The organism is Turicibacter sp. T129, from assembly GCF_025594975.1.
In the GTDB taxonomy this organism is placed as follows: domain Bacteria; phylum Bacillota_I; class Bacilli_A; order MOL361; family Turicibacteraceae; genus Turicibacter; species Turicibacter bilis.
This window is the reverse complement of the sequence record NZ_JAMQUU010000026.1, coordinates 1-57,671: the sequence shown is the minus strand read 5'-3', so window position 1 is coordinate 57,671 and position 57,671 is coordinate 1. Positions and strand designations below refer to the sequence as shown.

Below are 57,671 nucleotides of genomic sequence, written 5' to 3'. Positions count from 1 at the left end.
GATCGTGAAATCCGTTTACGTCCATCATTCTTCCCATTTACTGAACCATCAGTAGAGGTTGACGTAACATGCTCAAAATGTTCAGGATGTGGATGTAACATCTGTAAAGGAACAGGATGGATTGAAATTTTAGGAGCAGGGATGGTGCATCCAAACGTCTTAGAAATGTCAGGATTTGATTCTAAGAAATATCAAGGATTTGCATTCGGTATCGGAGCAGAGCGTATCGCCATGCTTAAATACGGAATTGAAGATATCCGTAACTTCTATACAAATGATTTAAGATTTATTAATCAGTTTAAATAAGATTGAATGGAGGCCATATAGATGTTAGTTTCAGTGAATTGGTTAAGTCAATATATTGATTTAAGCGATATTGATCCAAAAGATTTAGCAGAAAAAATTACAAGAACAGGGATTGAAGTAGAATCGGTTAATGTATTAGCAGATGCAACGAATGTTGTAATTGGTTATGTTGAAGAACGTGTACAACATCCAAATGCGGATAAATTATCAGTATGTCAAGTAAATGTTGGTGGAGAAGACGGTGTTGTTCAAATCGTATGTGGTGCGAAAAACGTAGCGGCTGGACAAAAAATCATCGTGGCTAAACCAGGAGCTGTTTTACCAGGAAACTTTAAAATTAAAAAATCAAAACTACGCGGTGAAGAATCTAACGGAATGTGTTGTTCATTAAAAGAGTTAGGGATTGAGCAAAAGTTAGTTCCTCAAGCTTATGCAGATGGAATCTTCATTTGTGCAGATGATGCTCCAGTTGGAATGGACGCATTAGAATATTTAAAATTCCATGATACAGTGATTGAGCTTGGATTAACGCCAAACCGTATGGATTGTTTATCAATGTATGGCGTTGCTTACGAAGTAGCTGCTATTTTATCACGTGACGTTAAATTTGATGAAGTAACAGTGGAAGAAGTAGCAGAAGCTGCTAAAGACTTAATCAAAGTTAGCTCAAAAACTGAGAAAGCACCAATGTACTTATCACGCGTTGTGAAAAACGTTGAAATCAAAGAATCTCCACAATGGTTACAAGCTCGTTTAATCGCAGCTGGAATGCGCCCGAAAAATAACGTAGTTGACATCACGAACTATGTCATGTTAGAGATGGGACAACCATTACATGCTTTTGATTACGATACAATCGCTTCTAAAGAAATTGTTGTTCGTGAAGCCATTGCTGGTGAAACAATGAAAACATTGGATGGGCAAGATCGTGAATTAGCAGAAGGAGATATTATCATTACGGATGGTCAAACACCAATTGCCATTGCTGGTGTGATGGGAGGAGCAGCGACTGAGGTTACAGATAATACAACAAACGTGTTATTAGAATCAGCATTATTCGATCGTTTATCAGTTCGTAAAACATCAACTCGTTTAGGATTACGTTCTGAATCATCAGCTCGTTTTGAAAAAGGAATTGATGCAAAACGTACAGAGTTAGCAATTAACCGTGCAGCACAGTTATTAGCTGAGTTAGCTAATGGGCAAGTATGTGCTGGAATCGTTGCTCATGATGAGTTAACAGTTGAACCAGTAAGTATTGAAATTACAGCAGCTAAAATCAACTCAGTACTCGGAACAAACATGAGCAATGAAGAGGTAGCAAATGTTTGGACACGATTAAACTTTACTTATGATTTAAATGGTGATGTATTTACGGTACACGTTCCATCTCGTCGATTAGATATTACAATTGTTGAGGATTTAATTGAAGAAGCGGGACGTATTTATGGGTACGATAATATTCCAACAACGTTACCTTCAACAGATATTAAAGGTGGATATAAACCAATCCAATTAATGCGCAATAAAGCACACCAAACATTAATGGCTTGCGGATTAACACAAGTCATTACTTATTCATTAACAAGTGCTGAAAAAGCAGAGCAATTCTTATCGATCCCAGCTAACAAGAAAGAATTAGTTAAATTAGCGATGCCGATGAGTGAAGATCGCTCACACTTACGTCAATCAACCATTCCTCAATTATTAGAAGTAGTGCGTTATAATAATGCACGTACAATGGATACGGTAGCTATTTATGAAATTGGAAAAGTTTACGGTCAAGCTAATGGAGAATATACAGAAGAAACGAAAATTTCAGGGGCTGTGACAGGACAAATCATTACAAATAAATGGCAAGCAAAAGTTGAAAAAGTAGACTTCTATGTGGCGAAAGGTTATGTTGATGCAGTCTTAACTGAAATGGGTCACTTAAATGTCACTTATCGTCCAGTCGTAGCTGATGAATATAAAGAGTTCCATCCAGGACGTACGGCTATGGTTTATGTAAATGATATCTTAGTAGGGGTAGTTGGACAAGTTCATCCTGAATTACAACGTGAATTAGACTTACATGAAACATATGTATTTGAATTATCATTAGATGTGTTATTCGGATTAGAAACTTCAAAACCTGCTTATGCAATGGTACCTAAACATCCGGGTATGACACGTGATATTGCGTTAGTCGTTGATCGTGAAGTATTAGCAGATGACTTAGTTCAAACCATCAAAAAAGCAGCTAATAAATTATTACAAACGGTTGAAGTCTTTGATATTTACGAAGGTAAAGGTGTTGAAGAAGGTAAAAAATCAGTGGCAATTTCACTTTACTATTTAGATCGTGAAAAAACATTAACAGATGAAGATTTACAACCAACACACCAAAAAGTATTAAATGCTTTAACTAAAGAGCATGACGCTGTTTTACGTGGATAGTGAGAAAAGGGGAGCAAGTTTTTATCTTGTTCCCTTTTTTGCCGCTCAATAATGAAACTAACTTTAAAAGAATCAATTATTAGCTATAATAGAAATAGACTATAGCATGAGGTGATCAAATGAAAAATGAAAATTTAAATCAGTTAAGAAATCGAATTGATGAGATTAATTTACAACTTTTACAATTATTAAATGAACGTACAGAATTAGTAGAAGCAGTGGGTCGTGAAAAAGATAAACAGGGATTAAAAAAATATGATCCCATTCGTGAACAACAAATCATTGAACAATTAAAAGAAAAAAATCAAGGACCTATGAGTGATGAAATGATGGTCCACATTTTTAAAGAAATTTTCAAAGTAAGTGTGAAATTACAAGAAGAAAAGAGCCATAAAAAAGGATTATTAGTATCGCGTAAAAATAAATCTGAAGATACAGTTATCGAAGTTAATGGAGATTCTATTGGGGAAGGAGAAGCAACCTTTGTTTTTGGACCATGCAGTGTTGAATCACAAGAGCAAATGGAACGTGTCGCAGCTAATCTAGCTGCCAAAGGTTTAAAATATATTCGAGGAGGCGCATTTAAGCCGCGAACATCTCCTTATGACTTCCAAGGTCTTGGAATTGAAGGCTTAAAAATCATGTCTGAGGTGGCGAAAAAATATGATTTACGCGTGATCAGTGAAATCATGGATGCAAGTGATTTAGAAGCAGCTTTACCTTATTTAGATGTTGTGCAAATTGGTGCTCGTAATATGCAAAACTTTTCATTATTAAAAGCAGTTGGACATATTAATAAACCTGTTTTATTAAAACGTGGATTAAGTGCAACGATTGAAGAATTTGTAAATGCTGCTGAATATATTACGATGCATGGAAATCCAAATGTTATGTTATGTGAACGTGGAATTCGTACATATGAAAAAGCAACGCGTAATACACTTGATATTTCAGCGGTCCCAATTTTAAAACGTGAGACGCATTTACCAGTTTTTGTTGACATTACTCACTCAACGGGACGTAAAGACATCTTACTTCCAATTGCAAAAGCCGCTTTAGCTGTTGGCGCAGATGGAATTATGGCTGAAGTTCATCCAAATCCGACTGTGGCATTATCAGATGCGAATCAACAAATGAGCCTGGAAGAATTTGATGTTTTTTTCAAAAATTTATTAAGCTAGAATAAGTTAAAGTTTTCCTGACTATAATAAAAATAATCATAAAAAAAAGCAAGCGATTTTAAAATGAAAATTTTCATTAAATTGTTGATTAATCAAATCTTTTTCGATAAAATGAATGTAGTATCGAAGATTATGATGATGTTAGTGCTTACAAAGTCGTACTTTGTAGGTTAGAATGATAGATAGGTACAGGAAAATTTCAATGTATTAGGAGTTGATGTTATGTCTAAAGTAACAATTTATGATGTAGCACGTGTTGCTGATGTTTCATTAGCGACAGTGTCACGCGTTTTAAATAATCCAGAAAAGGTAAAGCCGAAAACTCGTGAGCGTGTTTTAGCTGCAATTAATGAATTAGGATATCGTCCAAATGCGATTGCTCGTGGTTTAGCAAGTCGTCGTTCAACAAACGTTGGATTAATTGTTCCAACATGCTCACGTGCTTCTGTATCAGAAATGATCGATGGAGTAGCAGATATCGCTGATAAATACCGTTACTCAGTCTTCTTAAACGTGACACATAATGAAAATGATATTGCTACAAATGTATGGCAAAACATGATTGCTTCTCAAGTCGATGGTGTTTTAATGATGGCAGATAAACTGAGTGACGATGAAATCGAGCGCTTAGCGAACGATACCGTGCCAACAGTTTTATTATCAGTTAAAGATTTAGATGGACGTTTACCAGCCGTTTTAATTGATTACGAATTAGCCGCTTATGAAGCTACTAAAAAATTAATTGAAAATGGAAATAAAGATATCGCCTTTATTACATCAAGCTCATATTATGCAATGAACGAGTTAAAAGAACAAGGATATCGTCGTGCATTAGCAGAAGCAGGGTTAGAACCACGCATTTTAGGACTATATAATAAATTTGAAAACTCATTAGAAGCATTTAAAGAATTCTTCGCTAATAATGCGGCTCCTGATGCAGCATTAGCTGTACGTGATTCAGTGGCTGTCATGTTCATGAATGCAGCGATTGAGCATGGAATTAGTGTTCCAAATGATTTAGAAATCATCGGATTCCAAAATACAAAATATGCGATTATGTCACGTCCACAATTAAGTACAATCAACATTCCAACGTACGATATTGGTGCTGTTGCGATGCGTTTATTAACGAAATTAATGAAAGAAGAGGAAGTAACTGAAACTCAAATCACGTTACCTCACTCATTTGTTTGGCGTAGTACAACAAAATAAGGTTGACATAAACATACACAATTTGTTATAATCCAAGCATTAATACTAGTGCAATGATAAGAATTTAGTAGTGATTATTAAGAGCAGTCACAGAGACTTAGTGGTAGGTGAGAACTAAGGCAGTAATAATCACGAATTACACTCTTGGAGCATGTTCATATGAACCGGTCTTTACCGTTATCAAATCGAGTGGTTGAATCATAGATTTAACAAGTTGGGTGGTACCGCGAACTTTCGTCCCTTCATTTTATCTTTTTTAGATAGAATGAAGGGTTTTTTAGTTGCGCTAGTAATCTTGGATTACTTTAGCGTAAACTTATCCTGAACGCTAGAATATCTAACGTAGTTTAGATATTCTCATGAAGGGTTGTTAGTTCCATTTCTAGCTTTAGTAGATTATTTAATCTATCTTCCCTTGATGGACAGTGTTATCCATAGTCTATAAGCGAGGCAGAGTCGAGCCCTACTTCGAGAAAAAAGTTGAATTAGAAGAAGGTTTACTTTAGCGTAAACTTATCCTGAAGGCTAGAATATGTAACGTAGTTTAGATATTCTCATGAAGGGTTGTTAGTTCCATTTCTAGCTTTAGTAAATTAGTTAATCTATCTTCCTTTGATGGATAGTGTTATTCATAATTTATAGGCAAGACAGAGTCGAGCTTTACTAAAGGAAAAGGCTTGTATTAGAAGGATGTTTGTTTAGAAAATCTTATCTATATAAGTCCAGATAAATTTTCTTCAGAGAAAATTTTTAACTGGACTATAGGCTGCCTTGATAGATAAAACATATCAGTATTTTTTATTTGCTACTCAAGATGTAGAATACTTATCTGTTTATATATAGATCATAGTTTTGCTCATTTATTAAAGAGAAAGATAGTCTGAACTAACGGAGGGTTATTAATTCAACTTGTATAACTTTTGATTAATCAACTCATTTGATAAGGTAAATTTGGTTTTGAATTAAAACGATAGAGGATAATAAAATTATCCTACAAAAGATTAAATGAGGTGAAAATAATGAAAAACGAATTCTTAAAAGAATTAGAGTGGCGTGGATTAATTAATGACTGCACGGATTTAGAAGCGTTAGATGCGTTAATGGAAGAAGGTAAAATTACATTATACTGTGGATTTGATCCAACAGCAGATAGTTTACATATTGGTTCTTTATTACCAATTTTAACGTTAAAACGATTCCAAATGGCTGGTCATAAACCATTACCATTAGTAGGTGGAGCAACAGGATTAATCGGTGACCCAACAGGTCGTTCAGCTGAGCGTCAAGAAAATAGTCATGAGACAGTGATCAAATGGTCTGAAAGTATTAAGCGCCAGTTATCACAATTCATGGAATTTGGAGATCAACCAAATGCTGCTGAGTTAGTTAATAACTATGATTGGACTTCAAACTTAAGCATGATTGAATTCTTACGCGATTTCGGTAAGTTTTTCAACATTAACTATATCTTAGCGAAAGATACAGTATGCTCTCGTTTAGAGCATGGGATGACATTTACTGAATTCTCTTATACTATCCTACAAGGAATGGACTTCAAACATTTATTTGAAACGAAAAACTGTGTGTTACAAATTGGTGGATCAGATCAATGGGGTAACATTACATCAGGATTAGAGTTAATTCGTAAAACAATGGGGCATGAAGCAAAAGCTGTTGGATTAACAATGCCATTAGTAACAAAAGCAGATGGAACAAAATTTGGTAAAACTGCAGGTGGAGCAGTATGGTTAGATCGCAATAAAACGACACCTTACGAAATGTACCAATTCTTAATTAATACAGCAGATGAAGATGTTATTAAGTTCTTAAAATACTTCACATTCTTATCACAAGAAGAAATTGCTACAATCGAGGAAGCTTTCAAGGCTGCACCACATGAGCGTTTAGCACAAAAAACATTAGCGAAAGAAGTCGTAACAATCGTGCATGGTCAAGAGGCATACGAGCAAGCGTTAAAAATCACTCAAGCATTATTCAGTGGAAACTTATCTGAGTTAACAGCTGAAGAAATTGAGGTTGGATTCAAAGATGTACCATCAGTTGAATTAGCTGAAAATCTTAACTTAGTGGATGCACTTGTATTTACGAAAGCAGCTAGCTCAAAACGTGAATCACGTGAGTTCATCAATAATAACTCAATCTCGATCAACGGAGAAAAAGTGAACGATTTAGAATTTACAGTTTCAAAAGAAAATGCAATCGGTGGTAAATTCACTGTTATCCGTCGTGGTAAGAAAAAATATTTCTTAATCAAACACGTTTAATAAAGTAAAAGGAAGGTTCAAGACCTTCCTTTTTTAGCATTTAAAAATATATGTTTTATTTGCATTGCTTTAAATACCATCTATAGTAAGGAGTTAAAAAAGACGTCAGAGCGTCTTTTTATTATAGTAAAATTCTAATTAAAATGACAGCGAAGATGATTTGAGCAATCCCGATGGCTAAACAGTAAACACCACTCTTTAACCCAGCTTTCATTAAATCTTTAAATTTAACGCTCATTCCAATTCCAGCTAAAGCGAAGATTTCGAGGTAGTTACTGATTTGTTTAAAGCCAAGAGATATATTTTCGCTAATAAATCCAATACTGAATAGGAAGCACATTAAGAAGAATCCTTTAACATACCAAGGGATTTTTATTTTAGCATTTGGTTTTTTATGATGTAACTCGGCGTCATGATTTTCTTCATCTTTTTTTAGTTTAGCGAACCCTAAAATAACGAATACTAGGAAAATAATTCGAACAATTTTAAAAATCGTTGCGTACTTTAAGACATCATGGTTAACCATTGAGGCACTTCCGACGACTTGTCCTACTGATTGTAATGTTCCACCGATTAAAGCGGATGATAACATCGTTTCATTTTCATATAGTAGATTTGTGAAGAATGGCAAAATCATCATTAAGATGGTACCTGTTAAGTTAACTAAGGTAATTGTAATTGATTTCTCCACATCATTTGCTTTGATGACTGGAGCTGTTGCACCGATAGCTGAAGAACCACATACAGCGTTTCCTGAGGCCATTAATAAGCGGAAATTTTCTGAAAATCCAAGCTGCTTACCGACAAATAAACAAAATGCAATCGTTAATGCCATTTGTAAAATGATAAAGCTAACACCAGAAACCCCTAACTCTAAAATGACTGTATAGCTTAAGGTTCCACCAAGTAGAACAATTGAGTAAGATAATAAATTTGATTCTGAAAAACGTATGCCTTTATGAAGTTTTTTATGTGTTAAAACAGTATTTCCTAATAATAACCCAAGTAAAATAGCAATAGTTGCTCCTCCGAGTGTTGGAACTAATGTTCCAAGATATTTAGCTACTAAGCCGATGAGAATACAAACGATAAGACCTGGGAAGATATCTTTAAAATTTGTAAGTTTTTGTTGGATAAAGTCTTGAGTTTTCATTGGTTCAATACTCCTTCTCTTAAAATCTACGCTATAAGTATATAATAGTTTTTAATATAATTAAAATTAATTATTATAATGGTTATAATCAGATAAAATTATAGTAGAGGTGTTTCTAATGATAGATGAGTTAAAGTCATTTATTCAAGTTGTAGATGAACAAAATTTTACGAAAGCTGCTCAGAAATTGAATTTGTCACAGCCTGCAGTTAGTATGCACATTTCTGGCCTTGAAAAACAATTAGATACCATATTAATTTTGCGTTCAAATAAACAAAAGAATTTTTTATTAACACCAGATGGAGAATTACTTTATAAGCGTGCTAAAAAGATTGTGCATCAATATGAGGAAATGATGAACGAGATCAAGAGTCAAAAAACAGAAGTTCAAGGAACATTGAAAATTGGAGCTAGTTTAACAATAGGAGAGTATTTATTACCCAAAATCTTACTACAATTATCCAAGTTATATCCGAACTTAATGTTTGAGGTTATTATTGAAAATAGTCATACGATAATGGAGAAGATCAATCAACTTGAGTTAGAAATTGGATTAATTGAGGATGATGAAGTCCCTTTAACTCTTAATCGTCAGCCGTTTTATTGTGATACCTTGCAGATTGCTTATAGTGATAAATTAACATTACCTAAGTCACCAGCACAGTATCACACGTTCTTTTCTTCGCAAGCATGGTTTGTTCGAGAGGATGGCTCTGGAACACGAGCAATGACTGATTTCTTCTTAGAGAACTTAAGGATTATACCCAAACATAAAGTGATACTTGGAAGCAATTATTTAATTAAAGAAACACTAAGACACCAACACGGAATGACTTTTGCTTCTACCTTAATGAAACATCAAGGTTTTAAAGGAATTAGTTATTTAGAAGAAGAGGCTTATACATTATCGCGTTTATTTTACTATGTGACTAAAGAGGGCGTCGTTTTAAGTAAACGAGTACAGTGTATGATTAGTTTATTAAATGAATTAGATGAGACAATGAGATCTTAAAACGGTGCTGTATTTTAAGAAATTGTTAATAATGATAAAGACTAAAAAAAGGACAATGCTGAAGTTGTCCTTATTAATTGATGCTAATTTAATAGATGAGAAAACTGAATTTATAATTTATTATAATAATTGAAGTAGCTAAAAGTTTAAGTAATATTAGTTATGACTAAAAATAGGAGATGATGATGTGAGGTGAAAGAGGGATTTGGAAGAACAAAAAAAGACTTCGGAAAATCCGAAGTCTTTTTAGTGCCATTAAAGATTAACGGCTGTAGAACTCTACGATTAAGTTTTCGTGGATATCAGCGAATACTTCAGAACGTTCTGGTAAACGTACGAATGTTCCTGTCATTGTAGCTTCGTCGAATGATACGAAGTCTGGACGGTGTACAGTTCCTTCTAAAGCAGCTTTGATGATAGCTAAGTTAGCTGATTTTTCACGAACGCTGATAGTTTGTCCTGGTTTTACTGAGTAAGATGGGATATCAACGCGTTGTCCATCTACTAAGATGTGACCGTGGTTAACTAACTGACGAGCTTGACGACGAGTGTTAGCTAATCCTAAACGGTATACTAAGTTATCAAGACGAGATTCTAATAAGTATAAGAAGTTCTCACCATGTTTACCTTGTAATTTACCAGCACGATCGTATGTACGACGGAATTGACGCTCAGTCATTCCGTATGCATGACGTAATTTTTGTTTCTCTTGTAATTGTAATCCGTATTCAGAGATTTTTTTACGAGCTTGTCCGTGTTGCCCAGGTGCATAAGGGCGTTTTTGTAATTCTTTTCCGTTTTCTAAGATAGAGTATCCTAAACGACGAGAAATTTTCCAGCTTGGTCCAGTATAACGAGCCATGCTATGACCTCCTTTTAATTTGTCAGAAATTTTGATTTTGCATACCAAAAAAGGAGAAAATTTATCAAATACTATAGGATAGATTAAAATCTCATATCCTCGCCTTTGCAGCCAAAAGGTTATACGATATGCCATCAATACCTTTAAGCGATATTGAGGTTTAATCTATACGTTACAGTCAGATAAAAAGCTGCCTTTAATATACGCACTCAAGTATAATATCAATATTCTACTTTATTGTCAACAAAAAATCCGAGTTCTAAACATTTTCCAATAATTAAGCTTAAATTTAGTTAGTAGGAATAGTTTCCACAATGATTTGCACAAATTGTTCTAAATATTTTTGATCGATTTCATTAAATCGATTTAAGCGAGGACTATCGATATCTAATACTCCAATTAGTTCATCATCTTTTAAAATAGGAACTACAATTTCAGAGTTGGTTGCACCATCACAGGCAATATGTCCAGGAAATTCATGAACATTTTTAACGACAACTGTTTGCTTTGTTGTAGCTGCATAACCACAAACTCCTTTATGAAATGGAATACGGATGCAAGCAGGTAATCCTTGAAATGGTCCAAGTACAAGCTCTTCGCCTTTGTTTAAGTAAAATCCAACCCAGTTAATGTCCTCTAAAAATTGATTTAATAAAGCTGATGCATTAGATAAATTTGCAATCAAATCGGATTCTTCATAAGTCAATCCTTTTAATTGTAATAATACTGTTTCATAGTTTTCTTCTAATGTTCCTTGATAAGCAGTTGGATGAAACATTTTCTCCCCCCTTGGTATGATATAAAATAGTTTGCACACATTATAGCAAAAATAAATAGAAAAACATAGAAACAATAGGATTTTTTATCAAATTATGATATCATTAAAAGACAGTAAACAGTTTAAGAAAGCGTGATGGGAGGATACTATGACAGATTTTAAATTACTAATTTTAATAGTGATGATCGTCGTCTTAGCAATCGTATTAATTTACTCAGTTATTATCGTATCAAAAAAGAAACAATACTATGCTAAAATTGATGAACTTGATTATTTAAAACATGAGATTTCTAATCAGACGGTCCCGTTTGAATTAGCCAAGCTACGTAGCACAAAAAAGAGTGAGCGTATTGTTAAGTTAGTTCAACAATGGGAACGACGTTGGGGAAAATTAGAATCCGACTTTATTACCGTCACGGAGCAAATTATTTATACGGAAGAGCTTGTTGCCAATAAAAGTTTCGTTGAAGCCGATGAGCATTTAGTAGAATTAAAACAAACACTTGAGTTGTTAAAAGAAGAAGTTGAACAATTAATTGAAGAAATTAAGTCGTTAAAGAAATCAGAAGAACGTAGTCGTTCAAATGTCATTGGATTAAAAGAAACGTTTGAACAATTAAAACGTCGTTATGAAAAAGAAGAAGAGAACTATATTGAGTTTAAAGAAGAGATGAAGACCTTATTTAAAGATGTTGAAGTCTTTTTCTTAAAATTTAATGAGTGTATGGAAGAATGTAATTACGATTTAGCTGATGAAACGATTGAACTGATTAAGTCACATATTGAAATTATTGTTCATATGTTTGAACGCACTCCAATGTATAAAGATACAATTACACAAGAAATCAAGCCTTTATTACGTGAAGTTTTAAAGAGCTATGAATCTATTATGAAATCAGGTGTCTATTTAAAGCATCTTCAAATTGAAGAAACGATTGCAGTGTATCATGAGCAATTAGATGAGATTCCAAATTGGATCAAACGTTTTGATTTTGTCAAGATTGAAGGAATGCTTGTTGAGATTCATGATAATGCTAAACAAATGATTGAATTCATGAAGAAAGAATATGAACTTCAAGAGGTGTTAAAAGAGACAGTTATTAAAACGAAATCGCTTATGCAAGAGCTACAAGAGCATAGCGAGCAACTTCAAGAGCGTTATGAAAATATTAAAGGAAATTATCGTATGCCTGAGGAAGAGGAGAGTCATTTCGCCTTTTTATTAAATGAAATTCAAATTGTAAGTAATGAATTAGTCTATTTAGTCGGAAAAGTCGATGAACATCAAAGTGCAAATTCTGTGTTACTACGTGAGTTATCATCGCTGAACCAACAATTAGATGAGATTAAAGAACAATTAGCTGTGTTTGATGGTGAAATTGAAAGCTTATATGCTGGAGAAAAAGAATGTCGCCAGCGTGCACTTCATTTATTGAAAACATTCAATCATCTTAAAGGAATGTATCATCAAGTTAACTTCCCAGTTAAGAATGAGGAAACTGAAGAGATGATTAAACGTGCAAACTTCGCTATTCAATTATTATTTGAAACGATTGGGCGATTACCTATTAATATTGCAGAGATTGATAAACAGCTTGCTCTAGCACAAGAGTCGATTCAAGAATTATCTAATCGAGTGGAGATTGAGGTTCAACAATCTAAATTAGCCGAACGTTTAATGGTATATGGTCATCGTTATATTGGACGAGAAGGAATGTATGTCGTGGATTTAACGATTGCTGAGGATCAATTCCGTCAAGGAAATTATGAAACGGTGATCGAAAAGATGCGTGAATTATTAAAAGAGATTGAAGGTTCACGTTTTGATTTAACTTATGATCAATTTAAGCAACAATTAGATTGCTATCTATTATAATAAAGGAAACTGTCTATAAGGACGTCGTGAGTTATAGACAGTTTTTATTTTGAGTAAACAAATGCAAAAAAATAAAGCTGCGTTCTAAAAGAATGTTGATATTTAATAAAAATCATGATTGCTTCGCCTAACTCATTGATAATAGATACAATTAAATATGATGAAATCAATGTTGTTAATTATCAACACTTATCTAGAATAGAGCCAAAAAAAGTTCTATGATGCAGATAAATGAAGTGAAATAAGAATAAATGCATAATATAATAATAAGGACATCTAGATGATTTGCTATTAAAAGTGAATTTTTTCTAGCAAATTGATGATGAAGTTCATACTTTATAGTGTAAGCAAATCATAGAACGACCATTTTCTACGTCATAAACTCAGAAAATAGTTGCAATTTGAGATTATAGCTTTAATGTGATATAATGTCGAAACGATAAAGTAACAAGTTTCATATTCAATGAATTCGTCTGCCTCTTATCTGAGCAGAGTTCGTAAGAGTTAAAAGTTTAAAATGGGTCTGAGATGTTTATGTCGGAAGGAGAATCAAAATGATTTATTTAGACAATAGTGCGACGACTCCTGTTGATCCAGAAGTTTTAAATGCTTTCGTGAAAGTTAATGAAAATTTTTGGGGTAATCCAAGTTCGTTACATGCATTTGGTGCTCGTGCTGAACAATTACTAATTCAGTCAGAAAAGCAAGTCTTATCCCTATTAAATGCGAAACAACACAAAGTTATTTTTACATCAGGAGCAACTGAGAGTAATAACTTGGCTATTCGTGGGTTGTGTCATGCTTACAAAAATCGTGGACGTCACATTATTACAACCCCTGTTGAGCATGCCTCAGTTCATGAAACAATTGAGGAACTAGAAGCGGAAGGGTTCCGTGTTACATATATTGACGTCAAAGGTAGCAATGCTGATATTGTAAAGCAAATTCAAGAAGCCATTTGTGAAGATACAATTTTAATTTCATGCATGCATGTGAACAATGAAATGGGAATGGTATTTCCAATCTATGAAATTGGTCAATTATTAAAAAAATATCCAAAGGTAAAATTCCATGTTGATGCCGTTCAAAGCGTGGGTAAAATTCCTGTTGATATTGATAAAATGAATATTGATTTATTATCATTATCTGCTCATAAATTCCATGGATTAAAAGGAAGTGGAGCACTAATCGTGAATCAATATTTAAGTTTAACACCTGAAATTACAGGGGGACATCAAATGTATGGCCTTCGTTCAGGAACAATTAACGTAGCGGGTGCAGTTGCGCTTGCTAAGGCTTTACGCTTAGCAATAGAGCCACTGCAAACAAACTACCAACATGTTAAACAATTATTCGATCATACAATGAACGAATTAAGAAAAATTGATGGTGTAGTGGTAAATAGTAATCACGAACATCAAACGCCTTATATCATCAATTTTGCTGCCGCTCCGATTAAAGGTGAAACGTTAGTTCATGCGCTTGAGGAATATGATGTTTATATCTCAGCAAAATCAGCGTGCTCATCTAAATCAGCGACTGCTTCACGTATCTTATTAGCATTAGGGATTAGTGATGAGGTTGCACAAGAGAGTATACGTGTTAGTTTCTCTAATCTATCGACAATGGAGGAAGTAGATCGACTAATTAAAGCTTTAAAAATCGTTGTGGCACAACTAAAACACTAGTACTACAAATCGCAGCAGGTTATCGAGGAAGGAAATGATGAAATGATTTATGACCGTATTTTAGTCCGTTATGGTGAATTATCGATTAAAGGAAAAAATCGTAAGTATTTTAAAAATGCATTACACAAAATTATTCGCCGCAAGTTACGTGGGCTTGATCAGTTAAAATATGAAGTGACACGTGACCGTTTCTATATCATTTTAAATGGGACAGCGCCAGAATTAGTAACAGAGCAGCTAGATAAAGTTTTCGGATTACAATCTTATAGTTTAGCTGCTCGTTGTGAAAATGAAATTGATGCAATTAAAGCATTAGCTTTAGAGATTATTAATGAACAACCAAAAGTTCCAACTACATTTAAAGTAGAAACAAAACGTTCAGATAAACAATTCCCAATGCAATCAGGTGAAATTTCACGTGGAGTAGGGGCACATTTATTAATTAATACGGATCACTTAAGCGTGGATGTTCATAATCCGGATATGACGGTGTTTGTTGAAGTTCGTCGCGAAGGAACATTCATTATGGCCGATCACATTAAAGGTCTTGGTGGGTTCCCAGTTGGAATTAGTGGAAAAGGTTTATTAATGATTTCAGGTGGAATTGATAGTCCAGTTGCTGGATACCTAATGCAAAAACGTGGAGTTGAGATTGAAGCGATTCACTTTGCATCACCACCATATACATCAGTTCGTTCAAAACAAAAAGTGTTAGACTTAATGGAGAAAAATGCTCATTATGCACCGGTAGACTCAATTGATGTTCATGTAGTTCCATTCACGGAATTACAAACAGCCATTTATGAGAATATTCCTAGCAGCTATACAATGACAGTTATGCGTCGTATGATGTATCGTATCGCTGAAGGAATTGCTAAAAAACGTGAGATTTTAGTTTTAGCAAATGGTGAAAGTTTAGGGCAAGTTGCTTCTCAAACATTAGCAAGTATGTATGCAATTAATGCTGTAACGAATATGCCAATTATTCGTCCAGTTGCTACACTTGATAAAAATGAAATTATTGAAATTGCGAAACAAATCGATACATATGATATTTCAATTCGTCCATATGAAGATTGCTGTACGGTCTTTGTTCCAGAGCACCCAGCGACTAATCCATCGCTTGAAAAATGTATTGAATTTGAACAAAACTTTGATTTTGAATCATTAGTACAAAAATGTATTGATAATACAGAAATCATTACAGTTCGTGCGGGTGAAATCATTGAGTTAGAAGATAATACTGCTTGTCCATTAAATGATTTATTCTAATTGATATAAATAAAAAGCTGAAAGAAGTAATATTCTTCCAGCTTTTTTTGTATTTAAGTTCATTTTATGAATCAAAAAAATATACCTCAATTAGAAAAAAATATTAATGATAAAACGATTAATTTGTACTGTTAAAGTTATTTTTTGTCGAACTATAATCTTTCTTGGGTGCGAATGTAGAAAGAAATAAAAATCTATATTTTTACATTTATAGTTAAATAAGGTAAAATATATAAGTGAAAAACGCTTTCTATCATAAAATTTACTATTTGTGAAATTATAAACGTTTTCAATCCGTTTTCATTAGACAAATAATTCACAATGTAATATAATAGCGTTGTAAGTAAGTGAATGAATTCACAATATTGAGGAGGAGTCGGAATGACAAATAAAATTACAAATGTTGAGGAGTTAATGTCAACTCTTGAAACAATGCGCGCAGCTCAACGTGAGTTTGCCACATTTACACAAGAACAAGTTGATGAATTATTCTACAAAGCGGCAATGGCAATTAATAATTTACGTATTCCGTTAGCACAAATGGCAGTAGAAGAAACGGGAATGGGATTAGTTGAAGATAAAGTTATTAAAAATCATTACGCTTCAGAATATATCTATAATAAATATCGTAATGAAAAAACATGTGGGGTTTTATCTGAAGATTTATCGTTCGGAATTCAAAAAGTTGCTGAGCCAGTAGGGGTAATCGGAGCAGTAATTCCAACAACAAATCCAACATCTACAGCATGTTTTAAATGTTTAATGGCAATTAAAACTCGTAATGCAATTGTTATTTCAGCCCATCCACGTGCTAAAAATTGTACAAACTATACAGCCCAAGTGATTCGTGAAACAATTGAAGCAGCAGGAGCTCCAAAAGGATTAATTGCATGGATCGATGCACCAAGTATTGAATTAACAAATACAGTTATGTGTGAAGTCGATTTAATCTTAGCAACGGGTGGACCAGGAATGGTTAAAGCAGCATACTCTTCAGGAACACCAGCAATTGGAGTAGGGGCAGGTAATACACCAGTTATTTTCCATAAAACATGTAACATCCCAATGGCTGTTAACTCATTATTATTATCAAAAACATTTGACTACGGTGTCATCTGTGCATCAGAACAGTCAATCATTGTTGATGAGTCAATCTATGATGCAGTTAAGACTGAACTTACAAAGCGTGGAGCTTTATTATTAAATCCAGAGCAATTAGAGGCTGTTCGTAAGACAATCATTGTCAATGGCGCATTAAATGCTAAAATTGTTGGACAACCAGCATGGAAAATTGCTGAATTAGCAGGATTTGAAGTTCCTAAGGATACAAAAGTTTTAGTTGGTGAAGTGACTGATACTTCATTAGAGGAACCATTCGCTCATGAAAAATTATCAGTTGTCTTAGCAATGTACAAATCATCTAATCATGCGGAAGCAGTGGATATGGCTGAAACATTAGTTAACCATAGTGGTCTAGGGCATACTTCAGCTATTTATGCAGATGAGTTACGTGCTGAAGCTGATATTCAAGCGATGGCATCTCGTATGCGTACAACAACATTCTTAATTAATCAACCAACAGCACATGGAGGAATTGGAGATATCTTTAACTTTGCTTTAGCGCCATCATTAACTTTAGGTTGTGGTTCTTGGGGGAATAACTCAGTATCAGAAAATGTAGGACCAAAACATTTAATTAATATTAAAACGGTTGCTAAAAGGAGAGAGAATATGCTTTGGTTTAAAGTTCCATCAAAAGTTTATTATAAATTTGGATGCTTACCAGTTGCATTAGAAGACTTAAACTTCGATGGTAAAAAACGTGCATTTATTGTAACAGATAAAGTGTTATTTGATTTAGGATATACAAAACAAGTCACGGATGAGTTAGATCGTTACGGAATTCAATATACAATGTTCACAGATGTTCATCCAGATCCATTACTATCAGATGCTAAAAAAGGTGCTGAAGCAATGGCCAACTTCAAACCAGATGTCATCATCGCCTTAGGTGGAGGATCTGCTATGGATGCAGCAAAAATTATGTGGGTATTATATGAACACCCTGAAACTAACTTCCAAGACCTAGCAATGCGTTTCATGGACGTTCGTAAACGTATCTATCGCTTCCCTCAAATGGGTAAAAAAGCTAGCTTAGTATGTATTGCAACTTCAGCTGGTACAGGTTCAGAAGTCACTCCTTTCGCTGTAATCACAGATGATGAAACAGGAATTAAATATCCATTAGCTGACTACGAATTAACTCCAACAATGGCAATTGTTGACCCAGTCTTAATGTTATCCATGCCAAAAGGATTATGTGCTGCTTCAGGTATCGATGTATTAACTCATGCTTTAGAATCATTAGTAGCAACAGTAGCAACAGAATATACAATTCCATTATCATTAGAATCAGCTAAATTAGTCTTTGATTACTTACCAGAATCTTATCATGGTGGAGCAGAAGCAAAAGTAGCTAAAGAAAAAATGGCTAACGCTTCATGTATGGCAGGGATGGCCTTCTCTAATGCAATGCTTGGATTATGCCACTCAATGGCTCATAAATTAGGGGCTAAATTCCATATTCCTCATGGTATTGCAAATGCATTATTAATTAATGAAGTTATCAAATATAATGCAACAGATGCACCATTCAAACAAGGAACATTCCCTCAATATGAAACTCCTCAAGCAATCGAACGTTATGCTAAAGCTGCAGAGTATGTAGGATTAACAGGACGTACGAATGAAGAAAAGGTTCAAGCGTTATTAAATAAAATTGATGAATTAAAACGTGAAATCAATATTCCGATGAGTATTTCAGAATGTGGTGTATCAGAAGCTGACTTCTTAGCAGCAGTAGATGAATTAGCAGTTGAAGCATTCGATGATCAATGTACGCCTGCTAACCCACGTTACCCATTAATTGAAGATATCAAACAATTATACTTAAATGCATTCTACGGCGAAACAAAATAATTAATCACCAATCTACGCATACACTAATTTAAAACTCCAAACAGTGACCAAAGCACTCTGTCCTTTTTGACAGGGTGCTTTTTACTATTTTAAGATAAGATAGGATTACTGCATTCATCATTGAAAGGGGGTTAATCAAATCATGGCATAAAAATAGTTTTAATGATAGAAGAAGCAGTCTTATTGCTAGATAGCTAGCCTGTGTTCATGAAGTTTTAAGATTTTAACTTTGATGTGATTAGTATTAATGATTTATGAATTTTAAATAGAATAAAAACTCACATCGCTTTATTCTATTTAAAATACAGGGATACTACAGTATATATTTGAAAGAGATACCTTATAACAAGTAATCGATAGTTTATACAAAAAATATGAATTGAATTAAAATGAATGAATATAAAAAAGTTAACTATTACGACAACTTTTCTAAATAGAAACAGAAAGGTTTTCTACATTTAGTATATTAACCTAAATGTGTGATAGTCATGCCGTGTAAGGTAAACTATAGTCCAGGGCACACCTGACAGATTGTCGAAGACAATCTAATCCTCAACTGCTAGGGGGGGTAAAAGTTTTTTACAATTGGAAAAACTTATCTGGACTTATAGAATAGTTAAGGTAAATACTATATTCTAAGAATATAAAAAAGTAGCACCGAAGTGCTACTTTATTTACTATGAGTCTATCTGCTTCAATGGAAACACCTCATTTATTAACAAATAGTTAATAGAATCAGTAGGATTTAAAACTTAAATCGCTCCAACGGAAACACCTCATTTATTAACAAATAGTTAATAGAATCAGTAGGATTTAAAACTTAAATCGCTCCAACGGAAAACCTCATTTATTAACAAATAGTTAATAGAATCAGTAGGATTTAAAACTTAAATCGCTCCAACGGAAACACCTCATTTATTAACAAATGGTTAATAGAATTAGTAGGATTTAAAACTTAAATCACTCCAATGGAAACACCTCATTTACCATAACATTGATGATATTTAAGTGTGATTAACTCATAGTTGGCGGATTGGATCTCATATTTATCCCTCACGTATCTTTTGTAATTGATTGTGACTATCTGATTTATTTTTGGGTGGATTAGCTTTCATGATTAATCCCTCACATTTTTAATGTTCTAGAATTAGAAAGTGAATCTGAGACCGAAAATAAATGCTTTGGTGGATTAGTTTCCATTGTCAATCCCTCACGTTTCAAATAAAATTTAAAGCGTTTGGTGCAATTAATTCACAGTAATACGTTATGTTAAATACGCTTTGGTGGATTAGCTTCCATCATTGATCCCTCACGTTTCATTAGAATTTAACGTGAACTCCGTATAGTTGGCGGATTAGTATTCATGGCATTCCCTTACATTCATGTTTATTTAAAACAATTGTGTTACAGGTTTGTACATGATGCTAAAACCCAATTGTTATTGTTGGTTTTGAGAACCTAATTGTTGTTGAGCTTGTTTCACTAAACGTTTAGTGATTTCACCACCAACAGAACCATTTTGACGAGCAGTTGCATCTGCACCTAATTGAACGCCTTGTTCACTAGCGATCTCATATTTCATTTGATCAATAGCATTTTGTGCTCCAGGAACAAGAAGTTTGTTACTGTTTGAGTTATTTGAGTTGTTAGCCATTTTGTTCACCTCCTAACAATCATTAGAGTGTCCCTAATGAACAAAATCATTCTTAAAAATAGATGGTAAAATTAACCAAAGACACTCTAATGGATACGTTTTATCTATAACTTAAAATTCTTTAGTTATTTTTGAGATGTTCCACCTAATTGTTGTTGAGCCATTGCAACGAGACGTTTAGTGATTTCGCCACCAACAGAACCGTTTTGGCGTGAAGATGTATCAGGGCCTAAATTTACACCAAATTCTCGAGCAATCTCATATTTCATTTGATCAATTGCATTTTGAGCACCAGGAACAACTAATTTATTACGTCTTGACATATTAATAACCTCCTGACATTGGTACCATTAAGGTAGAATGTAATTTTTAAACACTGTACAGATTAGAGTTGGAACTATTTTATTAAGCTTTGTTTAGCTTGGGCAATAAGTCGTCTAGTAATTTCGCCACCTACAGCCCCGTTTTCTTCAGCAGTTGCTTTACGACCGAAGTTAACACCAAGTTCATTTGCAATTTCCATTTTTAATTGATCAACTGCTTCTTGAGCACCTGGCACAATTAATTTATTTCGTGTTGCCATGATGTGACCTCCTGATCTTATGTTGAGTTTATTTGTTTGACCTCAACATAAGAAACTTTTCTTACAAGTCGAAGCTAAGTTTATTACTTCATCAGAAGTCGTGACTTAGTTTCTTATTTTGAACCTAATTGTTGTTGGGCCATAGCGACTAAACGTTTAGTAATTTCGCCACCAACAGAACCATTTTGGCGCGCTGTCGCATCAGGACCAAGATGAACACCGAACTCATTAGCAATCTCAGCTTTCATTTGATTGATTGCATTTTCGGCACCAGGAACAACTAATTTATTACGACCTGATTGATTTGCCATGATTGTCACCTCCTGACAATCATAATTTGCACATATTCGACAAAATAATACACAAAAAATGATTTTTTTGAAATTTATTTTCGATTTAATTAATGAAGAGTAGTGCAAAAAGCTAGAATACTAATCAGTCTCTTAAGGGGAGATATAGAAAGAGGCAACCATCTGATTGCCTCTTAAAAATTGTTTCTTCTTATATTATTGTTGGTTTTGAGAACCTAATTGTTGTTGAGCTTGTTTCACTAAACGTTTAGTGATTTCACCACCAACAGAACCATTTTGACGAGCTGATGTATCTGGGCCAAGAGTTACGCCAAATTCATGAGCGATCTCAGCTTTCATTTGGTCGATAGCATTTTGAGCACCAGGAACAACTAATTTATTACGACTGGCCATATTTGTCACCTCCTGACAATCATAATTTGCCCGCATTCGACAAAATAATACACAAAAAAATTTAAAAATATGAGGTGACAGAAAACAAAATAGTGTATAGTAAAGAAGAATTCTAAAATAATTTATAGGTGATGACATGTTAATTGAATCAAGTAGTAATCCTAAAGTTAAAAAATGGATGAAGTTAAAACAAAAAAAATACCGATATCAATCAAATGAGTTCATTGTTGAAGGTGAACACTTAGTATTAGAAGCAATGAATTCAAATGTTGTTAAAGAAATTTTAGTTAAAGAAGGATCAACGGTTCATTTAAATCCGGCTTTTAATGGAAAACAACCGGTTTATATTTTAAAAGAAAACTTATTTACTCAAATTGCTTCTACTGAAACACCACAACCAATCATGGCGGTCTGTGAAATGAAGTCAAAAACAATTGAACGTCACAATCGTTTATTATTGTTAGATCGTGTTCAAGATCCAGGAAATTTAGGAACCCTTTTAAGAAGTGCTGTCGCGTTTGGTTTTGATGGTGTCATTTTAGGAGATGGATGTGTCGATGTGTACAATGAAAAGGTCATCCGTTCAACACAAGGTGCGATTTTTAAAATTCCAATCGAGTTTCATTCATTAAAAGAATATGTGCCAATGCTTCAAGCGAATGGTGTTAAAGTTTATGGAACAAGCTTAGAAAATGGACAGCCGTTAGGAGAAATCGAAGAGGATTCTCAAATGGCGTTTATTTTAGGCAATGAAGGTCAAGGAGTTAATCCAGAATTACTATCCACAACAAATCGAAATATTTTTATTGAAATGACACAAAATATTGAATCTTTAAATGTTTCGATTGCGGGTAGTATTATAATGTACCGTTTTCGTCTATAATAAAGATGATGGGCCACATGGTAAAAATACTGGAAGAACACAATTATTCATGAATGACTTTACTAGCTAATTAAATTGTGTTAAAATAATTTCACATAGTATTTCGTGTAAGAGTGGGACTTCCCACTCTTTTGTATTATGGTTAAAATGTTTGAAAGAGGTGAAATCCTAATGTCAAATATCGTAGCTAAAACAGAAGAATTAGTTAAACCGATTTGCGAGGCAGCTCAAGTTGACTTAGTTGATGTTGAGTATGTGAAAGAGGGGCAAGTTTTCTTCTTACGTGTGTATGTTGATACACCAGAAGGAATTGATATTGACCAATGTGCGACAATTGCCGAAGCATTAAGTGAAAAATTAGATCAGCATGATTATATCGAAGATGAATACATGTTAGAGGTTTCATCACCAGGTGCTGAGCGCCCATTAAAAACAAAAGAAGAGGTGGCACAGTCTATCGGAGCTTATGTTAATGTAAGAACGTACAAAGCGATTGATAATCAAAAAGAATTCGAAGGTTATTTAACACAATTCGAAAATGATATCATGACACTTGAAGTATTAGTTAAAACTCGCAAAAAAACAGTTGAAATCCCTTATGATATGGCATCTAAGGTTCGACTTGCGATTAAGTTTTAAGGAGGATATATAAGGATGAACACGAAAGAGTTTTTTGCTGCTCTTGAATTACTTGAAAAAGAAAAAGGTATTTCAAAAGATATTATTATTGAAGCTTTTGAACATGCATTAATTAGTGCATATAAGAAAAACTTTAACCAAGCAACAAATGTTAAAGTTGAAATCAATGAACATACTGGAACAGTTAAATTATATCAACAAAAAACAGTCACTGAAGATGTAACGCGTCCTCAAGAACAAATTAGTTTAGCTGAAGCGATGCGTATCAACCCTCATTATGAAGAAGGAGATATCATTAACTTCGAAGTAACACCTAAAGATTTCGGACGTATTGCAACACAAACAGCGAAACAAGTTGTTAAACAACGTATTCGTCAAGCAGAACGTGATAATTTATTCCAAGAATTTAAAGATCGCGAAGGAGAAATTGTCACAGGCATTGTGGTAAAAGATGATGGTAAACATGTTTTCGTTGACTTAGGAAAAATTGAAGCATTATTACCAATGCGCGAAATTATGAACCCAGATGAAATCAAACCAAATTCACGTATTAAAGTTTATATTAGTAAAATTGAATCTAAAAATAAAGGACCAGTTGTTTACGTTTCACGTAAAGATCCAAACTTAATTAAACGTTTATTTGAATTAGAAGTACCAGAAATTTATGATGGAACAGTTGAAATCATGTCAGTTGCTCGTGATGCTGGAGATCGTACAAAAATTTGTGTGGCTTCAGAAGATCCAAACGTGGATCCAGTTGGAGCATGTGTTGGTCCATCAGGACAACGTGTACAAAACATCGTGGATGAATTAAACGGTGAAAAAATTGATATCATTCAATTCTCTAAAGACCCAGAAGTATTAGTTGCAAATGCATTAAGTCCAGCGCAAGTAACAAAAGTAGTAGTGGATGAAGCGAAAAAAGCAACAGTTGTTTTAGTTCCAGATAACCAATTATCATTAGCTATTGGTAAACGTGGACAAAATGCTCGTTTAGCAGCTCAATTAACTGGATGGAAAATCGATATTAAACCTGAATCTGAAGCTGAAAATTTAGGAATTGAACTATAATAAAAAAATCACGCAAGGAGGTCATTGTATGAAACAAAAGAAAATCCCTATGCGTAAATGTGTCATTACAGGTGAACAAAAACCTAAAAAAGAATTAATTCGAATTGTTCGTGGGACTGATGGTGAAGTATCAGTTGATACAACTGGTAAGAAGAATGGTCGTGGCGTCTATTTACACTTAACACCCGAAGTTGTTGCATTAGCTAAAAAGAAAAATATTTTAAGTCGTCACCTTGAAGTTGAAGTTCCTGAAGCTATTTATGAAGAATTAGCTGAATTAGCACAGAAACAAACGAAATAGGTGATGAAGATGAATCAACAATGGTTGAATTTTTTAGGCTTAGCATTAAGCGCCGGTGCTGTGATTACAGGAGAACAACTTGTAGTTGGGGCTATTCAAAGTAAAAAAGTACACTTTGTTATCATAGCAGAAGACACAGGAGCGAATACATTTAAAAAGGTCACTGATAAATGTAAGTTTTATGGTGTCGAATGGGTACAAAAAGCAGGTAGTGATGAACTAGGTCATGCATTAGGTAAAGACTTTAGAAAAGTTGTTGGGATTACCGATCCTAATTTTGCAAAAGCTTTAAAAAATAAAATTAATGCGTAAATGCATACATTAAGTGAGGTGACGAAATGAGAGTACATGAATATGCAAAACAATTAAATCTTTCTAGTAAAGAGGTGTTGCAGTTTTTATCAGACAACAACCTCTCAGTTAAAAGTCACATGTCAGTGTTAGGAGACGATGTTATATTGATGTTAGATAAAAATTTTAAAAATGAAAAAACTAAAATGGAGTCACAAGTAAGCAATGAAAAGGACTCTACAAATGATACAGACGATTTATTCAAATATGATGAGTATGTTGAAGTAAAACGTCCTAAAATTACAAAAAAGAAAAAAGCAAATCAAAAGAAAAGTAAAAATGATAAGAGCGATCGTATTGCAAACGTTCCTGTTAAAGAAGACAAAGATGCTGCTATCGTTTACTATAGCGATGAGTTAACAGTAGGGGATTTAGCTGAGCGTCTTGGAAAATCAACTGGAGAAATCGTTAAGCAATTATTAATGCTTGGAATGATGGCGACAGTTAACCAAACATTAGATCGTGAAACAGTTGAATTATTAGCTGAGGAAGCTGGATTCGAAGTAAAAGATAAAATCTTCACTGATGTAACAGAATTCGAAAAAATCGTGATTGAAGATTCAGAAGAAGATTTAGAAAAACGTCCACCAGTTGTTACAATCATGGGGCACGTTGACCATGGTAAAACAACGTTATTAGATGCAATTCGTAACTCACGTGTCGTAACAGGAGAAGCGGGAGGAATCACGCAACATATCGGTGCATACCAAGTTAACCACGGTGGAAGTGTCATTACATTCTTAGATACACCAGGACATGCTGCGTTTACATCAATGCGTGCTCGCGGTGCACAAGTGACAGATATCTGTGTTCTTGTTGTTGCATCAGATGACGGTGTTATGCCACAAACAAAAGAAGCAATCGATCATGCTAAAGCTGCTGGAGTTCCAATCATTGTTGCTATCAACAAAATGGATAAACCAACGGCTAACCCAGAACGCGTCATGCAAGAATTACTTGAATTCTCATTAGTTCCTGAGGATTGGGGTGGAGATACAATCTACGTTAAGTTATCTGCTTTACAAGGTGAAGGAATTGATGACTTATTAGAAATGATTAATTTAGTTTCTGAAATGAACGAGTACAAAGCGAACCCTAAACGTTTAGCAACAGGTACAGTGATTGAAGCTAAATTAGATAAAGGTCGTGGACCAGTTGCAACATTATTAGTTGAAAATGGAACATTACGTATTGGAGATGCTATCGTTGTAGGTAATACTCACGGTCGTGTTCGTGCAATGGTTAATGATTTAAATCAACGTATTGAAGCTGCAGGACCATCAACACCAATCGAAATCACTGGATTAAATGATGTTCCTCAAGCAGGAGATCGCTTCATGGTATTCCCGAGTGAAAAAGAAGCACGTCAAATTGCTGATCAACGTACAGCAAATGCTCGTGAACTTGGAAATAAACCAGGTAAAGCCGTTTCATTAGATGACTTATTCTCTCAAATCCAAGAAGGAGAAATGAAAGAATTAAATGTTATCATCAAAGGTGACGTTCAAGGTTCAGTTGAAGCTTTAAGTGGATCATTACAAAAAATCGATGTTGAAGGTGTTAAAATTAACATTATCCGTGCATCAGTTGGAACAATCACTGAAACTGACGTAACATTAGCGGCAGCTTCAGGAGCAATCATCATCGGATTCAACGTACGTCCATCATCAACGACTCGTCAGCAAGCAGCTAACGAAGGGGTAGATATTCGTTTACATTCAATCATCTACAAAGTGATTGAAGAAATCGAAGCAGCGATGAAAGGGATGTTAGATCCAATCTTCGAAGAAAAAGTAACAGGACAATTAGAAGTTCGTCAAACATTCAAGGTATCAAAAGTTGGTACAATTGCTGGATGTTATGTAACAGATGGTTCTGTATCACGTAATGCAAGTGTACGTGTTATCCGTGATGGAATCGTCGTCTTTGAAGGTGAATTAGGTTCATTAAAACGATTCAAAGACGAAGTTAAAGAAGTTAACTACGGTTATGAGTGTGGTATCACAATCGAACGCTACAACGATATCAAAGAAGGAGATATCATTGAAGCGTACGTAATGGAAGAAGTAAAACGCGCTTAATAAACGGAATTATATAAAAAAGGGTGATTCAGGATGTCACAAATTCGAGTACAAAAACTTTCAAAACAAATTGAACGTGATGTAACGGATATCATCATGAATGAAATTAAAGATACAAAAGTGGGATTTGTTACGGTAACAGGAGCAGAAGTAACGAGTGACTTATCATTCTGTAAGATTTACTATTCTGTTTTAGGTGGAGAAAATCGTCGTGAAGCGGCAACAAAAGCCTTATTACGTGCAAAAGGATTTATCCGTAGTGAGTTAGGGAAACGTATGTCGACACGTAAAGTTCCAGATTTAATTTTTGAAATTGATGAATCAATTGAATATGGTAATAAAATTGATATGATGTTAGCAGATTTACGCCGTCAAGGTAAAATGTAATCATATTAGGTGAAAGGGGCCATCTCAAAATGAGGTGGCTCTTTTTTTGTGAGAAATAGCAGAGGTATATGGATGAAGATTAAGCTAATTTAACAATCATTTTTAAATGAAGATAGAAGAGGAGAAGTAATACTTATAAGCATTTTTATTTGACAGAAAATTTGAATTAGGGAGGGCTCAATCGGTAACATATTATTTTGTACAATAATATGTTACCAACACTAAATGAACCGAAAGCGTTATTTTAAAACCATTTATTAGAATGATATTAGAATAATCTGACAAAGTTTACGATTTTTCAAATCGACCATTTCTCATCAAATGCAAACTTTTTTAACAATTTTGTTTAATTAAGCTTGCATTTTAGGGTAGTAAAAAAAGATTAAAATATGATGAGATCAATGCTTTTTAAGTTCTCGAGTGAGGCATAAGTAAAGAGAAATATTGACATAAATCCTTATTATGGTAGATTATTTAAGTAGATAAGGGGGAAACAAACAATGAGTTTAACTAAAAATCAAAAATTAATGTTTATCGCTAGTTTCATGACATGGCTACAAACATATATTGTTTATAAATTTTTTTTCCGACTATCGTTGGTATCTTTAGGGGAAGAGATCTTAATTGTTATTAATTCAATTGGACCTATCTTATTAATTTATGGATCAATCTATTTTTTAAAACCCTCAAAAAGAAGTTTTGCAATTATCGGAGTATCAGCGCTTTTCTCAGTCATTATGATTGCAAATACATTGTTTTATAAATTTTATGATGATATCATGACGCTACCTATTTTACTTCAAATGGATAATACAGGAGGGTTAGGAAGTAGTGTGATGAACTTAATTGATTTTAAAGTATTATTTCTAATTATGAACTTACCTATTTTAATGGTAGCAAACCGACGACTAAAAGATTCAACTAAGGGTACTCCTCACTTTTATAAGAAATATTTTATTTCAATGATTGGAGCTTATCTTTTAACGTTTGGGTTATCGTATTTGAGTGGATTACCGATGTTTAACGTTCCATATAATCGTGAAGTTATGATTAAAACGTTGGGCATCTATCAATATGGCCTTTATGATATTTATTTAAGTTTAACCACACCAATTGACTATGCGCTTGCTGAGAATAATGAATTTATTGAAGTGAGTAACTATGTCAAATCCAATCAAATTAACCCTAATTCCGAGTTGTTTGGAGTGGCAAAAGATCAAAATATTATTGTCATTTCATTGGAATCGTTACAAGAATTTGCAATTAATTTAGAAGTCAATGGGGAAGAGGTAACGCCATTTTTAAATCAGTTCATTCAAGAGTGTTATTATTTTAATAACTTTTATCAGCAAACGTCACAAGGGAAAACATCAGACGCTGAATTTATTACTGAAAACTCATTATATGCTGCTGATCGTGGATCAGCTTTTTATGCGAAATCGCAAAATCAATATGAAAGTCTCGCTTCTATTTTGAAGGGGCAAGGTTATTATACGGCTGTCTTTCACGCCAATGAGAAGGAGTTTTGGAATCGTGAGACGATGTATGAAGCACTTGGATTTGATCATTTCTTTGATGAATCTGCGTTTTTAGTCAACGAAGAAAATAGTTTTGGATGGGGATTAACCGACGAAGCTTTCTTTGAACAGACGTTAGATTATCTGAAAGGACTGCCCCAACCTTTTTATGCAAAGTTACTAACGCTCACGAATCATTATCCATTTGAAATTCCAGAGCAGTATCAGTACATTTCGCCAGGAGAGACAAATAATGAGATTGTAAACCACTATATTACGACCGTTCGTTACTTAGATGAAGCACTCAAATCTTTTATCACGAACTTAAAAGAAAGTGGCCTTTATGACAACACAATAATTGTGATGTATGGTGATCATTATGGATTATCAGAAAGTTATTATGAGGATTTAGCGATATTACTTCAGGAAGAAGAAATTACATTAAATCGACACTTAGATTTACAACGCGTGCCATTTATTATTCATTTGCCGAATCAAGAAGAAGGAGAAGTGGTTTCTACGGTTTCAGGACAGATTGATATGAAGCCGACACTTTTAAATTTAGTTGGATTACCAGTGAATGCGTACATCAATTTTGGACAGGATTTATTTGCCGCTGATCGTCGTGAATTGATTGTGTTACGAGATGGAAGTTTTATTGGAAGTGAGTATCGATATGCTGATTCAACATGCCTACGTTCTGATTCAGGTGAGTTGGTTGATCAAAGTTTTTGTGAGTCACTAGAAAAGGTGGCTGTACAAGATTTATACTATTCTGATTTGATTTTGAATAAGGATTTATTAAGATTCCAATAATCAGATTAAAAAACTGAGCATTCTCTTGTTTTCGACATAAAAAAGATGATAAAATAACACCATAATTGACATAATAGGTGGTGGGATTTGGTGAAAAAAACAAGTATTAGTTTTGGAGTTTTAATAGTGTTAGTGGTACTCAGCGGATATTTTATTTGGGGAGATTTTAATTTACAAGTGAATGCCCATGATACATATGATGTCATGCAAGGAGAAACGGATGGAGATGTCATCCAAGCTGAGACTAAAATTATTAATCTTTCTCGATTAGAACAGTTCTATAAACAGGTGAAGCGAAATAATGATGATCATATTACAGTTGCCATTCCCCAATCAAGCCAAAAATATGAGTTATATGAGTTACATGTTTCAAATGGAAAGTTAAAGCTTTACTATGATATTATTGAAGATGGCCAAGGAAGAAAAGAGTATAAAGTGAAGGTTTATGATTCAATGAAGAAAATTTATAAGCAAGACCAGGTCACTTATATTTTAATTAATGGTCAAGAAGAACGTTCGTTTTTATCATATAATCTGAAATAATGATGTGGGCAATGAGCCAAACTAATCCTAGGAATCTTCGTTTAAAAATAAATGAAGACTAGGATTTTTTATTGCAAAACGATAACGTTTCAAAGGAAGTAAGAGGTGAAACGCTTGAATCAATTATTAAAAGATAAACTATCTTTATTACCAATGAATCCTGGATGTTACTTAATGAAGGATGCTAAGGGTCAAGTCATTTATGTGGGAAAAGCTAAACGTTTAAAAAATCGTGTCAAATCCTATTTTACAGGTTCACATAATGGAAAAACGGCACGTTTAGTTCGTGAAATTGTCGATTTTGAATATATTATCACATCGAGTGAACTTGAAGCGCTCGTCTTAGAAATCAACTTAATCAAAAAATATGATCCCAAATATAATATAATGTTAACGGATGATAAGCACTATCCATATATTAAAATTACGAATGAAACCCATCCACGACTCGTAACAACACGAAAAATAAAAAAAGATGGTGGAAAGTATTTTGGACCTTATCCAAATGCAACGGCAGCTAATGAAACGATTCGTTTATTAAATAAATTATACCCATTAAGAAAATGTCATACGATTCCGAAAAAAGTTTGTCTCTATTATCATATTCATCAGTGCTTAGGACCGTGTGAATATGAAATCCCAACCCAAGATTATAAACCGTATATTGAGGAAATTTCCCGCTTCTTAAAAGGTGACTATTCAAAGGTAAAAGCCGATTTAGTGAAACGAATGGAAGCAGCAGCTGAAAATTTAGAGTTTGAGCGTGCTAAAGAATATCGCGATTTAATCTTTCATATTGAAGCAACCGTTGAAAAGCAAAAGATGACATTAAATGATTTTATTGATCGAGATGTCTTTGGTTATGCTGAAGTTGAGGGACGAGTCTGCGTTCAGGTCTTTTTTATTCGTCAAGGAAAAGTGATTGAGCGTGAAGTATCGATTTTTGACGGAATCGATGATGTCGAAGAAGCTGTGTTAACGTTTATTGGACGCTTCTATCAAAGTAATAATACCTTAAAGCCAAAAGAAATTTTTATTCCTTCAACATTAGATCAAGAGTTATTGTCTCAGTTGCTTGATGTGAAAGTGATGGTTCCAAAACAGGGAGATAAAAAAGAACTTGTTGATTTAGCGATGAAGAACGCAGAGATGGCGCTGAATGAAAAACTTCAATTGATTGAAAAGCAAGAAGAACGTACGTTAAAAGCCGTTGAAAAATTAGGGGAGTTATTAAGTCTTCCAACGCCCCATCGAATTGAAGCCTTTGATAATTCTCATCATCAAGGAATGGATACCGTTTCGGCAATGGTTGTGTTCACGGATGGTCGTCCAGATAAGAAAGAGTATCGTAAATATAAAATTACGACGACGTCAGAAGGTGACGATTATCAAGCGATGAAAGAGGTTATTTATCGTCGTTACTTCAAAGTACTTAATGAAGGATTACCAGCTCCAGATTTAATCGTCATTGATGGTGGAAAAGGACAAGTGAATGTTGCGATGGAAGTACTTGAATCATTAAATCTATCTATTCCGGTTGTGGGATTGGTTAAAGATGAAAAGCATCGAACAGCGTTTTTACTTGATGGTCGTGATATGGAAGAAATTAATTTAAAGAAAAAAGGTCGAGAAAATGTTTTTAATTTATTAACCCGTATTCAAGACGAGGTTCACCGCTTTGTTTTAAGTTTTCATCATCAAACGGCACAAAATCGTCAATTAACATCGATTTTAGATGAGATTCCAGGCATTGGACCTAAACGAAAACGATTATTAATTCAAAATTTTGGATCACTTGAAAAGATGCTAGAAGCAGATGACTCAGCCTATGAACAACTTGGATTTGCTCCAGAACTCATTCGTCGTGTGAAACTATTTATTGGAGAAGAACTACAGAAAAAACAATAATAATTAGCACGGTTTTGACTGATTAGGTGGCACTAATCATGACTTGATACATAAGATATACTAGATACGGTGGCAATAACCGTCGTATCAACGAGGATAATGACTACCTCAAAAGAATAGGGGGTAGAAAGGTTGAACAAAGGTCAGTCAATTTTAACGAAGAGAGAACAAGAAATTTTCGACTTACTCGTTCACAATATGACTACGGGTGAAATTGCTGAGGAGTTGAAAATTAGCGAAAAAACGGTTAGAAATCATATTTCAAATGTGATCTTAAAACTTAACGTCAAAGGACGCTCACAGGCTATTATTGAGCTATTAAGATTGGGTGTCATTAAACTATAAAAATCACCACCTTTAAAGGTGGTTTTTTTACGTATTTTTATATCAAGTAATTATTAGTTATTCGATTGTTGCTTAGGTAAGTGTATGATAAAATAAGGTTATCATTGTTAGGTGGAGGAATTTTAATGACGTTGGGACAGTTTTTTCAATTATTAAGTCTAGTGATGCTTGTTGTTATTTTAGGACTTGGAAATCAAATGGTGACATGTATTGCGCTTCATATCATTTTGATTGTATTTTTATATGGATTCGGTGTGCTACTCGATCGAATGAAACAAATTTTAGATTTATTAAAACAACAGCAAACTAGTAATGGTCAATAGTTATCACTGTTTTAATTTTTTATAAAAGATGGGTTGGGAGGTGCTAGCCAGTCATAAAGCTAATTATTCAAAGCATATAATAGATTATTAATCAACAAATGCTATCCCTTTTTGAAATAGATGAGCTTCATGGAATGACGACTAGATTTAGGAGTTAAATGTGGTAGTTATTGTAGGTTAAGCTTTGAAATCATCAGCCAGATTTAAAATTTTATCTATATGTAAAGCGAAAAAACTAGATATTTCAAGTTAAGCTTATTTCTTAAAATACTTGGATATTAAGACGGACTATAGTAACGATGGATCATGGACCATTTCTAACCGAAATGAATCCACCACTGATAGGGCTTAAAATTTTCCCTATAGAAAATTTATCGTGACGTATATAAATTTACGTCATTAATGACGTCGAAAAAAATGATTACTCAGAGGTTGTGAGAATATAAAAAAATAATGTGCGAGTAGATTAAAGGGAGAAAGTGTATTATAATAATATAGAATGATGAAGATTTAAACTTCAGTAATTTTAAAGAAAAAAGTTTAAGGCATCATGTAGATATGATGAAACTGTTTGATGGAAGTGGTCAGAATGCTCGGACATACCGGAGTGATTTTAAAAATAAATTTAGACGAACATAAAATCTTAATGAATGAGACGTGGTTTTCATTCGACCCTAAGCTAACGGTATCAACGTCCATGATTGGACAGTCCGTGCAATATAGCTTAAGTGGGAAGAAGAAAATTAATCATCTTGAGTTAACGATGCAAAAATGTAAAGAATTAAAAGGGAAAATTCAATCATTGAATTTATCGATTCCGCGTATTTCGTTACATACAGGTGGGCAATTGATTCATTTTTATATTACGCCCAAACATTTTAATGTTATTAAATATCAATATAAACCTGGAGATTTTCTTCAGTTTACGTATAACCCAATGGAATTCAAAATTGGAAAATCTAGTTATTTTGCGATTACAGCGATTAAAAACGAAAATCGTAAGAAAGCTGAAAATCCTCAAGTTATTAAGCACGAATTAAGACAAACAATTAATACGTTATTAGATTCGAACTATTATGCCTTTTTAGATTTAGAGTTTTCGATGAGTGGTCCTGAATACCGAGGGATGAAGTTTCACCCTGAAATTATTCAATTCGGTTTAATCATTGCAGATGCAGAAGGAAATCTAGTAGAGAAATTCTCTGCTTATGTGAAACCAACCTTATTCCCGCATGTTTCAGGAAAAACACAAGAATTCTTAAAAATTACCGAATCAGCGATAGCTTATGGAATGAGCTATCAAGACTTCTATGATTATATTAAAGAAGTTATTGCACGATATAACCCAATCTTCTTGGTTTGGGGAGTTTCAGATGGTTTCATTCTAGAAAACTCTTATTTATTAAATCAGGTTGAGCCTTTATTTGAAACCGATCAACTTATTGATTTACAACGTGTTCATCGACAATATTACCAAATTGGTCAAGATATTGGACTATATAATGCCATTAAAAGTTATGAAATTTTTACGGGGACACAAATTCATGATGCGATTGTGGATGCGCTTGTTTTACATAATATTTTTTATAAATTTAAATCAATTATTTTATCGAATGAGAAATATCCATTTAAAGAAAACTATCAAAATATCATGAATAATCGCTAACCATGCAACGAACAAGATAATTTTTATCGAATGATTTAAAGAATTGACATCTATTCTCGACTCTTTAGATAACTTGCGGTAAAGGTTATCTTTTTTTTTACCCCTTCATATAGTAGCTATATATTTAAGAAGAGGTGAAAAGAAATGGAAACGAAATGGGTAAAAAAATTAACATTACCAGTCCTCGCAATGTTGTTTATTTATTATGCTAGTAGATCTGAAGATCCTGCAGCAAGAAACCTAGTCAATACGATGAGTGAACAAACATCGCAAGAACAAATCGTCTATTCGTCAGAAGAGTATTATGCAGTTTATGCCTTACATGAGTCAGACAATCTTGTCAAAACATACGTAAAAAAAGGTGAAGAAAGTAATCCAATTCAAGCAATATTTGAAATCTTAACAACTAAATCAAATCAGCTGCCTGTTGGAACCACTTCTTTAGTCTCACCTACGGCTACTTTAAATGATTACCACTTAGAAAATGGGGTCCTGACACTGAATGTCTCACCGGAATTTTTAGATTATACAGCTGATGAAGAACAAGATTTGTTATCTTCTCTTGTTTGGACGTATACTGAATTAGTTGATGTCGATAAAGTGAAGTTTGAGATTGATGGGGAACCTGTGTCTAATTTAAATGGAACATTGCCAGTCAGTCGTGGACTTGACCGATCAATGGGAATTAATTTAGAATTAGATACAACAAACTTTGATGAAACGCAGCTTGTGACGCTTTATTTTGTAACAGATGATAGTAAAGATGGATTGCTAGTTCCAGTCACACGTCTTATTCCAGCTTCAACTGATCCAGTTACTTATGCTATCTCTGCTTTAATTCAAGGGCCTGTGAATCAAAATTATGTGAGTGTTTTTGATCAAGAGACGACATTATTGAGTGATCCAGTCATTAGTGATGGATTAGTTTCATTAAATTTCAGTTCTGAGTTATACTATGACAGTCAACAAACAAAAGTTTCATCAACGATGTTAAAACAATTGGTGATGACATTAACGGAATTAGATGATATTGAAATGGTTTCGGTTTCAATCAACGGAAACATTAAAGTGATGGATGAGGTAGATCATTCTATTGCGGTACCAACGAGTCGATTCGATTTTGAATCATTAATTGAAGCCCAATAAAAAAGAGATTATGTTATAATAGGGGATGAAAGTTTTAATCAAGTAAGGTGATAAATATGAGAGCAAACGAACGTAAGAATAATGAACTAAGATCGGTAGAATTTATTCCCCATTATATAATTAATCCTGAAGGAGCCGTCCTTGTCTCATTCGGAAATACAAAAGTAATCTGTACGGCAACCATTGAACATAAGTTACCGCCATTTATGCGTGGACAAGGAAAAGGTTGGATTACAGCTGAATATTCAATGTTACCACGCGCAACTAATACACGTAATATTCGTGAAGCAGCACGCGGAAAAGTGAGTGGCCGTACGATGGAAATCCAACGTTTAATTGGTCGCTCACTTCGTGCAGCTGTTGATTTAGAAAAATTAGGAGAACGTACAATTTGGATTGATTGTGATGTGATTCAAGCCGATGGTGGAACACGTACTGCATCGATTACAGGAGCAATGGTAGCGATGAAATTAGCCTTTGATAAATTAGTGGCTGATGGAACGATTGCTGAGTCCCCATTAAAAGAATATTTAGCCGCCATTTCGGTTGGAATTTTAAATGGTGAAGTCATTTTAGATTTAAATTATGAAGAAGATTCAGCAGCTGAAGTGGATATGAACGTGATTATGACAGAAAGTGGTCAATTTGTTGAAATTCAAGGAACAGGTGAGGAAGCAACGTATTCTCATGCACAGTTACTTGAAATGTTAGACGTAGCAAGTCAAGGAATTCAACAATTAATCGCGATGCAAAAACAAATTAGCTAAGGAGTCTAGAGAATGAAAGAAGTTATTATTGCTACTAAAAATGCTGGAAAAGCTAAAGAATTTGAACACATTTTCAGTCAATATCATATTACTGTCAAATCGTTACTTGATTTTGAAGAAATCGAAGATATCGTAGAAGACGGAGAAACGTTTGAAGAGAATGCCTTAATTAAGGCGCGTGCAATTGCGAAACAATTTAATCAAGTTGTGATTGCTGATGATTCAGGTTTAGAAGTCGATGCACTTCATGGACGTCCTGGCGTTTATAGTGCGCGTTATGCAGGAGAAGGCCGCGATGATCAAGCGAATATTAAAAAAGTATTAAGTGAGTTAGAAGGTATTCCAACTGAACAACGTGGGGCTCGCTTTGTTTGTGCATTAGCTTTAGTGACACCTGAAGGAGAGGAGTCAGTCGTTCGTGGAACGTGTGAAGGACAAATCTTGACAGAGTGTTTAGGAAGTGAAGGGTTCGGATACGATCCAATCTTCTACTTACCGGAACTTGAAAAGACAATGGCACAAATTCCGAAGCATCAAAAGAATGTATTAAGCCATCGTGCGGATGCCTTTGCGAAATTACAAACTATTTTAATGAATTTAGTGTAGAGGGATGAGCCATGAAAATCGTAGTTGTTAGTGATAGTCATGCGGATGTAAAAAGTTTAAAACTCATTCGTGAGCGCCATTTACACGACGCAGATTTATTTATTCATTGTGGAGATTCTCAGCTCATGAGTAATCATCCGGACATTCAAGGTTACTTAACCGTACGTGGAAATTGTGACCTCGATCAGCAGTATCCTCTTCATCGTGTTGAGAAACTCAATCATCGAGAAACCTTATTTATGACACACGGACACCAGTATGATGTTAAATATTCAATGCAACGTCTTTACTATAAAGCTTTAGAAGTTGGAGCTAGCATCGTTTGCTATGGCCACTCTCATTGTATAGGAGCAGAAATGAATGAAGGCATTCTCTTCTTAAATCCCGGAAGTGTCGTTTTACCGCGCAATACAAAAGAGAAGACGTATGCCATTATTACAGCTGAAACTGATGAGTTAGAGGTCATTTATTTAGAGGTAAGCACAGGCGATGCCTTGATTCGCCAAACATTTAATCGTTAAGAAGAAAGGTAGGGGATCTAATGCCAGAACAAACTTACCAATACTATTTAAATCAAAAAACAGTGGCTGCACACTATTTAGAGCTCGGGAATGTTTCAAAAGCATTAGAACATTTTATTAATGCCTACCAAACACCCTTTGGAATAGAGGATTTAGATTTAATGCTTGAATTAGCTTTTTTATATGATGAAGTTGATGAGCAGAAAAACGCCATTCAGCTCTTTTATGACATGATTAAATTAGATCCAGAGTTTCCAACCTCTTATTATGGATTAGCGACGATTTATGATGATAATGAAGATTATGAGAAAGCCATTTATTACTACAAAAAAACAATTGAACTTGATCCGAATTATGAGGCTGCACATTTTTTCTTAGCTAATATCTATGATGAATTAGGAGAAAATGAAAAAGCTATTTATCATTATGAGAAAACGATTGAAATTGAGCCAGCCTACTATTATGCTTATATTAACTTAGGATGTATCTATGAGGCTGAAGATAAGAACTTAAAAGCTTATCATTATTTCTATCGTGCGCATCAAGTCGATCCAGCCGATTACATGGCACTATTTAATTTAGGCGTGGCCTGCCGAAAATTAGGACAAATTAAAGAATCTATTCGCTATTATCGTAAATCATTAAACAGCAATCCAGAGTATTCATTCACATACTTAAATTTAGCTATTTTATATAAAGAAGTATTTGAAGATTATCAAGAGAGTATCGCGTTATATACCGAGGGGATTAAATATAATCCTGAGGTTTCAGTTTTTTATTATAATCGTGCGTGTTGCTATGCCTTATTACACGAGAATGAAAAGGCGTTAGAAGATATTAAATTTTCAACTCAATTAAGTCCTAGTTTAATTGAGTATATGAAAACAGATGATGAATTGTCTGACATTAGACAAATGCCAGAATATCAAGCGATTTATAATGAATAACAAAAAAGACAGCTCCTTCTGCAGCGGGAGCTGTCTTTTTTATGTTAAGTTTAAATAATAGGTGTGGATAAGTTTGAGGGCGTATAGTAAAATAAGGAATCTACTGAAGGGGGAGATTTTATGAAACTTAAACAAACCGAATTAACAGAAGAGTTCGCGAAGCAAATTTGTACTTGGTGCTATGAAGCACCTTACGATCTTTATAATTTATCATCATGGGAAGAGATGTGTGAGGAAGGGTGGGTCCAAAGATTAAGATCTTAGGTATCTTCCATTGGTAGGGCTTAAATAATTTGTTTATAAAAGTTAGTTGGTTTTGTCAATTTATTAAATGAAGATGAGCATGTCTTCTTTGGGATTGGTGTTCATCCAGATTACTGCTCGAAGGGAATCGGTCAACAAATTATTGCATTGGCTAAGTAAGAAAGTATCCGTCGTTATGGCCAGAAACCGCTACATCTAGAAGTTCGTACTTGGAATAAACGTGCCATTCGTTGTTATGAAGCTCAAGGATTCAAAATTATCGCTACAAAGACACAAACGACCTCATTAGGAACTGGCGAGTTTTACGAATGAAACTTTATTGAAGCTCTGATTATTAATGAATTAGTCTCATGTTTACACAACGTGACCGTTATCTTAAGTAAAAAAGAAATAATTAGCATTTAAGGATTAACAGAAGAGATGAGATAATAGAATGTTACAGGAGGGGAATAGGATGGATTTAACCTTTAAAACAAAAGAAGGACGCTTTAATTATCGAGTGGCGGGGGTTATGATTCATGAAAATAAACTACTCATCATGAAAGATCATCGTGCTCCTCATTATTATTTACCAGGTGGACGTGTGAACCTTCATGAAACGAGTACATGCGCTATTTTACGCGAAATCAAAGAAGAACTTCAAGTAGAGGGAAAAGTTAATCGTTTGCTTTGGATTCATGAAAACTTTTTTTACGAACAAATATTAAATGAGCCGTTTCATGAAATTTGCTTTTATTACCTTATCGATTTACCAAAAGAATTTTTAGAAAGTAGTCCCAATCATTTTGTAATGGAAGAGAATAAGGATTGGTATTTGTCTTTTGATTGGATACCATTAAGCCGACTTGATCAGGTGATGATTTACCCCGAATTTTTAAAAGAGGCTATTTATCAATTACCAGAATTCCCCAAACATATCATAACTTATGATAAAAAGTCATAATAGATGTGGATAACTTACTGTAATTTACATTATATTCCAAAAGTGGTATACTGATTAAAATTATAAAGAGAGAAGGAATGTAAATGTTAGCTCATAAAGGAACACAACTGATTGAAACAGAGCGTCTGATTTTAAGACCTTTTACGTTATCCGATGCTAATGATATGTTTAAAAACTGGACAAGTGATGATGAGGTGACAAAGTATTTGACATGGCCGACGCATTCATCCATTGAAGTCAGCGAAATGATTATTGATTCATGGGTGGCAGGCTATGAAGACAGTCGCTATTATCAATGGGCAATTGAGTTGAAAGAGAGTCATGAGGTAATCGGAAGTATTAGTTTAATGAACGTAGATGATGAAAAGGAATGTGGTGAGATAGGATATTGCATTGGACGTCGGTATTGGAACCAAGGAATCGTAACAGAAGCTTTTCAGGCGCTCATCCCCTTTTGTTTAAATGAGATTGGCATTGAACGGTTAGTGGCACGTCATGATGTCAATAACCCAGCTTCAGGTCGTGTCATGCAAAAATGTTTTTTAACTTATGAAGGAACACTGCGTAAAGTAGAGAAAAATAGTCAAGGAGAATTTATCGACTGTTGCTACTACTCTATCTTGAAAGATGAGTATCCGTGTTCAAAATAAAAGGAGGGATAACACTTGCAGTGGTGGGGATGGCTTTGCTTTATCATTATGATTGCCTATTCAGGATACCCTGGACGAGTTAGAAAGCTAGAAAATCAAGTGAAGAAATTAAAGCGACAATTAAAGGGAGAGGAGAGTATGTCAAAAATTTTAAATTCATTAATCAATCAAGAGTGTATGATTAAGACAGAAGAGCTGTGGGGAAGTAATGATGGCGTTTATACTATCTTAGAGGCCGATGATGAGTGGGTGAAAATCTCATACACGACTAAAAAAGGTGAACGTAAACTCAAAATTATCCGAATTGAATCAATAGATACTATCGAACTGATTCAAAAAAGTGAATCACTCTAATCTGATAGTTCATTCAGTTTTGGGATGAATTAAAAATTTTATTTAAAGATATGATGATTTTTATAGTCATACTTTTTATTGCTCTATCAAGCTGTTTTACTATTATTTTCATGTTAAGACTCCGTTATTTTTCGATACTTTTTGCGACATATTATCACATTAAGCTAATATATGAAAAATGATCAATAAAATCTTGAACTTTAATTAAATATAACAAAAAAAGACCAACAAAATTGGTCTTTTTAACTATTTTTTCAGGCACATGAAGTTCATCATGCGTCCTGTTTGATTATTTTTACGGAAGCTATAGAATAAATCTTCATCTGTGTAAGTACAATAAGAAGTCATCACGATATTTTCAGCTGGAACCCCTTCGTGAATGGCTTGTTTATAGTTTAATAATTTAGGGTCAAATTTATATTGTCCATTTCCTAATTCAATAAATGTTTCATCCCAACCCTCAACTTTTGATTTTTTCACTTCATTAATCACGGTATCATCCACGCGGTAAGCATCACGCCCAATGCATGGACCAATCGCCACATAAATATCAGTCGCATCAATCTGTTCAACCTCTTTTAAAGTACGTAACATTTCATGCATCATGCCATCTACTGTCCCACGCCATCCTGCATGAGCGACTCCAATTAATTCATGTTTAGGGGCATAGAAGTAAAGAGGAGTACAGTCCGCATAGAACGTCGCTAACACAACGTCTTTTTCTGTTGTATATAATCCATCTGTCGCTTTAATTCCAGATTCAAAACTATGAACACCAGCTCCTAAATCAGCTGATGTCACTTTATGAACAGCGGTTGTATGCATCTGTTCTGCAAATACCCATTTTTCTAATGGCATCTCAATTGCATCAGCAACCACTTGACGATTTTTTAAAACGGCTTCTGGTTCATCTCCAACATGATAAGCAATATTTAAGCCTTCAAATTTATCAATCGATGTTCCACCCTTAATTGTCGTAAATCCAGCAATTAAATTCTCATTTTTATTCATCCATGATTCAATGAACAATAGATTTTCCTTTAAAATAAATGGTTCTTTCATCATATCACCTCATCATTATTATAACAGAGCACAAGAAAAAGATGTAAAAAAAGATAAACTCTTCACATAGATTCCCTTCATTAGGTTAAACTAATAAATAATTAATCATGAAGAGGAATAAAGTTATGAAAAAGAAAAATACAACCTTTGCCGTCATTGGATGCGGACAATTTGGAGGAAGTGTCGTTTCAGAGTTAGCTAGCCAAGGAGCAGACGTCATTGCCATTGATCGAAATGAAGATGTAATAAAAAAATATGTCAACATTGCGACACATACTATTGTCTTAGATTCAACCGATGAAGAATCATTAAGAAGCATCGGAATTCGTAATGTTGACCACGTGATTATTGGAATCGGTCAAGATATTCAAGGAAGTATCTTAACAGCTCTTTTATTAAAAGAAATTGGCGTCAATAAAGTAACAGTGAAAGTTGTGAATGATTATCATAAAAAAGTCATCTTAAAGATTGGTGTAGATAACGTCATTCAGCCTGAAAAAGATACTGGGAAGCGTCTCGCACATCAAATGCTTTCAGACCGGATTCTAGATTATATTGTCTTAGCAGATAACTACAGTATCATTGAAATCCTAGCTGTTGGACCAGTGATTGATCATACATTGATAGAATTAAATATTCCCACACGATTTAGGATTAATATTACCGCGATTAAACGCCAAAATAGTATTATCGTTCCACAAGCAAATACCTCAATTATTACTGGTGATAGATTACTTGTTATCGGTGAAAACAAAGATTTAACTGAATTTAATCATTGGTTATTAGATGACTAATCTAAAAAAATAGACTTCCAAATGGAAGTCTATTTTTATTACTACGTTTTTTATCAGATGCTTAAGCACTTTGATTTCATTCACATAGATTGTAGTATAAATCATGTAAGAAAAATAATAATCTATCTCTTTGTTATCTCAATCAGTGATCTACGGTTAAATCAATGATAAACTAAAAGATAGGTAACTAATCGCCAATTGGCACATATAGTTGAGAGTAAAAGGTGATGATTAGTTTGAAAAAGTGAGCTTGATTAAAGATACTATTTATGCTGCTGATTTAAAACACGCACAAAAACTCTACAATAATAGCATAGAAAAATTCGTCTAATCATGTTAAAATAATCTAGAATATAAAAAATTGATCCGTGGTGATCAAAATAAATCGTCGACCTTCAAGTGAAAAAGGGACGACCAATAATAAAGAGGGATTTTTTATGGACAAGAAAGATACAACATTTGCCGTCATTGGGTGTGGACAATTTGGTGGGAGTGTCGTTGAAGAATTAGCTCGTCAAGGAGCAGACGTCTTAGCGATTGATTGTAATGAAGAAGTGATTAAAAAATATGTTAACATTGCAACACAAGCCATTATTTTAGATTCAACAGATGAGGAAGCATTAAGAAGTATCGGAATTCGTAATATTGACCACGTGATTGTGGGAATTGGGCAAAATATTCAAGCAAGTATCTTAACAGTTTTACTGCTAAAAGAAATTGGTGTGAATAAAGTAACCGTAAAAGTTGTGAATGATTATCATAAAAAAGTAATTTTAAAAATTGGAGCTGACTCAGTCATTCAACCAGAAAAAGATACAGGAAAACGTCTAGCACATCAAATGTTATCCGACTTTGTTTTAGATTATTTAGTGCTATCAGATACCTATAGTATCGTTGAATTACTAGCAGCGGGACCTATCATTGGTCAAACCTTAATTGATTTAAATATTCCTCAACGTTTTGGTATCAACATTGCTGCTATTAAACGTAACTATAACATCGTCGTTCCACAAGCGAACACAGAAATTAAAGAAGGCGATGTCTTATTAGTCATTGGAGAAAATAAAGATATCAGTGAATTTGATCACTGGCTTTTGCATAGCTAAAAGAGTTCATTTATGGACTCTTTTTTTACTCTCTATGTTAAAACACAAACAAGTGATTAATTGATATTATTGTGGATCAATTTAATCGAAGAAAAACATAATAGAGCCTTTAATTAAAGCAATTGTTCATTGCACCCGCTACTAATTTATCCTTTTTAGTTAATCAACAACTCATCCATTCATTTGATAGCGCACATTAGTTCATCTTCTTCTAATCTAGGAGCATTTAAAGTTTATCAAAATTATGAATATGGTGTGGAAAAAAAGTGAAAAATATATACTGTACACAAAAAAATAAAGAACTAACAAGCAGATTATGATATACTAACTTCATTATCAAAATTAGTTTCAAGATTCAAGCGAGGGATAGATATGACATTCAAAAAAGTAGGCTTAATGGTTTCAGCATTACTTGTCACAGTAGGATTAGCTGGGTGTGGAGCAGCCAATTTACCAGAAGGTGACGTTAAAATCGTGAATCAAGAAGTATCAGGAGTTATTGGATTATTATTAGAGTCAGCAGATTATGGACCAAACCAAAGTACTGTTGCATCCATGCTTTTACCAACTGGATCATCTTATGACATTAACATGACAGTTGAACAATATGAAAATGGTGAATTAGTCAATACGATTGATATTCCGACGTATACAACAGAAACAATGGAGAAAAACTCAATTGTTCATATGATCTTAAACATCGGACAAGGTGATGTAAAATCAATTTTCTCTATTGCGGAAGTCGATAAAGAAAAAACAACAAACGATAAAAATCCAGAATATAAAGCAGTAAAAACAGATGCACCGGCTATCAACTTTGAAAACCGTGTGGCTATTGAACAATATGGTGGAGCATTAAATCAAGATGTTGTTTTAGCAGCTTATACAACAGGTGGATCAGCTGCCATTAATCTCGAGACATATCAAGATGAGGTGGCAAACTACAATACAGTATCTGTTGTTAAGGCCAATATTACTCAAAAATAAAACAAAAGCGTTGCTATTTTTAGCAACGCTTTTTCTGTTAAAGCTACTTAAAAAACGAAAGAAAAAAGCTCTCACCGAAAGATGAGAGCCTAATGATTAAATCTCCATAATGATTGGTAAAATCATTGGACGACGTTGTGTTTTATTAAATAAGAATGGTGAAACCACATCACAAATCGCTGACTTTAATTCCTCAGTTGAGAAATGTTTTGAAGATTGTAATTTATGTAAAACAACTTCGCGAACAGCAATCTCCGTATTTTTAATTAAATCTTCAGATTCTTTCATATAAACGAATCCACGAGAAACGACATTTGGTCCGTTTAATAAACGTTTTTCAGAGCGTTTAATTGAAACCGCTACAATAACAAGACCATCTTCTGATAAAATTTTACGATCACGGATAATTTCAGTTCCGACATCTCCTAAACCACTATTATCAGTATAAACCGTTCCTGATGGAACACGGCCTGCCAAGCGAGCACCATGTTGATTAAACGCTAAGACTTCACCATTATTCATCACGAAGCAATTCTCTTCAGGAACACCACATTGCATTCCAAGTTGAGCATGGACACTTAACATACGATATTCCCCGTGAATTGGTAAGAAGTATTTTGGACGCATTAAGCTTAACATTAATTTTAACTCTTCTTGTCCTGCATGACCTGATGTATGAATATCCGTTAATGGGCTATGAGTAATAACTTCAGCTCCAGCACGGTATAACGCGTTAATCGTACGACCAACACTTAAAGCATTTCCTGGAATTGGTGAAGATGAGAAAATCACTGTATCACCTGGAATAATTTGAATTTGACGATGTGTTCCATTCGCAATACGAGAAAGTGCAGCTAAAGGCTCCCCTTGAGAACCAGTACATAAAATTGTGACTTCCTCTTGTGGTAAATGCTTAATTTCATTAGCTGAGATAAACGTATCTTCTGGGCAATGAATATAACCATATTCTAAACCGATTTTAATTGTGGCTTCCATACTACGACCGAAAATGGCAATTTTACGATTCGTAGCCACACAAGCCTCAACAATCTGTTGAACACGGTGAACGTTTGATGCAAAGGTCGCAATAATAATACGCCCTTTAATCTTTTTAAACGTATCTCCTAAATTCTCTCCAACACGACGTTCAGAAATCGTGAAAATTGGTAATTCACTATTCGTACTATCTGATAAAAGACATAGGACACCTTCTTCACCTAAACGTGCCATTTTAGCATAATCTGCTGGTGGTCCGATTGGGGTAAAGTCGAATTTAAAATCTCCTGTATGAACGATGGTTCCATGAGGTGTTTTAATCGCAATCCCGTAAGAATCTGGAATACTATGATTCGTGCGGAAGAATTCAAATGTAAAGTGTTTTGATTTAATGACCGTTTCAGAATTAAACTCAACAATGTTGGCTTGACGCAATAATTTACGTTCTTCTAATTTATTTTTAATAAGTCCGATTGCTAATTTACCAGCATAAATTTTAGGAAGTTTTAATTGACGTAATAAAAATGGGATCCCACCGATATGATCTTCATGACCATGAGTAATAAATAAACCGACAATTTTATCTTGATTATCAATTAAATATTGATAATCTGGAATCACGTAATCGACTCCTAATAAATAATCTTCAGGGAACTTGATTCCCGCATCAATAATACAAATTTCATCTTTGTACTGAACACAGTACATATTTTTCCCAACTTCACCTAAACCACCAAGTGCGAAAATTGCCACATCATTTGGCTTAAAGTGAGAGCTCTTTTTACGTTGACTCATAGTACACGCCCTCTCATTAAATGTAATTGTTATTTCTTCAAAAAAATTAATCCATTTTTACGCAAATTAATAGTTCCCTAAAACGTCTCTGGTCCTTAACTTAGTTTGGACATCCTGCTAACATTATAACACGAGATTCATAAAAGGTCGAAAAAATAATCTTCAAATCAAAATCTTATTAAAGTCTACAACCAACATTACTTATTATACCATTACATCGGGTCAATATAACAGATTAGGACTTGAAATTATGTAATAAATTTACTATGATGAATGAAACAGTACAAAATTTTGACATACTAACATGAAGGATGTGAGATAAGATGAAGAAAAGTTTAATTTTATTTGATATCGATGGTACACTCTTACAAAGTGACATCAATCAAATTCCAGTGAGCACGATTGAGGCCATCCAAAAATTAAAAGAAGCGGGACATGAATTAGCCGTTGCTACAGGACGTGCTTTATTTTTAGTAGACGAACGTATTAGACAGTTACCGTTTAGTACATTTGTGACGGCCAATGGACAACATATTACACATCATGGGGAAGTCGTTTATGAAAATGCCATTCCAACTGAAGTTGTTGAAAATTTAATTCAAGAAGCAAATAAATTAGAGATGGTCATTGGATTATTATCAGCCACTCGATCAACTGTCACAGGAATGAATGATGATGTGATTGAATCGTTTAAACGGGTTTCAATGCCATTACCCGAAATCATTGAAAACATTCATCAGAAAGAGGCTATTCTTCAAGCATGGTACTTCTCAGATGATTTCAAGCATCTACCTGAAACATTCAAAAACGACCTTCGTTTCGTTCCTTGGTTAAGTTTTGGAGCTGATATTGTGCCACTAAATGGATCAAAAGCTGAAGGAATTAAACAATTAATCAACCATTTATCAGAGAAGCCAGAACAAATCATTGCTTTTGGCGATGGTCATAACGACATCGAAATGTTACAACTAGCTGACATCGGAGTAGCGATGGGAAATGCAAGCGATGAAGTTAAAGCGCATGCTGACTTTGTCACAAAAAGAATCGATGAAAATGGAATCTATTATGCCTGTGAAACACTAGGTTTATTTTAATACTATATAATAAGGAAAGAAGAGGGCAATTCATCATGAGTGAACCGACGCCATTAGAATACATTGAACAACTATTAGACGAACAACGCTTTGATGAAGCAGAATCCCTGCTTCTCGAGCAACTCGATCGTCAAACAAACCTAGCCGCTGTCTATAATGCGTTAGCCATTATTTCTATTGAATCGTATCAAGATTACAGACGAGCAGAGAAGTATTATCGTCAAGCGATTACCTATCATGAAGATTCACCGACGCTATATTTTAATCTAGCAATTTTATATGAACAATTTTTAAATCAGCCGTTAGAGGCCATCACATGTTATGAAAAAGCGATTGACCTCGACCCGAAGTATGTAGATGCCTATCTCAATTTAGCTGAACTTTGCATTGATTTAAATGATGATGTTGAACTAGCTTTTAAATGTAGCGAAAAAGTAGAGGAGCTTGAGCCCGATCATGCACGTAACTTAAATAACTTAGGCTGTCTTTATATTAAATATAAGCAAGATGCAGAAACTGCTATTCCATACTTTGAAAAATCAGTGAGCTTATCAACGAATCCCGCTACAGCACTGGCCAACTTAGCGGATGCTTACGTTCGTGCTGATCGATTTGATGACGCGAAAGAAGCGTATGAGGAATCACTTCGATTAGAGCCAGACAATACACTCGTTTGTCATAACTATGCCCATATTTTAAGACATCATTTCAAAGCTTATGAAGAAGCTATTGAATATTATCGACAAGCGATTAAACTCGATCCATACTCTTTAGTTTCTTATCATGGGTTACGCTCGTTATATGCCCATGACTTACACGATCCAAAGAGTGGGGTAGAAGTCCTGATTTCAGCCTTACCTTATTTTAAAAATGAAGAAGGGCTTGTATTAGAAATCGCCAATATCTATGATTTTGAATTAGATAACCATAAACAAGCTGTTCACTACTATGAACGCGTCTTAGAGATTAACCCGAATAACCTTTTAGCGCTAAATGCACTCGCTTATTTAAATGTAGAAATTTTTAAAAATTATTTAGCGGCTTTAGATTACTATCTTCGCGTGTTAGAAATTGATGATCAAACACCAAGTACTTATGTGAATATTGGCCATCTTTACTTCTATCACTTATCAGACTATAAATCTGCTAAATTGTATTACTTAAAAGCAGACGCCTTGATTGAAAAACGAGGAACCCCAGTGAAATATGCCGGTGAATTATATTATAACCTGGGGGTAATTTATGAAAATTACTTAGCAGATGACTATCATGCGATGGAGGCTTATGAAAAAGCAGTCTCATATGGAAAAGATAAAAATGCTGAGAAAAAACTAATGACATTATACGTAAAGAAACCACAACGTGTACATTAAAAAAGACCGATTTAAGATCGGTCTTTTTTTTAGAATTCTAATGGTTTTGCATTTGGGATTGGTGCTAAAGGTTGATCTTGATTAATACGATCAATGAATAAATGACCATTTAAGTGATCAATTTCATGTTGGAAGACAATTGACACATAATCACGTAAACGGAATTTAATTAGTTGACCTTTCGCATTATACCCTTGAATAGTGATGCGGCGGTAACGAGGAACTAATCCTTCAACCTCGCGGTCAACAGATAAACATCCTTCACCCATTGGTAAATAAGTCATTTCTTCTGAGTAGCTAACGATTTTAGGATTAGCTAATGCTAATGAATAAAGTTTTCCTTTTTCATCTTCTGTATGCACAGCAATAATACGCTTATCTAAGTTTAACTGAGGTGCTGCTAAACCAACACTTTCACGTAATTGATACTTTTCAGCAATCTCAGGTGTTTGACTGTTAATAATAAATTGTAGCATGTCATTCATTAATTTAACATCTTCTTTGCTTAACGGGATTGGTACTTCAGTAGCTACTTTTGCTAATGTTGGATGTCCCTCGCGAATAATGTCTTTCATAGTGATCATTAAGAACCCTCCATTCTAACTTAGTTTCTATTATAACAAACAAATAGTTATTTGGCTAATGGGACAAAAAAGGAAATTAAAATAAAACAAAAGAGGTGCCGAAACACCTCTTATTTATCATAATTAATTATCTTTTCCCTTACTCACACTATTAAGAAATTAACGGCAGCAGCAGCATCCGATAATAACAAGTAAAATAAAGAGAACTAGGAAAAATGCACATCCATTACCAAAATTATTTTCTCCACAGCACATTTTACATACCTCCTTGTTTGTACACCTAATATATAATACGCTGTTTGATTAATTTCGTTCATCATTTCTAATGAATTAGAATGATTCATTTATGAATTAATAGCCACAACCGCATCCGCCGCAACCACAGCCACCACATCCGAAGCCACATCCGCAACCACAGAGGATGATTAGAATAAAGAGAACTAAAATGAAAGCACAGCAACATCCACCGAAACCGCAACCTCCACTACATCCTCCTCCATATCCTGCAACTGGTACGACAGGTACGCAAGGTTGAGCACAGCCATAACCTACTCCATTGTAATACATGAGTAATTCCTCCTTTTTATTTAGGGCTCACTATATCATACGTAAGAGGAAGTAAAAGGTTAGTGCAAACTAAATCATTCAAATAAAAATGATTAAACGGACCAAGTCACTACATGCCCCTCTAAAAGAGGGAGGGGCACTTAATTAGCACCCACAACCACAGTTGTTATTAAATCCATCGCAACCTCCGCCGTTGAAGCATCCACAACCACAGATGATCGCTAACAAGATGAATAACACTAAGATGAAGGCAAATCCGCCACAACCTCTACCACAGTTATTTAACACTGGTGCTACTGGAGCACAAGGTGCATAGCAATTATATCCATAATTATACATATATATTCTCCTTTCATTCTGTTGACTTCAAGATATCATACGCAAAAATGTCGACAGTGGTTAATAAATTTTAGGAAAAAGACATATTTTTAATCATTGATAAAAATAAAAAGGCTCTCGGAAGAGAGCCTTTACCCCACTATATGTCATTTAACTCAGTGAATTGGATGGATTAGCATCCACAACCGCATCCGCCGTTTCCGCAACCTCCACCGAATCCAAATCCACCACAGCTACAAATGATTGCTAATAAGATGAATAATACTAAGATGAAAGCGAAACCGCAACCTCCGCCATATCCAGCACCTCCACCATAGTTAACTCCAGAATAGCAAGGTGTATAGCAGTTATATCCATAATTATACATTTAAATTTCCTCCTTTAGATGATTACCTCAATATATCATACGTAATACGCTCAAAATGGTTAATATTTTTTATTAATCATTTTTGACGATTCAATCAGTTTACAAAGGATGATTTAGAATCCAAAACCGCAGCCAGTATTGTTTCCACCGAATCCACCACAACATCCGATGATCGCTAATAGAATGAATAATACGAGGATAAGAGCAAAATTGTGACCTCTTCCATTAGTAGTAGGTACTTGATAAGCAACAGGTGCATATCCACCATAACCATATCCACCAATATATCCTCCGTAGTTATAGTTACATCCTGTTCCGTAATTGTACATCATTTATCCCTCCTTCATTCCTGATTACACTGTATTATACGCTCGAATTCAAAGTTGGTTCATGCTAAATACCTAATTGTTGTCGAAAGATAAAGTTTTTTTAAAGCCCTAATCGTGATAGAATATTATTACAGCATATGTAGTTATTTACATTAGGAGGAGAGGTTGGATGAATTTTAAAAAAAATAGAATTAAAAAAAAGCCACTTCAAATATTAAAGGATTATAGTACTGATTTCTTTGAACGTATAAAGGGAATAGATCGAATCACCTTAATTCTAGTCGCCATCTTATTTGGAATAGGTCTAATCATGGTATATAGTATTACGAGTATTTCTATCTATAACGGAGTAAAGGGCGATCCCTCTAATTTATTTATAAAAACATTAATCATGGGGATTGCAGGAATAATAGCAATGTTATGTGTTATAGCAATTCCATATCGTACTTTGAAAAGGTTAAGTCCATTAGCTGTTATTGGTTGTCCGTTTCTTTTAGTTATAACCCTTTTATTTGCAAGAGGATCTGAAAGCTCCGAAGTAAGGAGTTGGTTTCGAATTGGATCCTTCAAGTTACAACCTGCAGAATTTGTAAAGATTGGTATGATCATGGCAGTCGCTTGGTTAGTAGATTATCGTGTGAGAAAAGGAACCTATTATTTAAAAACGTGTAAAGGGATTAATTGGTCTATTACTTGGCAAAGCTTTATTTTTGTCATCTGTTACATTGGATTATGTACTGGTTTAGTCTTAATTCAACCAGATTTCGGATCAGCTCTTATTATTGGATTTATAGGCCTGATTATGTTTTTATCGACAGGAGTTAAATGGAAAGCGTTTAAACCTATCTTTTACTTCGGAGTATGTTTATTAGTAATAGGATTTATCATCATGTCAAAAGTATTTCCTTATCAATTAGAGCGTTTTGCTGTCTGGAAAGATCCATTTAATCATGCTAAAGGGTTCCAAAATGTCATGGGATATACAGCGATTGCTTTAGGTGGAATGACCGGCGTAGGGGTTGGAAATAGTACACAGAAATATGGTTATGTGTTAGAACCTCACAATGATATGATCTCAACGATCTTAGCAGAAGAATTAGGGGTATGGATGATTTTAGTCGTTATGGTCATTTATTTTTTCATTGCCATGCGTTGCTTCTTCACAGCTATCAAGTGTAAAGAGCTCTACGGCTCAATTGCAAGTATTGGTATTGGAGCTATTTTCTTAGTACAACCCCTTATTAACTTAGGTGGAGCAAGTGGAGCATTTCCATTAACTGGGGTAACCTTGCCATTTATTAGTTATGGAGGTTCCAGTTTAGTTTCTCTTTTCATAGGAATCGGTATTTACCTGAATATTTCAATGGAAAGAGCTGCTAAAGAAAAAAAATTAAAAGAGAAAAAGCAACACGATTTAAAAATGAAAGTTGTTCCTTTTCCTAAAGCTTAAATATCTTAATTGCCTTAGTCACAGACTAAGGCTTTTTTCATATGATAATGGTAAGAGGAGGCGATTGTTCTTAAGAATAATCAAATTATAGTCACTTAATAATTGTTAAACTATATATAATATAGTGACTAAGTGTAGCGAGGTGAAATAAAGTGGACAGTCAATTAGATGAATTTAAACAATTCGTGCGTAAATATCCAGGATTAAAATATGATGTTCGAAATGGAAAAGCTACATGGCAATCAATCTATGAAGAATGGTATCTATACGGCGAAGAAGATAGCCAGTGGGAAAAATACAAAGAAGTTCCGAATGAATCTAGTAACTCGACAACGCCAGCTACGAATAATAATAGTAACAACGCAAAAACAAACACCGAAACAAAATCATCCGGTAATAGTACGATGACCGGTGCAGAGATGATGACACAGGCTTTTCAATATCTTCAAAAAATGGATATGAATAAAGTTCAACAAACAATGGGCACCGTTCAAAAATTTATACAAATCTTCCAGTCATTACAAGGTGGTAACAGTGGAGGAGCTGGTGCATCTTTAGGCGCAGCAGCAAGTCAAAGACAATCATTCCCTGGATTATTTTCAAAGTTTGATGATTAGGAGATGAAGATATGGATATTATGTATCAGATTGTAAATAATATTGAACAACGAGACTATATTCGAATGTATCCGTTATGGTATAAGGAGTTAAATCGTAATCCGGAGAGATATCAAGAATTTGTGAATGAGATTGAAACAATAAAAAAACAATCTCAACCAACTAGGCTTCAAAAATTTGAAAAACAACTTAATTTTGCACAATTTATGTTGAAAATGATTAATAATAAATAGATATTTAGGAAATTCCAGCAACACATTTGGGACGAGGATAAGGGAAGCAAAGTATACAAAAAACGTCTAATTTTTAATTAGACGTTTTTTGTATAGGCTTTGTTTTAGAAGAGTGTTGATATTTTACACAAAATTTGTATAAATGAACCCTTAATTATCCATTATAATAGTGATAGAACAAATGTTTGAGGAGTTTAATTCATGTCAAAGTCACTAATTGTAGCACTTTTACATCGGGTAGCAACCGTTGATTTACCAGAAATATTAGTTGAAGTTGAAAAAAGAATCTTTAAATCAGATTTATCTAAACTTCAAACCGAAATTCAAGAAACCAGATACTCATCAGGGCAATATAAATGCCCTTTTTGTCATGATGACCATATCGTAAAGAATGGTAAATTCAAAGGAAATCAACGTTATCTTTGTCGTAACTGTGGTAAATCTTTTAGTCAACAAACGCAAACACCCACTTCTTATTCAAAGAAAGAAACAAAAGTATGGATTGATTATATTGAATGTATGATTAAAGGATACAGTTTGCGCCAATGTGCTTGGCACTGTAATATCAACATCGCTACTGCTTTCTTTTGGCGACATAAAATTTTAGATGCTCTCAGTTCATTTATGGGAACAGGAGAGGTTGACGGATTAGTTGAAGCAGATGAGTGTTATCTTCGTTATAGCTATAAAGGAAACCACTCTAAAAGCAAACGATTTACAATGCCAAGACCCTCACGTAAACGTGGTGGAGAATCTGTTGGTAAACGTGGATTATCAAATGAGCAAGTTTGTATTGGAACAGCATTAGATAGAACAGGTAATATTTTAATTGGTATGCTTGGAACAGGACGAGTAAAATATGATAATCTAAAACGGTTCTTTGAAGGTCATATTGCACCTCACTCTATTTTGTGTACGGATAGCGCTCATGGATATGGAAAGTTAGCTTCTCAATTAGATTTAGAACATAAAGCCATTCCATCAGGAAAATACAAGAAAGATATTTATCATATCCAACATATCAATGCTTTTCATAGTAATTTTAAAGCTTTCTTACAAAAGTTTAGAGGGGTTTCAACTAAGCATCTAAATAGTTACTTAAAATGGTTCAAGTGGATTGAGCTTTTTAAAGATGAAAAAGAACTTCTGAAAATTCAGAAAGCTTATATTCAATCGCAAGCGACATATGCAGGCACTCTAATTGAAGAAATTCTTTCAAGGAAACCTGTGTTTGTTTAGATTAAAAAGTTAAGAAAATTGTTAATTGTTATTTCATGGTTATTATCGTATACTATTTCTGGATAATAAAATCTTGATAGGGGGGAAAGAAATGACATTAAAAACTACTGCTAATAAAGTATTTTCTTTAATTTTACCGTTATTAGCATCTATACCAACGTTTATCTTCATTTTTAATCTAATATTCCCATCATTAGAAATATTTAAGGTTCCAAGATTATTTCACGGAGAAATAGGAGTTGCTATTATCCTATTCGCTTTTATTCTTTTTAAGTATTTATTTTACTTTGATTTGTATATAATTTCCCCATATTTAAGTTATATCTTTTTTAAATCTTTAAGGAATAAGACTTCGCTACCTCGTAACTTTTGGTTAATAAATATATTTTTTTTGATGCCCCTGTTAATGATTTTTTTGTTTCTGATTATTTTTCAATATCCACTTATTCTCATTGCTATAGAGAATCCTTTTTATAAACTTTTTTACGGCTTACTTTTGTTTTTAATAGGAATTAGCTGTGCAACAAATTTATTTAAAAATAAAAAGTTGCCCATTACTTTCATTTTGATATTTACTATCTTGTATTTTTTAAATGGTTTTACTTACTCATATTTAAAAGAAGTTGAATTTAAATTTATGTACTACTATCTTTATTTTTTATTTTTTGCTGAAATATTTCTTTTTAAGCAATTGAGGAATAAGCCATATCTCCAACGTGATTCTTAGGAAAATAAAAAGAGTTTTTCATTTTATTGAAAGACTCTTTTTTTCTTAAGTTTAATTATCAACATTATTTTAAAACATAGCCTTTGTATAAGTGATTCATTAATTAACATGATTTTTTGTTTTTAGATTTCACATTTAAAAGAGATGATTAGTAAAATACAATTAATTAGTCAATATAATAGGGTTATGATATAATTAAAGACGGTGGTTAAATTGTTAAATAATAGTGAATACATAGAATTATGTGAAGCAATAGGTGATGAAATCTTATCACTTCCAATTTGTCAAACCTATAAAAAACTACAACATGAAATAAACAATAATCTAGAGATTCTTCAATTAATAAACGAATTTGAAAAAGCAAAAGTAAGTTATGCAGATGTAGAAAGATATGGAGGTAAATATCATCCTGACTATAAAGACGTTTCAGAAAGGTTGATTGAGGCGAAATCTAACTTGTTTCAAAATCCTTCTATTAAAGCATTTAAAGCATGTGAGAAAGAGATTCAATCAATTTTAGATGAAATAGCAAAACATATCTCTCAAACAATAGAATTCAAAATTGAAAAGAAGAATAAGGCATGTGGATGTGGTAGCGGGAATTGTTCACGCTAAACTTTAGGAGGAAAAGGAATTGGATCAAAGACGAATTCAAGTTATTGTGTATACAAGAAAATCAAGTGTACAACAGAAATTATCGCAATTTGGGCATGTAGTTTATGTTTCGAAAAAGATGAATTATGTGTGCTTATATATTAATGAAAAACAAAAAGATAGCATTATATCTAAAATTAAAAATCTTCATGGCATTCAGAAAATTGAACTAGGACCTGAGGTTTTAGAAGCAATAAAATAAATTTAAAGGTGTTAAGTAAAAAAACTTGACACTTTTTTTTCATCCTGTTATAATCATAAATGTCGTGTTAAGGGAAAATACTTAACAGTATAAATTTGAATATAATTGGAGGAATATATAATGGTAAAATTACGTTTAACTCGTATGGGTTCTAAGAAAAAACCTTTCTACCGTATCGTAGCATCTAACTCAGTAAGTCCACGTGACGGACGTTTCATCGAAGTAATCGGGACATATAACCCAGTTGCTCAACCAGCTATCGTTTCAATCAACGAAGAATTAGCAATGAAATGGTTACGTAATGGAGCACAACCAACTGATACAGTTCGTGCTTTATTCTCAGCTGAAGGAATTATGACTAAATTCCACAACGAAAAATACTCTAAATAATGATGAAAGCAACGGTGAACTATATTTCATTAATTGAAAACTTGATTCGCCCGCTTATTCAACATCAAGAGGATCTACGTATAAAAGAATTTCCAAGTGAGGCAGAATACATTTTATTTCAAGTCATGGTTAATGAAGAAGATTTAGGACGTGTTATTGGTAAACAAGGAAAGATAGCAAATGCAGTTCGTACAATTGCTTATGCAGCGGGATCTCAACAACATAAAAAGATAAAAATCAATTTTGATTCTTATTAATAGTTACCACTCTAAGAATAATTATCCTTAGAGTGGTTTTTTATTATGAAAATAGTAATAATACATAATAGGTAGTATAAGATTCATAAAAGTGCCAATAATAGATTGAGGAAAAAGCTTTAACAAAATTCAACGACAGTGATAAACTACTAATACAAGTCGATGAGACAAATTAAATAAGCGCCCATAGCTCAATTGGATAGAGCGTTTGACTACGGATCAAAAGGTTAGGAGTTCGACTCCTCTTGGGCGCGCCATAAAAAAAGTTTGAAAAGTGTTTGACAAGGTTCGACAACAGTGATAAACTAATACAAGTCGATGAGACAAATTGAATAAGCGCCCATAGCTCAATTGGATAGAGCGTTTGACTACGGATCAAAAGGTTAGGGGTTCGACTCCTCTTGGGCGCGCCATAAAAAGTTTAAAAAAGTGTTTGACAAGGTTCGACAACAGTGATAAACTAATAAAAGTCGATGAGACAAATTGAATAAGCGAC

Annotated in this window: 62 protein-coding genes, 2 tRNA genes, 1 pseudogene and 1 other annotated feature (1 of these 66 running past the window's edge); of the genes and pseudogenes, 49 read left to right on the top strand and 16 right to left on the bottom strand. The window is 33.9% G+C overall.

Translation table 11 applies throughout. The features are described from left to right. The 5 genes from pheS to tyrS form a co-directional block, all read left to right on the top strand. Window positions 1–306 carry the end of a phenylalanine--tRNA ligase subunit alpha gene (pheS, locus tag NEH75_RS05485; protein ID WP_055305015.1) on the top strand. It extends 723 nt beyond the left edge of the window, so the window shows 306 of its 1,029 coding nt (coding positions 724–1,029); its start codon lies beyond the left edge, outside the window; its stop codon occupies window positions 304–306. Window positions 307–327: 21 nt separating this feature from the next. After that, window positions 328–2,745, top strand: coding sequence for a phenylalanine--tRNA ligase subunit beta (gene pheT / locus NEH75_RS05480; protein WP_055241202.1), 2,418 nt, complete (start codon window positions 328–330; stop codon window positions 2,743–2,745). A gap of 119 nt (window positions 2,746–2,864) precedes the next feature. Further along, window positions 2,865–3,926: a bifunctional 3-deoxy-7-phosphoheptulonate synthase/chorismate mutase gene (locus NEH75_RS05475; protein WP_055305013.1), complete on the top strand. Its 1,062-nt coding sequence runs from the start codon at window positions 2,865–2,867 to the stop codon at window positions 3,924–3,926. A 222-nt stretch (window positions 3,927–4,148) separates the two neighbouring features. After that, window positions 4,149–5,138 (top strand): substrate-binding domain-containing protein, encoded by a 990-nt coding sequence (locus NEH75_RS05470; protein WP_055241198.1) that lies wholly within the window; start codon window positions 4,149–4,151, stop codon window positions 5,136–5,138. Between the two features lie 44 nt (window positions 5,139–5,182). Continuing rightward, window positions 5,183–5,383, top strand: a binding site (T-box leader). Window positions 5,384–6,157: 774 nt separating this feature from the next. Further along, window positions 6,158–7,423: a tyrosine--tRNA ligase gene (gene tyrS / locus NEH75_RS05465; RefSeq protein WP_055241196.1), complete on the top strand. Its 1,266-nt coding sequence runs from the start codon at window positions 6,158–6,160 to the stop codon at window positions 7,421–7,423. Window positions 7,424–7,544: 121 nt separating this feature from the next. Here the strand turns inward: tyrS and NEH75_RS05460 are convergent, their stop codons facing one another. After that, entirely contained in the window at window positions 7,545–8,576 is a 1,032-nt protein-coding gene (locus NEH75_RS05460; protein ID WP_055305011.1) for a YeiH family protein, read from the bottom strand. Between the two features lie 118 nt (window positions 8,577–8,694). Between NEH75_RS05460 and NEH75_RS05455 the strand changes: the two genes are divergently transcribed. Next, a complete protein-coding gene (locus NEH75_RS05455) occupies window positions 8,695–9,588 on the top strand; it encodes a LysR family transcriptional regulator (RefSeq protein WP_055305009.1) in 894 nt (297 codons plus the stop codon). Window positions 9,589–9,850: 262 nt separating this feature from the next. Here NEH75_RS05455 and rpsD read toward each other — a convergent pair whose 3' ends face one another. Beyond that, window positions 9,851–10,450, bottom strand: a complete 600-nt coding sequence (gene rpsD / locus NEH75_RS05450) for a 30S ribosomal protein S4 (RefSeq protein WP_055241189.1) — start codon at window positions 10,448–10,450, stop codon at window positions 9,851–9,853. Window positions 10,451–10,739: 289 nt separating this feature from the next. After that, the gene (locus tag NEH75_RS05445) at window positions 10,740–11,228 is read right to left on the bottom strand and encodes a GAF domain-containing protein (RefSeq protein WP_055241187.1); all 489 of its coding nucleotides are present in this window, start codon (window positions 11,226–11,228) and stop codon (window positions 10,740–10,742) included. Between the two features lie 148 nt (window positions 11,229–11,376). Between NEH75_RS05445 and NEH75_RS05440 the strand changes: the two genes are divergently transcribed. The 4 genes from NEH75_RS05440 to adhE all read left to right on the top strand — a co-directional run bounded on the left by NEH75_RS05440 (window position 11,377) and on the right by adhE (window position 19,043). Beyond that, on the top strand, window positions 11,377–13,104 hold the full coding sequence (locus NEH75_RS05440; RefSeq protein ID WP_055305007.1) for a septation ring formation regulator EzrA: 1,728 nt from the start codon (window positions 11,377–11,379) through the stop codon (window positions 13,102–13,104). A gap of 554 nt (window positions 13,105–13,658) precedes the next feature. Next, window positions 13,659–14,792, top strand: coding sequence for a cysteine desulfurase family protein (locus NEH75_RS05435; protein WP_055305005.1), 1,134 nt, complete (start codon window positions 13,659–13,661; stop codon window positions 14,790–14,792). A gap of 42 nt (window positions 14,793–14,834) precedes the next feature. Then, a complete protein-coding gene (gene thiI / locus NEH75_RS05430; protein WP_055305003.1) occupies window positions 14,835–16,064 on the top strand; it encodes a tRNA uracil 4-sulfurtransferase ThiI in 1,230 nt (409 codons plus the stop codon). A 381-nt stretch (window positions 16,065–16,445) separates the two neighbouring features. Further along, complete coding sequence (adhE, locus tag NEH75_RS05425) at window positions 16,446–19,043, top strand: bifunctional acetaldehyde-CoA/alcohol dehydrogenase (RefSeq protein WP_055305001.1); 2,598 nt, start codon at window positions 16,446–16,448, stop codon at window positions 19,041–19,043. 1,438 nt (window positions 19,044–20,481) lie between these two features. Here the strand turns inward: adhE and NEH75_RS05420 are convergent. From NEH75_RS05420 to NEH75_RS05400, 5 genes are all read right to left on the bottom strand, one after another. Beyond that, a complete protein-coding gene (locus NEH75_RS05420) occupies window positions 20,482–20,697 on the bottom strand; it encodes an alpha/beta-type small acid-soluble spore protein (RefSeq protein ID WP_212724393.1) in 216 nt (71 codons plus the stop codon). 125 nt (window positions 20,698–20,822) lie between these two features. After that, on the bottom strand, window positions 20,823–21,020 hold the full coding sequence (locus NEH75_RS05415; protein WP_055241174.1) for an alpha/beta-type small acid-soluble spore protein: 198 nt from the start codon (window positions 21,018–21,020) through the stop codon (window positions 20,823–20,825). 74 nt (window positions 21,021–21,094) lie between these two features. After that, the gene (locus NEH75_RS05410) at window positions 21,095–21,280 is read right to left on the bottom strand and encodes an alpha/beta-type small acid-soluble spore protein (RefSeq protein WP_055241172.1); all 186 of its coding nucleotides are present in this window, start codon (window positions 21,278–21,280) and stop codon (window positions 21,095–21,097) included. Window positions 21,281–21,393: 113 nt separating this feature from the next. Next, complete coding sequence (locus tag NEH75_RS05405; protein ID WP_055241169.1) at window positions 21,394–21,591, bottom strand: alpha/beta-type small acid-soluble spore protein; 198 nt, start codon at window positions 21,589–21,591, stop codon at window positions 21,394–21,396. Between the two features lie 195 nt (window positions 21,592–21,786). After that, window positions 21,787–21,984: an alpha/beta-type small acid-soluble spore protein gene (locus tag NEH75_RS05400; protein WP_055241168.1), complete on the bottom strand. Its 198-nt coding sequence runs from the start codon at window positions 21,982–21,984 to the stop codon at window positions 21,787–21,789. Between the two features lie 136 nt (window positions 21,985–22,120). Between NEH75_RS05400 and NEH75_RS05395 the strand changes: the two genes are divergently transcribed. The 23 genes and pseudogenes from NEH75_RS05395 (at window position 22,121) to NEH75_RS05290 (ending at window position 41,013) form a co-directional block, all read left to right on the top strand. Next, the gene (locus tag NEH75_RS05395) at window positions 22,121–22,867 is read left to right on the top strand and encodes a TrmH family RNA methyltransferase (protein ID WP_055241166.1); all 747 of its coding nucleotides are present in this window, start codon (window positions 22,121–22,123) and stop codon (window positions 22,865–22,867) included. Between the two features lie 171 nt (window positions 22,868–23,038). Then, window positions 23,039–23,506 carry a ribosome maturation factor RimP gene (gene rimP / locus NEH75_RS05390; RefSeq protein ID WP_055304999.1) on the top strand — a complete coding sequence of 156 codons (468 nt, stop codon included), beginning with the start codon at window positions 23,039–23,041 and terminating at the stop codon, window positions 23,504–23,506. 15 nt (window positions 23,507–23,521) lie between these two features. Further along, window positions 23,522–24,577 (top strand): transcription termination factor NusA, encoded by a 1,056-nt coding sequence (gene nusA, locus NEH75_RS05385; protein ID WP_055241162.1) that lies wholly within the window; start codon window positions 23,522–23,524, stop codon window positions 24,575–24,577. Window positions 24,578–24,605: 28 nt separating this feature from the next. Continuing rightward, window positions 24,606–24,878, top strand: a complete 273-nt coding sequence (rnpM, locus tag NEH75_RS05380) for an RNase P modulator RnpM (protein WP_055304997.1) — start codon at window positions 24,606–24,608, stop codon at window positions 24,876–24,878. 9 nt (window positions 24,879–24,887) lie between these two features. Continuing rightward, window positions 24,888–25,190: a L7Ae/L30e/S12e/Gadd45 family ribosomal protein gene (locus NEH75_RS05375; RefSeq protein WP_055276367.1), complete on the top strand. Its 303-nt coding sequence runs from the start codon at window positions 24,888–24,890 to the stop codon at window positions 25,188–25,190. Window positions 25,191–25,216: 26 nt separating this feature from the next. Further along, complete coding sequence (gene infB, locus NEH75_RS05370; RefSeq protein ID WP_055304995.1) at window positions 25,217–27,310, top strand: translation initiation factor IF-2; 2,094 nt, start codon at window positions 25,217–25,219, stop codon at window positions 27,308–27,310. 33 nt (window positions 27,311–27,343) lie between these two features. Then, the gene (gene rbfA / locus NEH75_RS05365; protein WP_055241154.1) at window positions 27,344–27,697 is read left to right on the top strand and encodes a 30S ribosome-binding factor RbfA; all 354 of its coding nucleotides are present in this window, start codon (window positions 27,344–27,346) and stop codon (window positions 27,695–27,697) included. A 500-nt stretch (window positions 27,698–28,197) separates the two neighbouring features. Continuing rightward, window positions 28,198–30,030 (top strand): LTA synthase family protein, encoded by a 1,833-nt coding sequence (locus NEH75_RS05360; RefSeq protein WP_055304993.1) that lies wholly within the window; start codon window positions 28,198–28,200, stop codon window positions 30,028–30,030. Window positions 30,031–30,120: 90 nt separating this feature from the next. Continuing rightward, entirely contained in the window at window positions 30,121–30,573 is a 453-nt protein-coding gene (locus NEH75_RS05355) for a DUF4362 domain-containing protein (protein WP_237297080.1), read from the top strand. Between the two features lie 114 nt (window positions 30,574–30,687). Beyond that, window positions 30,688–32,481 carry an excinuclease ABC subunit UvrC gene (gene uvrC / locus NEH75_RS05350; RefSeq protein WP_055305027.1) on the top strand — a complete coding sequence of 598 codons (1,794 nt, stop codon included), beginning with the start codon at window positions 30,688–30,690 and terminating at the stop codon, window positions 32,479–32,481. A gap of 132 nt (window positions 32,482–32,613) precedes the next feature. Next, window positions 32,614–32,826 (top strand): helix-turn-helix domain-containing protein, encoded by a 213-nt coding sequence (locus tag NEH75_RS05345; RefSeq protein WP_055241147.1) that lies wholly within the window; start codon window positions 32,614–32,616, stop codon window positions 32,824–32,826. 125 nt (window positions 32,827–32,951) lie between these two features. Continuing rightward, a complete protein-coding gene (locus NEH75_RS05340) occupies window positions 32,952–33,149 on the top strand; it encodes a hypothetical protein (protein WP_055276373.1) in 198 nt (65 codons plus the stop codon). A gap of 574 nt (window positions 33,150–33,723) precedes the next feature. Further along, window positions 33,724–34,815 (top strand): exonuclease domain-containing protein, encoded by a 1,092-nt coding sequence (locus NEH75_RS05335; RefSeq protein WP_055276375.1) that lies wholly within the window; start codon window positions 33,724–33,726, stop codon window positions 34,813–34,815. 144 nt (window positions 34,816–34,959) lie between these two features. After that, a complete protein-coding gene (locus NEH75_RS05330; RefSeq protein ID WP_055276377.1) occupies window positions 34,960–35,961 on the top strand; it encodes a GerMN domain-containing protein in 1,002 nt (333 codons plus the stop codon). 56 nt (window positions 35,962–36,017) lie between these two features. Further along, a complete protein-coding gene (rph, locus tag NEH75_RS05325; protein ID WP_055241139.1) occupies window positions 36,018–36,728 on the top strand; it encodes a ribonuclease PH in 711 nt (236 codons plus the stop codon). Window positions 36,729–36,740: 12 nt separating this feature from the next. Next, entirely contained in the window at window positions 36,741–37,334 is a 594-nt protein-coding gene (locus NEH75_RS05320) for an XTP/dITP diphosphatase (protein WP_055241137.1), read from the top strand. Window positions 37,335–37,345: 11 nt separating this feature from the next. Continuing rightward, complete coding sequence (locus NEH75_RS05315; protein WP_055276379.1) at window positions 37,346–37,855, top strand: YfcE family phosphodiesterase; 510 nt, start codon at window positions 37,346–37,348, stop codon at window positions 37,853–37,855. Window positions 37,856–37,875: 20 nt separating this feature from the next. Then, on the top strand, window positions 37,876–38,802 hold the full coding sequence (locus NEH75_RS05310) for a tetratricopeptide repeat protein (protein WP_055304991.1): 927 nt from the start codon (window positions 37,876–37,878) through the stop codon (window positions 38,800–38,802). A 120-nt stretch (window positions 38,803–38,922) separates the two neighbouring features. Beyond that, on the top strand, window positions 38,923–39,066 hold the full coding sequence (locus tag NEH75_RS05305) for a hypothetical protein (protein ID WP_237252530.1): 144 nt from the start codon (window positions 38,923–38,925) through the stop codon (window positions 39,064–39,066). 51 nt (window positions 39,067–39,117) lie between these two features. After that, window positions 39,118–39,225: pseudogene (locus tag NEH75_RS13595) on the top strand (GNAT family N-acetyltransferase); the annotation flags it as partial. A 295-nt stretch (window positions 39,226–39,520) separates the two neighbouring features. Then, complete coding sequence (locus NEH75_RS05300) at window positions 39,521–40,009, top strand: NUDIX hydrolase (protein ID WP_055304989.1); 489 nt, start codon at window positions 39,521–39,523, stop codon at window positions 40,007–40,009. A gap of 83 nt (window positions 40,010–40,092) precedes the next feature. Then, a complete protein-coding gene (locus NEH75_RS05295; protein WP_262941162.1) occupies window positions 40,093–40,659 on the top strand; it encodes a GNAT family N-acetyltransferase in 567 nt (188 codons plus the stop codon). A 15-nt stretch (window positions 40,660–40,674) separates the two neighbouring features. Further along, a complete protein-coding gene (locus NEH75_RS05290) occupies window positions 40,675–41,013 on the top strand; it encodes a hypothetical protein (RefSeq protein WP_055276389.1) in 339 nt (112 codons plus the stop codon). Window positions 41,014–41,259: 246 nt separating this feature from the next. On the opposite strand, the gene pgeF is transcribed toward NEH75_RS05290, so the two are convergent. Next, window positions 41,260–42,075, bottom strand: coding sequence for a peptidoglycan editing factor PgeF (gene pgeF, locus NEH75_RS05285; protein ID WP_055304987.1), 816 nt, complete (start codon window positions 42,073–42,075; stop codon window positions 41,260–41,262). A 125-nt stretch (window positions 42,076–42,200) separates the two neighbouring features. Here pgeF and NEH75_RS05280 point away from each other — a divergent pair, with 125 nt between their 5' ends. The 3 genes from NEH75_RS05280 to NEH75_RS05270 all read left to right on the top strand — a co-directional run bounded on the left by NEH75_RS05280 (window position 42,201) and on the right by NEH75_RS05270 (window position 44,962). Then, window positions 42,201–42,869: a potassium channel family protein gene (locus NEH75_RS05280; protein WP_055241120.1), complete on the top strand. Its 669-nt coding sequence runs from the start codon at window positions 42,201–42,203 to the stop codon at window positions 42,867–42,869. Between the two features lie 437 nt (window positions 42,870–43,306). Continuing rightward, a complete protein-coding gene (locus NEH75_RS05275) occupies window positions 43,307–43,975 on the top strand; it encodes a potassium channel family protein (RefSeq protein WP_055241118.1) in 669 nt (222 codons plus the stop codon). 372 nt (window positions 43,976–44,347) lie between these two features. Beyond that, complete coding sequence (locus NEH75_RS05270) at window positions 44,348–44,962, top strand: hypothetical protein (RefSeq protein ID WP_055241116.1); 615 nt, start codon at window positions 44,348–44,350, stop codon at window positions 44,960–44,962. A gap of 96 nt (window positions 44,963–45,058) precedes the next feature. Here NEH75_RS05270 and rnjA read toward each other — a convergent pair whose 3' ends face one another. Continuing rightward, window positions 45,059–46,753: a ribonuclease J1 gene (rnjA, locus tag NEH75_RS05265; RefSeq protein ID WP_055241114.1), complete on the bottom strand. Its 1,695-nt coding sequence runs from the start codon at window positions 46,751–46,753 to the stop codon at window positions 45,059–45,061. 323 nt (window positions 46,754–47,076) lie between these two features. Between rnjA and NEH75_RS05260 the strand changes: the two genes are divergently transcribed. Together NEH75_RS05260 and NEH75_RS05255 are read left to right on the top strand one after the other, a co-directional pair. After that, window positions 47,077–47,847, top strand: a complete 771-nt coding sequence (locus NEH75_RS05260; RefSeq protein WP_055241112.1) for a Cof-type HAD-IIB family hydrolase — start codon at window positions 47,077–47,079, stop codon at window positions 47,845–47,847. Window positions 47,848–47,882: 35 nt separating this feature from the next. Continuing rightward, window positions 47,883–49,220, top strand: coding sequence for a tetratricopeptide repeat protein (locus NEH75_RS05255; RefSeq protein ID WP_055241110.1), 1,338 nt, complete (start codon window positions 47,883–47,885; stop codon window positions 49,218–49,220). Between the two features lie 29 nt (window positions 49,221–49,249). On the opposite strand, the gene def is transcribed toward NEH75_RS05255, so the two are convergent. The 6 genes from def to NEH75_RS05225 form a co-directional block, all read right to left on the bottom strand. Continuing rightward, window positions 49,250–49,804, bottom strand: coding sequence for a peptide deformylase (gene def, locus NEH75_RS05250; protein WP_055304985.1), 555 nt, complete (start codon window positions 49,802–49,804; stop codon window positions 49,250–49,252). A 159-nt stretch (window positions 49,805–49,963) separates the two neighbouring features. Continuing rightward, window positions 49,964–50,059 carry a YjcZ family sporulation protein gene (locus NEH75_RS05245; RefSeq protein WP_082411225.1) on the bottom strand — a complete coding sequence of 32 codons (96 nt, stop codon included), beginning with the start codon at window positions 50,057–50,059 and terminating at the stop codon, window positions 49,964–49,966. A 96-nt stretch (window positions 50,060–50,155) separates the two neighbouring features. Next, window positions 50,156–50,371: a hypothetical protein gene (locus tag NEH75_RS05240; protein ID WP_055304983.1), complete on the bottom strand. Its 216-nt coding sequence runs from the start codon at window positions 50,369–50,371 to the stop codon at window positions 50,156–50,158. A gap of 144 nt (window positions 50,372–50,515) precedes the next feature. Continuing rightward, window positions 50,516–50,710 (bottom strand): sporulation protein YjcZ, encoded by a 195-nt coding sequence (locus tag NEH75_RS05235; protein ID WP_055241103.1) that lies wholly within the window; start codon window positions 50,708–50,710, stop codon window positions 50,516–50,518. Window positions 50,711–50,882: 172 nt separating this feature from the next. Then, the gene (yjcZ, locus tag NEH75_RS13560; protein ID WP_055241101.1) at window positions 50,883–51,077 is read right to left on the bottom strand and encodes a sporulation protein YjcZ; all 195 of its coding nucleotides are present in this window, start codon (window positions 51,075–51,077) and stop codon (window positions 50,883–50,885) included. Between the two features lie 113 nt (window positions 51,078–51,190). After that, a complete protein-coding gene (locus tag NEH75_RS05225) occupies window positions 51,191–51,406 on the bottom strand; it encodes a YjcZ family sporulation protein (protein ID WP_055304981.1) in 216 nt (71 codons plus the stop codon). A gap of 169 nt (window positions 51,407–51,575) precedes the next feature. On the opposite strand from NEH75_RS05225, the gene NEH75_RS05220 reads away from it, so the two are divergent. The 11 genes from NEH75_RS05220 to NEH75_RS05170 all read left to right on the top strand — a co-directional run bounded on the left by NEH75_RS05220 (window position 51,576) and on the right by NEH75_RS05170 (window position 57,588). Further along, window positions 51,576–52,856, top strand: a complete 1,281-nt coding sequence (locus NEH75_RS05220) for an FtsW/RodA/SpoVE family cell cycle protein (RefSeq protein WP_055304979.1) — start codon at window positions 51,576–51,578, stop codon at window positions 52,854–52,856. Window positions 52,857–53,008: 152 nt separating this feature from the next. Next, window positions 53,009–53,473 carry a spore coat protein YlbD gene (gene ylbD, locus NEH75_RS05215; RefSeq protein WP_055276400.1) on the top strand — a complete coding sequence of 155 codons (465 nt, stop codon included), beginning with the start codon at window positions 53,009–53,011 and terminating at the stop codon, window positions 53,471–53,473. Between the two features lie 11 nt (window positions 53,474–53,484). Beyond that, window positions 53,485–53,706, top strand: a complete 222-nt coding sequence (locus tag NEH75_RS05210; RefSeq protein ID WP_055241093.1) for a YlbE-like family protein — start codon at window positions 53,485–53,487, stop codon at window positions 53,704–53,706. Between the two features lie 201 nt (window positions 53,707–53,907). Continuing rightward, a complete protein-coding gene (locus NEH75_RS05205) occupies window positions 53,908–54,945 on the top strand; it encodes an IS1595 family transposase (RefSeq protein ID WP_055304977.1) in 1,038 nt (345 codons plus the stop codon). A gap of 91 nt (window positions 54,946–55,036) precedes the next feature. Next, window positions 55,037–55,672: a hypothetical protein gene (locus NEH75_RS05200; RefSeq protein ID WP_055304975.1), complete on the top strand. Its 636-nt coding sequence runs from the start codon at window positions 55,037–55,039 to the stop codon at window positions 55,670–55,672. A 213-nt stretch (window positions 55,673–55,885) separates the two neighbouring features. Continuing rightward, entirely contained in the window at window positions 55,886–56,287 is a 402-nt protein-coding gene (locus NEH75_RS05195) for a YlbF family regulator (RefSeq protein ID WP_055241091.1), read from the top strand. Window positions 56,288–56,306: 19 nt separating this feature from the next. Continuing rightward, window positions 56,307–56,528, top strand: a complete 222-nt coding sequence (locus NEH75_RS05190) for a DUF2129 domain-containing protein (RefSeq protein ID WP_055241088.1) — start codon at window positions 56,307–56,309, stop codon at window positions 56,526–56,528. 120 nt (window positions 56,529–56,648) lie between these two features. Next, complete coding sequence (gene rpsP, locus NEH75_RS05185) at window positions 56,649–56,918, top strand: 30S ribosomal protein S16 (protein ID WP_237252827.1); 270 nt, start codon at window positions 56,649–56,651, stop codon at window positions 56,916–56,918. 14 nt (window positions 56,919–56,932) lie between these two features. Further along, window positions 56,933–57,175, top strand: coding sequence for a KH domain-containing protein (locus tag NEH75_RS05180; RefSeq protein WP_238580575.1), 243 nt, complete (start codon window positions 56,933–56,935; stop codon window positions 57,173–57,175). Window positions 57,176–57,355: 180 nt separating this feature from the next. Continuing rightward, window positions 57,356–57,432 (top strand) — tRNA-Arg (locus NEH75_RS05175). Window positions 57,433–57,511: 79 nt separating this feature from the next. Then, window positions 57,512–57,588: transfer RNA gene (locus tag NEH75_RS05170), tRNA-Arg, on the top strand. Window positions 57,589–57,671: the final 83 nt, after the last annotated feature.

Excerpts from the sequence above, each read along its gene's own strand:
- NEH75_RS05475 (WP_055305013.1), top strand. The coding sequence starts at position 2,865 with ATGAAAAATGAAAATTTAAATCAGTTAAGAAATCGAATTGATGAGATT.
- pheT (WP_055241202.1), top strand. The coding sequence starts at position 328 with ATGTTAGTTTCAGTGAATTGGTTAAGTCAATATATTGATTTAAGCGAT.
- NEH75_RS05295 (WP_262941162.1), top strand. The coding sequence starts at position 40,093 with ATGTTAGCTCATAAAGGAACACAACTGATTGAAACAGAGCGTCTGATT.
- rbfA (WP_055241154.1), top strand. The coding sequence starts at position 27,344 with ATGTCACAAATTCGAGTACAAAAACTTTCAAAACAAATTGAACGTGAT.
- NEH75_RS05200 (WP_055304975.1), top strand. The coding sequence starts at position 55,037 with ATGACATTAAAAACTACTGCTAATAAAGTATTTTCTTTAATTTTACCG.
- NEH75_RS05240 (WP_055304983.1), bottom strand. The coding sequence starts at position 50,371 with ATGTATTACAATGGAGTAGGTTATGGCTGTGCTCAACCTTGCGTACCT.
- NEH75_RS05280 (WP_055241120.1), top strand. The coding sequence starts at position 42,201 with ATGAAAAAGAAAAATACAACCTTTGCCGTCATTGGATGCGGACAATTT.
- NEH75_RS05375 (WP_055276367.1), top strand. The coding sequence starts at position 24,888 with ATGAATCAACAATGGTTGAATTTTTTAGGCTTAGCATTAAGCGCCGGT.
- NEH75_RS05310 (WP_055304991.1), top strand. The coding sequence starts at position 37,876 with ATGCCAGAACAAACTTACCAATACTATTTAAATCAAAAAACAGTGGCT.
- NEH75_RS05420 (WP_212724393.1), bottom strand. The coding sequence starts at position 20,697 with ATGGCTAACAACTCAAATAACTCAAACAGTAACAAACTTCTTGTTCCT.
- rnjA (WP_055241114.1), bottom strand. The coding sequence starts at position 46,753 with ATGAGTCAACGTAAAAAGAGCTCTCACTTTAAGCCAAATGATGTGGCA.
- NEH75_RS05440 (WP_055305007.1), top strand. The coding sequence starts at position 11,377 with ATGACAGATTTTAAATTACTAATTTTAATAGTGATGATCGTCGTCTTA.
- NEH75_RS05275 (WP_055241118.1), top strand. The coding sequence starts at position 43,307 with ATGGACAAGAAAGATACAACATTTGCCGTCATTGGGTGTGGACAATTT.
- rnpM (WP_055304997.1), top strand. The coding sequence starts at position 24,606 with ATGAAACAAAAGAAAATCCCTATGCGTAAATGTGTCATTACAGGTGAA.
- NEH75_RS05210 (WP_055241093.1), top strand. The coding sequence starts at position 53,485 with ATGGATATTATGTATCAGATTGTAAATAATATTGAACAACGAGACTAT.
- NEH75_RS05405 (WP_055241169.1), bottom strand. The coding sequence starts at position 21,591 with ATGGCAAATCAATCAGGTCGTAATAAATTAGTTGTTCCTGGTGCCGAA.
- NEH75_RS05270 (WP_055241116.1), top strand. The coding sequence starts at position 44,348 with ATGACATTCAAAAAAGTAGGCTTAATGGTTTCAGCATTACTTGTCACA.
- adhE (WP_055305001.1), top strand. The coding sequence starts at position 16,446 with ATGACAAATAAAATTACAAATGTTGAGGAGTTAATGTCAACTCTTGAA.
- NEH75_RS05245 (WP_082411225.1), bottom strand. The coding sequence starts at position 50,059 with ATGTGCTGTGGAGAAAATAATTTTGGTAATGGATGTGCATTTTTCCTA.
- NEH75_RS05335 (WP_055276375.1), top strand. The coding sequence starts at position 33,724 with ATGGAAGTGGTCAGAATGCTCGGACATACCGGAGTGATTTTAAAAATA.
- rpsP (WP_237252827.1), top strand. The coding sequence starts at position 56,649 with ATGGTAAAATTACGTTTAACTCGTATGGGTTCTAAGAAAAAACCTTTC.
- tyrS (WP_055241196.1), top strand. The coding sequence starts at position 6,158 with ATGAAAAACGAATTCTTAAAAGAATTAGAGTGGCGTGGATTAATTAAT.
- NEH75_RS05340 (WP_055276373.1), top strand. The coding sequence starts at position 32,952 with ATGACGTTGGGACAGTTTTTTCAATTATTAAGTCTAGTGATGCTTGTT.
- NEH75_RS05460 (WP_055305011.1), bottom strand. The coding sequence starts at position 8,576 with ATGAAAACTCAAGACTTTATCCAACAAAAACTTACAAATTTTAAAGAT.
- NEH75_RS05300 (WP_055304989.1), top strand. The coding sequence starts at position 39,521 with ATGGATTTAACCTTTAAAACAAAAGAAGGACGCTTTAATTATCGAGTG.
- NEH75_RS05225 (WP_055304981.1), bottom strand. The coding sequence starts at position 51,406 with ATGTACAATTACGGAACAGGATGTAACTATAACTACGGAGGATATATT.
- NEH75_RS05445 (WP_055241187.1), bottom strand. The coding sequence starts at position 11,228 with ATGTTTCATCCAACTGCTTATCAAGGAACATTAGAAGAAAACTATGAA.
- NEH75_RS05260 (WP_055241112.1), top strand. The coding sequence starts at position 47,077 with ATGAAGAAAAGTTTAATTTTATTTGATATCGATGGTACACTCTTACAA.
- pgeF (WP_055304987.1), bottom strand. The coding sequence starts at position 42,075 with ATGAAAGAACCATTTATTTTAAAGGAAAATCTATTGTTCATTGAATCA.
- NEH75_RS05305 (WP_237252530.1), top strand. The coding sequence starts at position 38,923 with ATGAAACTTAAACAAACCGAATTAACAGAAGAGTTCGCGAAGCAAATT.
- NEH75_RS05315 (WP_055276379.1), top strand. The coding sequence starts at position 37,346 with ATGAAAATCGTAGTTGTTAGTGATAGTCATGCGGATGTAAAAAGTTTA.
- NEH75_RS05455 (WP_055305009.1), top strand. The coding sequence starts at position 8,695 with ATGATAGATGAGTTAAAGTCATTTATTCAAGTTGTAGATGAACAAAAT.
- yjcZ (WP_055241101.1), bottom strand. The coding sequence starts at position 51,077 with ATGTATAATTATGGATATAACTGCTATACACCTTGCTATTCTGGAGTT.
- rph (WP_055241139.1), top strand. The coding sequence starts at position 36,018 with ATGAGAGCAAACGAACGTAAGAATAATGAACTAAGATCGGTAGAATTT.
- NEH75_RS05205 (WP_055304977.1), top strand. The coding sequence starts at position 53,908 with ATGTCAAAGTCACTAATTGTAGCACTTTTACATCGGGTAGCAACCGTT.
- rimP (WP_055304999.1), top strand. The coding sequence starts at position 23,039 with ATGTCAAATATCGTAGCTAAAACAGAAGAATTAGTTAAACCGATTTGC.
- NEH75_RS05470 (WP_055241198.1), top strand. The coding sequence starts at position 4,149 with ATGTCTAAAGTAACAATTTATGATGTAGCACGTGTTGCTGATGTTTCA.
- NEH75_RS05435 (WP_055305005.1), top strand. The coding sequence starts at position 13,659 with ATGATTTATTTAGACAATAGTGCGACGACTCCTGTTGATCCAGAAGTT.
- NEH75_RS05395 (WP_055241166.1), top strand. The coding sequence starts at position 22,121 with ATGTTAATTGAATCAAGTAGTAATCCTAAAGTTAAAAAATGGATGAAG.
- rpsD (WP_055241189.1), bottom strand. The coding sequence starts at position 10,450 with ATGGCTCGTTATACTGGACCAAGCTGGAAAATTTCTCGTCGTTTAGGA.
- thiI (WP_055305003.1), top strand. The coding sequence starts at position 14,835 with ATGATTTATGACCGTATTTTAGTCCGTTATGGTGAATTATCGATTAAA.
- infB (WP_055304995.1), top strand. The coding sequence starts at position 25,217 with ATGAGAGTACATGAATATGCAAAACAATTAAATCTTTCTAGTAAAGAG.
- NEH75_RS05330 (WP_055276377.1), top strand. The coding sequence starts at position 34,960 with ATGGAAACGAAATGGGTAAAAAAATTAACATTACCAGTCCTCGCAATG.
- def (WP_055304985.1), bottom strand. The coding sequence starts at position 49,804 with ATGATCACTATGAAAGACATTATTCGCGAGGGACATCCAACATTAGCA.
- NEH75_RS05320 (WP_055241137.1), top strand. The coding sequence starts at position 36,741 with ATGAAAGAAGTTATTATTGCTACTAAAAATGCTGGAAAAGCTAAAGAA.
- nusA (WP_055241162.1), top strand. The coding sequence starts at position 23,522 with ATGAACACGAAAGAGTTTTTTGCTGCTCTTGAATTACTTGAAAAAGAA.
- NEH75_RS05415 (WP_055241174.1), bottom strand. The coding sequence starts at position 21,020 with ATGTCAAGACGTAATAAATTAGTTGTTCCTGGTGCTCAAAATGCAATT.
- NEH75_RS05400 (WP_055241168.1), bottom strand. The coding sequence starts at position 21,984 with ATGGCCAGTCGTAATAAATTAGTTGTTCCTGGTGCTCAAAATGCTATC.
- NEH75_RS05410 (WP_055241172.1), bottom strand. The coding sequence starts at position 21,280 with ATGGCAACACGAAATAAATTAATTGTGCCAGGTGCTCAAGAAGCAGTT.
- NEH75_RS05235 (WP_055241103.1), bottom strand. The coding sequence starts at position 50,710 with ATGTATAATTATGGATATAATTGCTATGCACCTTGTGCTCCAGTAGCA.
- NEH75_RS05220 (WP_055304979.1), top strand. The coding sequence starts at position 51,576 with ATGAATTTTAAAAAAAATAGAATTAAAAAAAAGCCACTTCAAATATTA.
- NEH75_RS05255 (WP_055241110.1), top strand. The coding sequence starts at position 47,883 with ATGAGTGAACCGACGCCATTAGAATACATTGAACAACTATTAGACGAA.
- NEH75_RS05360 (WP_055304993.1), top strand. The coding sequence starts at position 28,198 with ATGAGTTTAACTAAAAATCAAAAATTAATGTTTATCGCTAGTTTCATG.